The organism is Planococcus sp. VCh962 (assembly GCF_057748275.1).
Genome location: NZ_JBYLHS010000005.1, coordinates 173,015 through 228,508, shown reverse-complemented (window position 1 = coordinate 228,508; position 55,494 = coordinate 173,015). Strand labels below are relative to the sequence as shown.

Sequence of the window (55,494 nt, the reverse complement as noted above, 5' to 3'; positions counted from 1 at the left end):
CTCAGCCGCTTCGCGTCTTGCGGGGTCTCGGCTGTCTCGCTTTCCCGCAGGCGTCTCCGCTGTTTGGCTCCATATCTGGAGAGCAGAACCAAACAAGAGGAGGTTTTCTTAAACCGTCACACTTTTAGAGCGTCTCTAAAAGTGATAAAAGCGAGCTGAATGCAGTGGAAGGCGGCGACTCCTGTGGGAATAGTGTGAGTCCTGAGACCCCACAGGGAGCGCCAGCGAGCGAGGAGGCTCAGGCCACACCCCACGGAAAGCGTCCGTCCTGGAGCACAATGAAAGATAACATATGAGTTTCTTGACAGCCTATAAATAAAAAAATGGAGGAGCACCCTGACGGTGCCCCTCCATTTTTTATTTTGTTACTTCTTCAATTTCTTCTGTTAAAGCAACCAGTTCATCGATCAATTCGCCGATATAGGCAATCGTATCGCGCAAAGGCTCTTCAGTTGTAATATCGACTCCGGCCATTTTTGAAAGTTCGACCGGCGTTTTTGTGCCTCCGGCTTTCAATACTTCGAGCCACTCGTCAACCGCAGGCTGTCCTTCGTTTAAAATTCGCTTTGAAACTTGTGTGGAAATCGTAAGTCCTGCACTGTAAGTGTATGGATACAGGCCCATATAATAATGAGGCTGGCGCATCCATGTCAGTTCGGCACCTGGCGTGATTTCCACTGCGTCTCCCCAGAATTCTTCCAGAACGCCTCGCTTGAGGGCATTTAATACTCCTGCATTGACGCTTTGTCCGGCGTCGATGCGTTCGTATACTTTCCGTTGATAAGCCGCTTCCAGCAAATGCGTGACAAAGTTATGGTAATAGGTTCTGGCTACGATGGATGAAATCACCCAGCGTTTAAATTTCGGATCTTCGGAATTTTGAAGCAGGTGGTTTGCTACCAGCATTTCGTTCATCGTTGACGGAGCTTCGATAAAGTAAAGGGATGGACGCGCATTGAATAGATTTTGTTCACGGTTGGCATTGTAGAAATGTCCGGCATGGCCAAGTTCATGAGCCAATACAAACACTTCATTCATGCGGCCGGTCCAGGAAATCAGGATATACGGATGGTTGCCATATGGGCTTGCACAAAAAGCTCCCGTGGATTTCCCTGTGTTTTGGGCAAAGTCAATCCAGCGTTCCGAATACGAGCGCTCCACCATCTCCAGGTAATCATCACCCATGATGCCAAGTGCTTCGTTGATGTATTTTTTCGATTCCTCGACTGTGATTTCCGGTTCATAAGAAGGATCCAGCGAAATTTTCAAATCAGCAAACGTCATTTTTTCAAGACCGTGGGCTTTTTGGAGCAATTTCGCATATTTTCGCATATGCGGAGCCAGTTCTTTCATGATCAAGTCGATTTGACGGTTGTACAGCGAACGATCCACTTCTTGGTTAAATAATAAGTAATCGAAAATCGTTTCATAACCGCGCAAGTCGGATGTTGTTTTTTCCATTTGCAGCTGCATGTCATAAGTTTTTGCAGTTGTATGCTGGTATTCTTTTAATTTATTCGAAAAAGCAGTGAATGCGGTCCGGCGAAGCTCCGCATCAGGTTCTGCTTCCCAGTCCCCTTCAAACGATACATAGCTGAGCGGGTAAGGTTTGCCGTTCACTTCAAAATCTTCAAAGGCCATATCGACCATTTTGGTAGTATTATACAATCCATAAGGCGCACTGAATGTAGAAGAATAGGCAGCCAAAGTTTTTTCCACTTTCGGATGAAGCTGATGAGGTTTTTTACGGATCAACTTATTCAAATAGACTTCGAAATCGGACGATTGTTCCATGGCAGCTTTCAGTGTTTCTTCCGGCAGCTCCAAAAGTTCGCTGGTGACAAATGACAAATGGCTGCTGATTTTCGCAGCTGCAGAGCTGTATTTGCTGGAACGCATTTGTGCTGCGTCGTTCGTCTGGTCGGTGCTTAAAGATAAACTTGCATATGTACTGATGGGCACCAGCTTTTCCAGAAGCGTCAAATAAGCTGTCAGCACTTCAATGACCGACGCTGTATCTTGGATGTTTCCGTTATACTGTTCCTGAAAAACAGCAACTTCCTGCTCAAGACTTTCCAAAGCTTCATTGAAATCTTGGTCAGAGGCAAACAGGCTCTCTAAATCCCATGTCTCATCTACAGGCACTTCTGAACGCAGCGGTAAACTTTTGGCCATTGTATCTCTCCTTTTTATTACGGTAATCGAACTAATACCTAGTATATAGACCGAAATGAAAAAAGTAAAAATAAATAAAAAATAAATTTAAAAAAATTAAAAAAATAGGTTTAAGAATAAAAGCTGGTGGAATATATATAGTACAAGGCGGAACTAACGTAGGGAAATGCGTATAAACGAAGTAAGTTTATGAACGCAGCCAGACGATGAATTGCACAGCCTTGGCGGAAAATTTTGCTTTACTGGCGATAGTTACTCTTGTCAGAGACCGATAATACCGATGGTTTCTCTCCAAAAGAAGTGTATCAAATCAGTAAAAAAAGTAAGTTTTTTGTGGAAGTGCACCTAAACGTCTAACTGCAGAAACAAAAATTCGCTGAGATGTAGATGCGAAGCACCAGCCTTAATGGCAAATGACAGTTAGCGCAACAAATTGCATTGGCGAGAGTTAAGAATTCGTCAGAGCATCAACGAGTTGTAGAAGGAATTGAATAAAAATTTTCCGCGTGCGAAATCCCTCTAGGGTTTATTGAGGGACAGAAAAAGGAAAAGCATGATCTGATGAAAAGGATCATGCTTTTTCCTTTTTATTTTTAGAGTTGTAAAAAAGAATGGAAATCTGAATAGTTTTTATATTCTTGAATCTATATGATAAACTACAACAAGACAGCTAAACTTAATAACTACATAGAAAAGAGGGACTTACATGAACGAAGCAATTATGAATGCCATACAAGATGATTACCCGGAAGAATTTGCCTGGTGCTACGGCTGCGGCCGTCTGAACAAAGAAGGACTTCATTTCCGGACAAGGTGGGATGGAGAAGAAACGGTTACTTTATACAAACCGGACCCTGCCCATAAGGCGATACCGGGCTTTGTTTATGGAGGTTTGATTGCTTCTCTGATCGATTGCCATGGAACAGGTTCCGCTTCGCTTGCTTTACACCGGAAAAATGGTTTTGAACCTGGCAGTGGAGAAGAACCGCCGCGTTTTGTAACAGCTTCTTTACATGTGGATTTTTTAAAACCGACTCCTGAGGGGGTAGTTTTAAAAGCAGTCGGAATGGTAGAAGAAATACATCGGAAGAAGTTTAAAGTGACGGTAGAAGTGTTCGCTGATGAAACACTTTGTGCAACAGGGGAAGTAAAGGCGGTTGTCATGCCAGAATCGTTTTCAAAATAGCTAGGTAAGCAGCCAAAAAAATCTCCGCTTTTCCATCTTACTGCAACTAAATTCTATAACCTAGTTTACTGGTAAGAATACATAGGTTTATAGTATAATCAAGAAGTTCATTTGAATAAATTGAAAGTTTTAATGATTAGAACTTCATAGATAAAGGGAGCGAATAAAGATGAGATATGGCTTTTGGCTGCCGATTTTCGGTGGATGGCTGCGCAACGTAGAAGATGAACAGATGCCGGCAACATTTGACTATGCAAAACAAGTGGTTCAGTCAGCTGAAAAATGGGGATACGATACTACATTGATCGCTGAATTGAATTTGAATGATATAAAAGGGATGGAAGCCGATTCGCTTGAGGCTTGGTCTACTGCTGCGGCACTCGCTGCTGTAACAGAAAAAATCGAAATCATGACGGCAATTCGCCCCGCCTTCCATAATCCCGCTGTTACTGCAAAAATGGCCGCTAACATTGATCAAATTTCCAATGGCCGCTTTACTCTAAATGTCGTTTCCGCTTGGTGGGCAGAAGAAGCGCGCCAATACGGCGGCGAGTTTACAGAGCATGATGAGCGCTATGACCGGACAGACGAATTCCTGCAAGTCGTCAAAGGCATGTGGTCTGAAAAGGAATTTTCGTTTAAAGGAAAGTATTACGATATCCAAAACGCCCGCTTAGAACCAAAACCGGTCCGAAAGCCCAACCCGATTTTATATGCAGGAGGGGAAAGCCCGAGAGGCAAAAAATCGATTGTTGAATCGTGTGATGCATATGTAATGCATGGCGGTACCGTTGAAGAAATCAAAACGAAAATCGAAGACATGAAGAAACTGCGGGCAGAAGCAGGAAAAGCTCCGCTGAAATCGTTTGGAATGGCTGCTTATGTAGTATGCCGTGATACAGAGGAAGAAGTGAAAGCGGAATATGCCCGCATCGTAGATATGAAAGATGCCAGCGGCTATGTCGGCTACAATGACTTTGTCTCAAAATCGCAATTGGAGCAGCAAGTGAAACTGGAGGACTATTCGGTTTCAAATCGCGGGTTGCGCCCGGATTTGATTGGCACGCCAGAGCAGATTGCAGACCGCATTCTTGCTTATGAAGAAGCTGGACTGGATTTATTGCTGCTGCAATTCTCGCCGCAACTGGAAGAGATGGAACGCTTTTCACAAAAAGTGATGCTGCTGGTGGAAGAAAAACGAAAAACCATCGAAACACTTTCCAACTAGGAGGAACCCATATGACTGAAAAAATATATGTAATTCATGAAAACGAAGAATGGACCACCCACCTTTTCAAACGTCTGGATGAATTGGAATTGCCCTATGAAAACTGGTTTATCAACGAAGGGCTTGTTGACTTGAACGAAGCTCCGCCGGAAGGTGTGTTCTATAGCCGAATGAGTGCTTCTTCCCATACAAGAGGTCATCGCTACGCACCGGAACTTGCGGAATCGCTACTTGTCTGGCTGGAGCATCATGGCCGCAAAGTCTTTAACGGCAGCCGTGCGCTGCGCCTTGAAGTCAGTAAAGTGAACCAGTATATGGCTTTGAATGCTGCAGGCATCCGCACGCCTAAAACGATTGCAGCCAACGGCAAGGAACAAATCGTGAAAGCAGCGGAAAAACTGGGTGAATCGTCTTTCATCATCAAACACAATCGCGCTGGAAAAGGGCTGGGCGTGCAATTATTCCATTCCATGGAAGCTTTGCATGAATACTTAAACGGCGGTGGTTTTGAACCATCAATCGATGGCATTACGCTGGTCCAACAGTATATTCAAGCGCCGGAACCGTTTATCACGCGCTGCGAATTTGTCGGCGGAAAATTCGTTTACGCAGTGCAGGTCGATACTTCTGAAGGCTTTGAACTTTGCCCTGCAGATGCTTGCCGCATTGATGACTTGTTCTGCCCGGTCGGTGAACAAGTGGAAGAAAAACCGAAATTCCAAGTGGTTAAAGGATTTGATGATTCGATCATTTTGAAATACGAAGAATTTCTTCGCCACAACAATATCGCAGTGGCAGGGATTGAATTTATTCGCAATGCGGATGGTGAAGTTTTCACTTATGATGTAAACACGAATACCAATTATAATTCCGATGCCGAAGCGGCTTATGGAACGTATGGCATGCTGGAATTGGCAAAATTCCTAGGCAAACAATTAAAAGGCGCAAAAGTAACTGCATAAAATAATATGGACATCACGAATGATCAGTGATGTCCATTTTTATTGGCGTTTAAGACTGCAAGCTTAAGGGAAAAAATTAATGACAATACCAGTGCAAAAGGAACGAGGGGATGGAGTATGGAAAATGAACGGAAAGAAGAGCAATTGAAAAACGAAGAAACCGAAACAGAAGCGATTGAACCCGCTAAAGATGACTCGAAGTTCGATAAAATCTACAGCAATGTAGCGTCTAACCGCTACGAAAACTTGCGTACCAGCTATATTGAAATGAAAGCCAAAGAACTTCGAAAAAGAAAAAAGTAAAGATGGGAGCCGGTTGCACTCAATCTTTACTTTTTTCAATTTCTTCGGATACCACAAAAGCGAGATCGTCATTGCCGAACATCTGTAAGATTTCCAGCAAAGTACCGGTGCTAATTTCAATTTCTTCGGGTTCGGCAGCCGCTTCTTCTGCCGCCTTCAAAAGGGCGTCGTTTTTTTCCTGATAAGGATAGGCGCGTGTGTAGAGCGAAAGAGGGTCCAATTGGTGGTTGAGGCACCAGTGGACGAAAAGCTGGATCATGGTATTCTCATCTTGCTGGTACTTTTTGATAATATATTCATCGCGGTTTTCAAATTCCATGCGAGCACTTCCTTTACAGGTTTCTTTTTCCGTTATACCATATTGAACTAGACAATTCGAGTGGATGCGTGGACTTCTCTTGTTTTTTCCTCTAGAATGAATCCAGAAGCAATGATAGTATCGGAGGTTAAAAAATGAAATTACTTCAGGTGAGAAAGGGACAGCTTGTTTATTTTAATAATGAACTTCATAAAGTCTACTCAGTGAAGCCATTAGCAAGGCAATCTGTACTGATGTTCCGGATAAAGGACATGGAGCAAGTCGCAAGCAAAGCGGAAGATATCACCTACCACAAACCGAAACACCTGGATTCGTTCCTGTTCCTAGGAGCCAGGTACACACTCCGGGGTGATATTCCGGCAGAGCCAGGCGGCTATATCCTTATTGTAAAGCCTGATCCGGATTATATGGATCATTATTCACTGAACGAATTTGAGAAAGTTGAATCGGTGGAAGGGCGAGATGTTGTAACAACCCGCCAAAATACAGTAAAAGCGAAAGAGTTTTTCGTAATGGTTCCCGGGGAAGAAGAGGGAAGCAATGATATCACTTATCTGGACAAGTCAAAAGTTTCGCCGGCTCAGCTAGAAGAAGATGCTCAGCTGGAAGATAAGCTGAGAGAAGAAAATGCGATCAAACCTTCTATTGGAGATGTGTACTTGAACTTGGACAATGGATCCACAGCAATGGTCGTGGCTATTGAACAGGACATGATAACGCTAGGCACGGGAAATAAATTGACGTTTCATGCTTTATACAAATCGGATAGCTGGAATTACTTGTATTCCATCAATAGCACGGACAATGAAATTTAATAAGCGAAAAAAGATGGCCGGAGCATAGCTCCCAGCCATCTTTTTTGTTTAAGTTATTCAGGCTCCACAATATGGAATTCTTTTAGCATTGCGTAGAACCGGGCACCGTGTCCTTCGGCAGCTTCAAGAAAGTAACGTTCTGTAATGACGAAACTGCCGGATTGGCCATTGCTGATGACATATGCATGGACGACCGGGTCATCCCATTTCTGACCGCCGTTTGCAATGCCATGAAGCTGATAGCCTTCCACAGGTTCAGTAACTTGTTCTACTTCCCGAAGGTCTGGAAATTCTTCTTTTAACTCGGCTTCAACTTGGTCCACCAAAGTATCCGGTTCAATATCCGGTATTTGTTCAATTGTCATCGACACTTCCGGGTATTGTTCAGGCAGTAGCTCTTTTGTTGTAATGACATCCGGTTCATCACCTTCGTGTTTAATCATTTTGTAGCGTTCTTCATCGATGTAAATCACATAGTCTTCATTTTTTCCTTTGTTCAACTGCATTTTCACTTTCTCTTCCATGCCTTCAATATGAATGACCACTTCTTTTTCCGCCTCAAACATTTCTGCGATTGCTGCTTTTTCTTCTGCCTGGACATTCTGTCCAGCAGCTGGAATTGATTTTTCAGATTGCCCACTTTCTTTAAGAAGTTTGTCCCAAGAGGTTCCTATGTCGTTTTGGAAACTGAATAGCATCAATAGAATGGCGGCTGCAGCAAACAATAAGAGAACCATAGTTTTTTTCATCGCTATTTGGCTCCTTTCGTTTATTGCTACGCTGTTGACTTCATCAATTTTTATTTAAAGAATAGGGTTTTTAACTTCTAAAGGAGCCAGTGCCTTAGTCCGGTCAATAAATATAAAGGCGTCGTAGCGGCTGGAAATTCTTGATGGCACATAATTGCCGCGTGCTTCATATTTAGGATTATAGACCACTCCAATAGCCCGGTGACCCGTCCAGCGATCAAATAAAGAAAAATTTCCGGTATCAAAAATGAGATATTTATTGTGAGCACCGGTGCGATGCAGAATGTCCTCCCATGAATTAACGCGGGCAGGAGGCACATTCATCACGGCATACGGAACACCCCACGCTTCCGATGCGATTACCGTTCCTTCATATGTGCCAAACCCTATCGCAAAAACATCTTCCGGCCGGTTTTGTTCACGGAGAACTTGCCCGACATTCAGCATGCCGTCATTTTTCATATCCGTTGCCCGGGCATCCCCGATATGTGTGTTATGTTCCCAAATAATGATTTTGGCGTCTTTTCCATGATAATCACGGACTTCATTGATCGCTTCCACCATATGCTCATCACGGATATTCCAAGAGACTTCGCCGCTCTTTACCATTGCCCGGTAATAATCCTCCGCATTTTTTGTGACCAACGCATTGATTTTTAGATTCAAATCGCTTTCTTGATCATCGCGGTAATGGTCCTCGTTAGCTCGGATGGAAGACAGCAGTTTAGTGACTTCATCAATGCAGAGGGTTGAGAAATTAGCAGATGAAATGGCATAGCCTTCCGGTTCACGATTGAATGGTTCGAAACAGGAAAATGCTTTTTTTGCCAGCTCCAAATCACCGCCAGCAGGATTGGTATGGGTCAAGTAATGGACAACTTCGTCCATAGACTCCCATAAACTATAAATGTCGATTCCGTAAAATCCGGTTTTGTGGGCGCTTTGGGCATTATGTTCTTTTAACCAGCTGATAAAATCGGCGATTTCTTCGTTAGCCCACATCCAGGTCGGCCAGCGGGTAAAAGCTTGCAAGACTTCATGAGGTGTTTTTCCGGTATTTCCATAGCCTTTAATATAGCGGTTTACTTGCTGAGCTGATGGCCAATCTCCCTCAACTGCGATAATTGAAAAGCCTTTTTCCTGGATCAAGCGTTTGGATAATTCAGCTCTGACCGTGTAAAATTCCGACGTTCCGTGGCTTGCTTCACCAAGCATGACAATTTTCGCATCTCCGATTGCTTCAATAATTGAAGAAAGATCTTTTGCTGAATCAAAGGGACGAGCGTGTATTTTCACTGCCTCCTCAAGTGATTGTTCCACTTAAAAAACCCCCTTCTGTTCAATTGCTTATTGCTATTGTTCCCGTACTGAGCCGTCTGAAAACAGGACGGCGAGCAAAATAAAAACACCCGCTTTCGCGGATGCTGAACTATCTTGCCAGGATATCCTGGAATTCCGGATTTTTTTCAATAACGGCGCTGGCAAACGGGCATTGGGCATCGATGGTTTTGCCTTCTTCACGGGCGTACTGGACAACCCGCTCTACCAGTTTTTTTCCTACGCCTTGGCCTTTTAATTGAGGTGAAACTTCGGTATGGTCCACGGTCAATACATCTCCGCTTGGAACATAAGAGATGAACCCAAGTTCTTCTGAGTCTTCCATCACTACGAACCGATCGTTTTCATGTTTGATATCCATGCAGCTGCCTCCTTTGATTTTAAAGTTCCTTTTCTGTATTCCCGTTTTTAGGCAAGATATTCAATGTGCGGTGAATCGGTGAAAGATAAATTGAATTTTCTTACTAATGAGATCATAATATGTCCATAAAGCCCTCAATTCAAATAGAAGATTTCCAAGTTTTGAATGATGAAAGAGGTGGCTTATGGAGAAAATCATTCAGACGGAGAATTTATCAAAGCATTATCAAAAAATTAAGGCGGTAGATAATGTTTCTTTAGAAGTAGCCAAAGGGGAAATTTATGGCTTTATCGGGCTGAATGGATCGGGAAAGACAACAACTATCCGAATGCTGCTTGGAATGATCCGGCCGACACACGGCCGCTGTTTTCTCAGCGGAGAGCAAGTTAAATTATCGAACTTCAGTTTATGGGAAAAAGTGGGCTATATAGTGGAAACGCCCTATGCTTACCCGGAATTGACCGTCAAAGAAAATCTGGATATATTCTTCCGGCTTCGCAGAATATCCGACCCTATGGCTGTTTTGCGGGTGATGGACCAGCTTCAATTGACAATTTATAAAGATAAGAAAGCAAGACAGCTTTCTTTAGGCAATGCCCAGCGTCTCGGCATTGCTAAAGCTCTTGTGCATAATCCCGATATCTTGATCTTGGATGAACCGGTCAACGGACTGGATCCGGCAGGCATAGTGGAGTTGCGGGAGTTATTTCAGCAATTGGCGTTGAATGAAAAAAAGACGATTTTCATTTCAAGCCATCTGCTGGGGGAAGTAGCAAAAATAGCTACCAAAATCGGCATCATCCATAAAGGTAGTTTGCTGCAAGAAGTGAAGTCAGCCGAACTGAGCCAGCTTTTGAAACAGCGATTGTTATTCGATGCCAGGAAAAAAAACTTAGCAGTTTCCGTTTTATCGGAGGCGGGTGTCAGCTGCTTCATAAACGAGGAGGGATTGATTGAAAGCTACGATCAATCCGCTATCCAATATCCGGAAAACATCGCCCGTTTGCTTGTCGGCAAAGATTGTCCCCCGACTCGATTAATGGTGGAAGAAGAGAATCTCGAGTCCTATTTCTTACGGATGATTGGCAAGAAAGGAGAGGGGGAAAGTGAATAATATACTTACAGCATTCCGCATTGAGAATCTGAAAGTGCGCAAGTCGAAAATGATTTGGATTACTGTTGCAGCTTTTACTGTTGCCCCTTTAATGGGCGGATTTTTTATGTTCATATTGAAAAATCCTGATTTTGCCGAACGTGCCGGATTGGTAGGAGATAAAGCTCAAATTGCAGGTGAAGCAACTTGGCCGTCTTATTTCAGTATGCTGGCGCAAATTATCGCTGTCGGAGGCGTTTTGGTCTTTGGTTTTGTCACCAGCTGGATTTTTGGGAGAGAATATGCAGACCGAACCTTAAAAGATTTATTGGCCCTTCCATATCATCGATCGATTATCGTAAGTGCAAAGTTTTTAACTGTTTTTATCACGGCGCTATTATTGAGTGTGCATGTAACGATATTGGGCATTTTAATCGGCGCTTTCATTGGGCTTCCTGGCTGGTCCGTTGATATCTTGGGCAACGGTTTATATGTTCTGCTTATGACCACCCTGCTGACTATAGCTTTAAGTACGCCCGCCGCTTTTTTTGCCTGCTATGGAAGAGGGTATCTGGCTCCTCTCGGTTTCGTCATTTTTATGGTTGTGGTGGCCCAAATCATTGCGGCCATCGGTTATGGCCATTATTTCCCTTGGGCAGTTCCGGCTTTGTATAGCGGAGTGGCAGGAGATGAACTGGCTTTGCCTTTAGGCAGTTTGCTGGCGGTTATGGGAACCGGCCTGGCTGGTTTTGCAGCGACGCTTTGCTGGTGGTTATGGGCAGACCATCACTAGCGTGTAGAGAATTAAAAAGGTGAAGATGATATACTTGAACCAATGCATGGCTTGGCCATAAAGAGAAGAGGTTTGTAAATGAAATTCAAATTACTTTTGCTTTTATTGATATCTGCTGCAGTAATTTCAGGCTGCGGAACCGATAAAATGAGCGGATCGACTACATTATTAGATCAAGATGGACAAGAAGTAACGTTCCCGCAGGAAAAACCGGCTCTTTTTTTCTTTATCACGACCTATACTTGAAGTCATTGCCAACAGCAACTGGTTCAGTTGCATGAAAATATAGAAGTTTTAAAGGGCTTGGATGTTAATACGTATATCATTAGCGGTGATACACCTGAACAACAGCTTCAATTGTATACAGCTCTGAAAGATGAATACGGAGAAAGCCTTCCTTTCATCTCAGATCCTGACCTGGAAATTGTTGAACTGCTCAATATGAAAAACGGCGATGCAGCGTATAGAGGATATGGGATGCTGGACACAGACGGCACTGTCGTCTTTAATGAAGCCAACGACCTTTGGGGAGAGCAGCTATCTCAAACGATGGATAAAATCAATGAAGAATATGAAAAGCTTTCTGATAAATAAAAAGTAAAATGAAAACCGCAGCTTTGCGGTTTTTTCATTTTACTTCAAGGTTTCATAGTTTAGCAGCCATTAAAGAATCCAGCGGAAGCATGGATTTATTTCATTTTATGATTCGAACGGCTATCTGTTTCCCATAGGAAACATTATTTTAGGAGAACTATTTTCATTAATGGGGGAAAGAACATTGCCGTAGACCCACTCGATAGCCCTCTGGTATGCTGTTTTAGGAAGGTTGTTGGAGGGATATCAGATGGAGCAGAAATACCTTGATTTGAAACTGGGAGAGCGAGGAGCCCGCCTTAGCATTGCTGTTTACCTCTTTTTATCAGCACTGAAATTAATAATCGGCCATATAGCGGGTTCTGAAGCATTGAAAGCAGATGGACTGAATAACACTACTGATATTGTTGCTTCAGTAGCGGTTTTGATCGGTTTAAAAATTTCCCAGCGGCCACCGGATAAAGAACATCGCTACGGCCATTGGAAAGCGGAACCTGTTGCTTCTTTGATTGCGGCTTTTGTTATGGTGGCAGTGGGGCTTCAAGTTTTGTACGATGCGACATTATCAGTGTTTTTCCGTCAAATGGAAGAACCAGATCCGATTGCAGCCTGGACCGGGTTGTTTAGTGCTGCTGTGATTTATTTAGTATATAGATATAATAAGAAATTGGCTTTGAAAATCCAGAGTCAATCCGTGATGGCTGCAGCAAAAGACAATTTGTCCGATGCATTGGTCAGTATCGGAGCTGTAATCGGGATTCTCGGTTCTCAGCTTGGATTGCCATGGCTGGATCCTGTTGCGGCTCTAGCGGTAGGGCTATTGATATGTAAAACCGGATGGGATATTTTCAGGCAAGCCTCACACGATTTAACAGACGGCTTTGATGAAAATCAGCTGGAAGTTTATAAAGAGTCCATTTACACAGTATCTGGTGTAAAAGGGATTAAAAATATAAAAGCACGCAAGTACGGAAACAATCCGGTAGTGGATGTCATCATATTGGTTAATTCCAAATTGGGAATAGGAGCGGCTCACGATATTTCGAATGACGTGGAACATGTGCTGATGAAGGAACATGATGTCATTGAGGTGCATGTCCATGTTGAGCCGAACTGATGGTTATTATTGAATCCATTGAAATTACTGTAAGAAACAAGCAGAAGTGCAGAATGTTGAATTTAAAGGAAGAAGAGCTGTCAGCCAGGGCAGCCTTTCTTCCTTTTATTTTACAAAGTTATGGCTGCTGGCAGTGTATATATAGAAAGAACGGTTCCTTAAAGTTTTATAAGACATTGAAAAAGTAATGGTCGCCTGCCATCGATGGCCATACATTTGACTGACAATGGTTATTAATCGTATATCAATGGGGTATAGCATAAGAAAAGAGGTGAGAAAATGGAAAAACAACAATTAGCCGGGGTTGCCGTAGACCGGATTGAAAAAGTATTTGGTGAACATCCTGAATACCGGAGGGCCCATGCGAGAGGTGTAATATATGATGCGGTATTTTCAGCAAATGGCCTAGCAAAAGGGTATACGACAGCTCCACATCTTCAAGGCGGAGAGATAAAAGCGATTGCGCGATTTTCCCACAGTTCTCCCGATCCTACTTGGTCAGATATCATGTCACCAGTAAAAGGGCTGGCGGTGCAATTTCAATTGCCTGAAGGAGAAATAACCAATATTGTTGGCGTCAATTCCCCGATTTTTTTTGCCAAAACGCCGGAAGTGTTCACTGAAATTTTGGGCATCGTTACATCATTCAAAAAAGGAAAGCCGCGCCTTCGGGAATTGGCAAAGCTGCTGATCCAGTATCCGGAAAGCCGAGCCGCGATTAAAGTGTTGAAGAAAATGCATGCACCGACCAGTTTTGCCACAGGCCGCTATCATTCAATTCATGCTTTTTATTTTATTGATCAGCAAGGTGAAAAAATACCGGTCAAATATGAATGGGAACCGGATGCAGGAATGGAAACGTTATCGGCTAGAGATGCTGCATCATTGCCATTTGGTTATTATGAATGGGAAATTGAAGATCGCTTGCAGAAAGAACCTGTCAGTTTCCGCTTGAATATTGTGCTGGGTGAAGAAGGTGATCCGACAGATGATCCAACAATCGCTTGGCCGAAAGACCGCCGCAAAGTCACGATTGGCCAATTGACCATTACTCAATTGGCAAAACATGCGGATTCATTGAAATTTGATCCAACTATTGTTACCGAAGGAATAGAGTGCTCGGAAGATCAAATTCTCAATTTCCGAAGAGCTGCTTACTCCATTTCCCATGAACGGAGAAGTAATGAGAAGTAAAAAACGTTGAAGCCTTAAATGGCTTCAACGTTTTTTCAATTAGTACAGTTTCCCTTGACGGTATAAAACAGTCGTCAATCTCATCACGGAGTGGATAAAGCAATTTTGCCGGAGCGGGAAAGGGTCTCCGAAAAACTGCGGCAAGATGATATCCATCGTCGCTTTCATTTTCGCCAGAAGCAAGCGGAAAACTTCTTCCTCGGTATAAAACTGGGTTTCGCGGCCTTGCAGCCATTCCAAGTAGGATACAATAACGCCGCCTGCATTGGCGAGGATATCCGGAACGATGATGACGCCTTGATCACTCAAGTATTCATCCGCTTCTTGAGTAGTAGGGGCATTTGCTCCTTCCACAATAATGCGTGCGTGAATATCCCGCATATTGCCTTCGTGAATCTGGTTTTCCAGAGCCGCGAGGATCAGGACATCAACCGGCAAGGTTAGAAGCTCATCCCGGCCTTTAATGGCAGCCTTTACTCCGGCTTGAGATATTTGATCTACCGTAGACGGCAAATCTCCGCGATTCTTATTGGCAAATGCCATTAATGCCGGTATGTCCAAGCCGTCTGCGTTATAAAGAGTGACATTGCGGTCACTGACTGCAACGACCCGGTTATCAATTTCTTTGCTGCTGTAGGCTTCTAATGCCGCTACTGAACCGACATTGCCGAATCCTTGAACTGCTAATGTAAGCGGCCGGTCCAAATGAGCCAAGGCAGTTGCAGCGAAGATGTTATCTGAAGCGGCTAATTCTTCAGTATGATCTCTTACATAGTCAGAGAATAAATAGCGGAAGGTAAAGTAAACCCCTTTGCCGGTGGCTTCTCTTCGCCCTAACGATCCACCGTTCGCAACACTTTTTCCAGTGAAACTGCCTAGATAAGGAGAGCCGTGCTTAATTTTCTTGTATTCGGCCATCATCCAGTCCATTTCACGTTCACCTGAACCGACATCCGGTGCAGGGATATCTTTATCCGGACCGATAACTTCAGAAAAATAACGGACATATTTGCGGCAAATCAAATTGAGTTCCTTTTCCGAATAAAGGCGCGGATTGAGGATGATCCCCCCCTTGCCTCCACCAAATGGCACATTATGAAGCGCGTTTTTCAAAGTCATCAAAAAAGCCAGATTGACGACTTCTTCTTCGTTCACGCTTTCATGGAAGCGGATGCCGCCTTTATAAGGACCCAGGGCGTCATTATGCTGTACGCGGAAAGAAGGAATCCGAACCACACTGCCATCATCCAGCGGAATCCGAAGGAATGATTTATGTATATTGTTCGGAGTTGAAAGAATGGCACTCATCGAGGTAAAAGCCTGTACCCGCATTTTACCTTGAAGTTCCGGCAAGAACGTTTTGCTGTCGAGCAGGGCATTCAACGAGCTTTGGATAACCGCACGCGTCTGCCCTTCAATTACTTCTACACCGGTTGGATTTTCCGTTCCGGGACCAGGTGATTTCACATTTCCATCCATTTTCAAGACACCTCCGTCATATTTTCACTATTCCCTCTATACCCCTCCTGTCAGTATTTATGCACATAAAAAAGCCCTCCAGCAATGAAACCGGAGGGCAGAAGCAATTATTTTTTTATGACTTTGCTATGTTTGACTTCTGCATTCAATGCTTTGAATAACGAGAAAATCATTAAGATCATGACAAACGAGAAAGGAAGAGCTGCCACAATGATGGTGTTCTGGACAGCCGTCAACCCGCCGACAGACAATAGAATGGCGGCAACCAATGATTGGGCGATGCCCCAAAGAATTTTGATCTGGTTGCTCGGTAGCAGGGAACCGTTGGTTGATTGCATGCCAAGAACGAAGGTAGCTGAGTCAGCAGATGTAATAAAGAAAGTACTAACTAGCAGAATAGCGAAAAGTGACATGATAAAACCAAGCGGCATTTCGCTGAACATGGCAAACAAAGTTTGTTCAGTAGGGAATACAGTCAAATCGACTCCGCTTTTTTGAATATCGATTGCCGTCGTGCCGAAAACAGAGAACCAGAAAGCTCCGAAAATTGTCGGTGTCAGCACTACACCAATCAGAAATTCGCGGATGGTGCGCCCTTTGGAAATGCGGGCGATGAACATGCTGACAAAAGGCGCCCATGAAATCCACCATGCCCAGTAGAAAATGGTCCACATATTCAACCATGACCGGTTCTCCGCATCAAGCGGCGCTGATTGGAAACTCAAGCTGATTAGATTTTGTATATAGTGACCAAATGTTTCAGTGAACAAATTAAGAATCAGCAAAGTTGGCCCAAGAATAATGACCAGTATCAGCAGAATAACAGCAAGCACCATATTGGTGTTGGATAAATACTTGATGCCTTTATTCAATCCTGACCAAGCCGATATGATGAACAGGACAGTCACAGCCATGATGATAATAAATTGGACCCAGGATTCCTGAGGCACACCGAACAGGTATGCAAGTCCGCCGTTAATTTGAGCAGCGCCGAAGCCGAGTGAAGTTGCAACACCAAAGACGGTAGCAAAAACAGCTAGCACGTCAACCAGTGTTCCTAATGGCCCTTCCATTTTCTTACCGAAAATCGGCTTCAGTGTTGATGAAATTAACGCAGGTTCTCCTTTGCGGAACTGGAAAAAGGCTAATGCCAATGCAATTATCCCATACATCGCCCAAACATGGATTCCCCAATGATAATAAGTGCGCTGCAGTGATTCTTTAAACGCCTCATCAGTTCCTGGTTCAGCTGTAGCCGGCTGTACTGCAAAATGGCTTAGCGGCTCAGAAGCGCCATAAAATACAAGCCCTATTCCCATACCCGCCGAGAACAGCATGGATACCCAGGAAATTGTCGAGAATTCGGGCCGGTCAGTATCTTTCCCAAGCCTGATTCTTCCGTAAGGACTGATGATGATAACAAATACTAAAATCAGAATTACTCCCATTAGCATCAAGTAATACCAGCCAAAGCTTGTATCAATAAACCCTCGAATGCTGCCAGTTGCTTTTTCAAAAATTTCAGGTGCAATGACGCCAAAGGCGACAGTCAAAATAACCAAAGCAAATGTGATGTAAAATACTCTTGAAGCTTTCTTCATAATTCCTCCTTCGGGTTTTTATAAGGCATAGTTCATAAGGTTACCGAAAATAATTGTCTGAGTCAACTAATCACTGGAAGGCAAAGAAGTTCAAGAAAGAGGGGATTTCACTGCTCCCATTCGTTCATTTGTTCTTCTTCGGAAACTACACGCAAGTCATCAGCAGTAATTGTCATGACTTCATAGTCATTCTTTTCAGCGTAAAGCTCAGCTTCTTTTTTAGTGAATTTTGGGGAGCCGTCCATTTCTTCATCATACACAATCAGCATGCCGTCTGAATTGCGCAAGAAAAATTTGTTTTTCTCGATAAATTGCCACGGCGCTTCGTATGGACGATTGGTCAAGCTGCGGTGGAAATCTGCATTCTCAAGAATCATTTGGTATTTTTCCTGCTTCGCTTCATTCCATTTCTTTTCCTGATCGAGAAAAGGCGTAAGTACAGCATATTTCAATTCAGGGAATTCTTCCTGCAAATCCCAAACGACTTCTGCTGCCCATGTTTCTACTCCAAGTTGGCCGCTTATTATAACCCATTCCAAACCTTCATCCAGCAGAGCACGCAAGCGATTTTCAAGTGCCTTTTTGATATATTGGACGCCGGGGTGCTTATCGTCAAAAATTCCAAGTTCGTGCTGTTTATATCCTGTAATAACCAATCTTTTCAGCATCTGAATTCTCCTTTCAAGTAGAATGCTAAGCAATTCATTCTACCGTACTCTTTCCCTTATTTGTACCCGTCGCATCTGCATATGAAAACTGAAAAGTCTTACTGCTTTTGGCTGCTGTGATAAAATAGGGGCATTAAAGGAGGGGAACTGTATGGTAAACCTTGAAGATGTAAAAAGAGCAAGAAATGAGATTGTGGAGATGGTCCACGAAACACCTGTCTTTACGTCAGCCCTTTTGAATGGAAAGACTGGGAATCAAATTTTCTTAAAGGCGGAACATCTGCAAAAAACAGGCTCATTCAAAATACGAGGAGCTGCTAATGCAGTGAAGCAGGCTGTCAAAGAAGGGGCGGAATTCATTACAGCGGCTTCTTCCGGGAATCATGGACAAGCAGTAGCTTACATTGCCGATCAACTTGGAGTGCCGGCGACCATTGTTGTGCCGGAAGACGCGAACCGGGCAAAAGTGGCGGCGATTGAAGGGTATAACGGAAAAGTTATTTACTGCGGGCTGACTTCGGCTGAGCGGATTCCGAAAGCCAAGCAACTGGCAGAAGAATACAAGGGCATCTATATCCCGCCGTACGATCATCCCCATGTAATCGCCGGCCAGGGAACGGTTGGCCTCGAACTGCTTGAGCAAGTAGCGGATCTCGATATCATTGTCGTTCCAGTCGGCGGCGGTGGATTGATCAGTGGAATCTTGACTGCCATAAAAGGCATTGATCCGGCCATTCGGGTCATCGGGGTAGAGCCGGATACCGCCAACGATACATACTTGTCACTGGCGAACAAACACATCACGGCAATTTCCGGGACATCGACAATTGCAGATGGTTTGCGCACTTCACAACCTGGACAGCTGACGTTTCCTATTGTACAGGAATATCTGGATGATCTGGTGTTAGTGTCGGAGGAAGAAATCAAAGAAGCTTTTCAATTCATATTGGAGCGAACGAAGCAATTGGTTGAACCTTCGGGTGCTGCTGCCGTCGCTGCTGTGCTGGCAGGAAAATTAGAAATTCACGGCAAAAAAATTGCTATTGTTTTATCTGGGGGCAATGTGGATTTAACGCAAATTCAAATGTTTTTGCCGGAATGAAAGCCAGGTTTAGTCTTTTCGTGAATGGGAAAAGATAGATATACTTTAAAACCAGAAAGGAGCGGTAACGATGGCAGAGGAAAAACAACCGCATGAAAAGCTGGCGGATAAAGAATTAAATGTTAAAGCGGCACAAGAAGTCCATTTGCAAGACGATTTTAAAAAAGCCGATAAAGCTGCTGAGCAGCAAGACAAACAGGAAAATGAAGAATCAAAGGATAAATAATGCCGAAGTAACCGATGGATTGGAGAAGAGCCAGTCTATCGGTTATTTTTTATGAAGAAAAATCCTTGTTCCCGCATCTTGCATTCTAAAAATGAAAGCGTTAACATATGTTTAAGTATTCTGAACATACCAACTGGTTAGTAGTGTATCAGCAAAAGAAATGGATGGGGGAATGATTGAATGAACGTACTGGATCTTTTCAAGTTGGAAGGCAAGACGGCGATTGTAACAGGAGGCGGTCGGGGTCTTGGAGCGCAGATCGCGGAAGGTCTTGCAGAGGCAGGAGCGAATGTAGTCGTATGCTCAAGAAAATTAGACGCTTGTGAAGAAATCAGTGAGCAGTTGAAACAAAAGGGTGTTAAGTCCCTTGCACTTGCCTGTGATGTCACCAATCCCGAAGATGTTAAAAAAGTAGTTCAAAAAACGCTGGAGGAGTTTGGCACCATTGATATTCTAGTAAACAATTCCGGTGCCACTTGGGGGGCGCCGGTCCTTGATATGCCCCTGGATGCTTGGCATAAAGTCATGGAAGTCAACGTGACAGGCACATTTCTCATGAGCCGCGAAGTGGGAGAGGCAATGATTCGCCAAAAAAGCGGTAAAATCATCAACATTGCATCTGTAGCTGGCCTTGGCGGAATCGATCCCCGGCTGATGGATACCATTGGCTACAATACCAGCAAAGGAGCGGTGATTACCTTTACAAAAGATTTAGCGGCAAAATGGGGCCAGTTTAATATAAACGTCAATGCCTTAGCTCCAGGATTTTTTCCGACCAAAATGTCGAAAGTGCTGATAGAGCAGGGCGGAGACCGTTTGCTCGATCAAACACCGCTGCGGCGCTTTGGCACAGAAGAAGACCTCAAAGGGGCGGCCTTGTTTTTAGCTTCCAAAGCCTCGGATTATGTTACCGGGGATGTAGTGATTGTAGACGGAGGCATGCATGCTATTTAAAGCAGTGCAGTGAGAAACTCCCATAAAAAAGCAAGTTTAAGAATGGCGGGGAAAAAGCATGAAAGCAAAAATCAAACAGCAGAGCATACTGCTATTCGAACAAAAAGGCTTTAGCGAGACATCCATCCAGGACATTGTGGATGTTCTCGGAGTGACAAAAGGAACTTTTTATTATTACTTTCCGAGTAAAGAGCAGCTGCTAATGGATATTCATTCAAATTATATCGATGATTTGCTGAAAAGACAGCAAGCAATCCAGGAAGCGGAAATGAACAACCGGGAGAAGCTGCAAGCGATTGTGGAGCTATTGATAGGCGACATTCAAGATCATGGGCCGAGTGCCCGCGTCTTTTTTAGAGAAATGAGGCACTTGGCTTCCGAAAATGCAGAAAAGATAAAACAGAAACGGGAACAATTCCGCTTGAATATCGAAAAGCTGATTTCCCAAGGAATTGAAGCAGGTGAGTTCCGGAATGAAATGCCATCAGATATTGTGGCATTCGCCATTTTGGGAGTCACGAATTGGAGTTATCAGTGGTTTAATCCGCATGGTGAAATATCTGCCAAGCGTTTAGCGGAAATCTACAGCGATTTGATATTGAACGGCATCACTTAACTTTGAGGGGGAGAGCGGCAGTGAACGATTTGCAAATCCATAAAATCGCGGTAATCGGAGCAGGGCAGATGGGCCATCAAATTGCAATGCTTGGTGCACTTGGAGGGATTCATACAGCGCTTTACGATATTGATGAAGAAGCGTTAATAAAAGCACGGAAATCGCTGGAAATGCTGATGGGCCAGTGGGTGCTGAAAAAGAAAATCACGGAAGCCGAAAAAGTGGAGGCCTTTAATCGGCTGCAGTTTACCAGTGACTTGAAAAAAGCGGCTGGCGATGCTGATTACGTGATTGAAGCTGTAGTTGAAAAATTAGAAGTGAAGCGCGAAATTTTTAAGCAATTGGATCATATTGCGCCGGAACATGCCATTCTTGCTTCAAACAGTTCGACAATCATCAACTCCCTGCTGGCGGAAGTGACCGGACGTCCTGAGAAAGTCTGTAATATGCATTTCTTTTTCCCACCGCTGGTCATGGATTGCGTCGAAGTAGTCATGAGCGAAAAGACATCTGAAGAAACTGCACAGCTATCACTTGAACTATGCAAAAAGATAAACCGGACAGGAGTATTGCTGCGGAAAGAAATTTCAGGTTTTGTTGCGAACCGGATTCTCGGGGCGCTTCAAAAAGAAGCAATTCATTTGTATGAAGAAGGTATAGCGGATTTCAAGGAAATCGATTTGATTGTAAAAAAGGCGCTCCGGCATCCAATCGGTCCATTTGAATTGATGGATTTATCCGGCATAGATGTGGTTTATTACGTCATGCAGCAGCAATATTCGGAAACCGGAAACCCGGCGGATAAACCTCCTGCCTTTATTGAAGAGAAAGTAAAGGCTAAGGAACTTGGCCGGAAAACTGGAAAGGGCTTTTATGAATATAAAAAAGATGAGGTGAAAGCGCCATGACACAATTTCTGAATATCGAAAAAGCGGATCGTTATGCGGTCGTTACAATAAGCAATCCGCCGATGAATGTCATCAGCAATGGAGTATTCAAAGAACTGGACAAAGCGTTTCAAGAACTGGGGAAAGATGAAAGGGTCAGTGCAGTGATTATTACCGGGCAAGGAGAGAAGATTTTTGCGGCTGGTGCGGATATCAAAGAGTTTCCCCAATTGATCGGGAAGCAAGGGATTAAGAAGGATTTCCTTGAAACACATGCCGTGTTAAGCCGGATTGATCATTTTGAGAAGCCGGTCATTGCCATGCTGAACGGATTGACGCTTGGCGGCGGCTTTGAACTGGCACTGTGCTGTGATATACGGATTGCAGAAGAGCATGCGCAAATCGGATTGCCGGAAATCACGCTTGGGCTGTTTCCTGGAGGCGGTGGAACCCAGCGTTTGCCTCGGCTTGTTGGAGAAGCGAAAGCAAAAGAACTGATGTTTACAGGAGAAGCGGTCTCTGCTGAGGAAGCCGAACGCATCGGATTGGTCAATAAAGTAACAGCCAGCGGAGAAGGTTTGGAAACGGCCCGGAAAATGGCGAAACGCATTGGCCGGTTTTCATTGCCGGCTTTGTCGCGCATCAAAAAAGCGGTCGATCAAGGCCTGGAATTACCGCTTGAACAAGGAATTGACCTGGAAGCAGAACTTTTTGAAGAAGTCTTCCAGACTGAAGACGTTCAGGAAGGCGTAAAAGCGTTTATCGAAAAAAGAAAACCGGCATTTCAGAATAGATAAAGGAGTGAAGAATGATGGCACATGACATTACAGTAAAAGTTCGCTTCAGTGAAACCGATGCATTAGGGCATGTCAGCAATATCAGCTATTTCATCTATCTGGAAGAAGCGCAGGTCGAGTTTTTCAGAGAATTGGGGCTTGAAATAACAATTGATAAATGGAATGTCATCATGATTTCAGCGAATTGCCTGTTTTATAAGCAAGCTTATTTTGACCAGCGCTTGAAAATCACTTCTTTTGTCACGAAAATCGGCAACTCCAGTTTCAAGATCGGCCATCGTATCACGGATGCAGCAACTGGCGAATTGATTGCGGAAGGGGATGCCGGAGCGGTTTATTTTGACTTTACTACGCAAAAAAGCGAGCGGCTTCCCGACCATATCCGTGAAAAACTTGAGATGCATCTGAAAGAGGTGTGAAAATGGCTGGGAGAACAAGCGACACGATTCCTGTGCGGTCCGGAGAAGAGCTGGACAGTGTCTTGCTCCAGCAATTTCTAAAAGACAATATAGAAGGCTTGCCAGAAGGTGAACTGGAAATCCTCCAGTTTGGCGCTGGCCATTCGAACTTGACTTATGCCCTCTCCATCAATGGATGGAAAGCCGTATTAAGGAGGCCGCCTCTTGGGCCAGTGGCACCGAAAGCGCATGATATGGAGCGGGAGTTCAAAATCCTGTCTGCTCTCTATCCGGTTTTTCCGGAAGCGCCGAAACCATTTGTTTTTTCGCGCGATCCAGCAATCGTAGGAAGCCCATTTTTCATTATGGAAAGGCGCTATGGCGTAGTAATCGATACAGAATTTCCAAAAGGAAGCGAACCGTCAGAAGAATTAGGCAGCAAAATTTCGGAACTCATGGTGGATACGCTGGTCAAGCTGCATGCCATTGATTATACCCAAACTGCACTGGCTGATTTGGCGAAGCCGGAAGGATTTATGGAACGCCAAGTCAACGGCTGGATAGAGCGCTATGAACGTTCCAAAACCGATGACATCCCCGAAGTGGCAGAATTGTCAGCGTGGATGCTTGGGAACATTCCGGAATCGATGAAACCGTCCATCATCCATTATGATTTTAAGCTTAACAATGCGATGTTCGCAGACGATTTTTCAGGACTCACCGGCTTGTTCGATTGGGAAATGACGACAGTAGGGGATCCGCTTGCGGATTTAGGAGCGGCGATGAGTTATTGGATTCAAGCCGATGATCCTGGACTTTTGAAGACGGGTTTTGGCAAGGCTCCCGTAACGGTAGGGAAAGGGTTTTATTCGCGGGAGGAATTTATTGCACGTTATGCAGAGAAGAGTGGCCGTGATGTCTCCAATATCCATTTTTATTTGACATTCGCATATTTCAAATTGGCAGTCATTTGCCAACAGATTTACTACCGCTATAAAAAAGGCCAGACATCGGATCCTCGTTTTGCCCATTTCGGTGATTTTGTGAAAAGCCTGATGCGGCATGCCCTTGTAACCGCGAAGAAAACGTAAGGAGGATAGATCGACATGAACCATAAAACATTGACTCACCGTGGTGGAAGCTTTTTATATGAAGAAACAGACGTGAAGTCGGTTTTTACTCCGGAGGATTTTACGGAAGAGCATAAGCTGATTGCAAAAACCGCCAAGCGTTTTTTAGAAACTGAAGTGCGTCCCTGTAATGAACAGATCGAACAGCAGGATTTTGGAACAGTAAAAAAGCTGCTTGAAAAAGCCGGCGGCCTCGGGCTCTTGGCGCATAGCATACCGGAACGATATGGTGGCCTGGGTCTCGATAAAATCAGCAAAGGCATTGTCGGGGAAGTCTTGGGGGCAGCTGGGAGCTATAGTGTAGCGCATTCAAATCACACTTGTATTGCGACACTGCCCATTACCTATTTTGGGACAGCGGAGCAAAAAGAAAAATATTTGCCAAAGCTTGCATCAGGAGAATTCATCGGCGCTTATTGCTTGACCGAACCGAGTGCGGGATCGGATGCACTGGCAGCAAAAACCACTGCAAAGCTTAACGAAGCTGGGACCCATTACATACTGAATGGCATGAAAATGTTCATCACCAATGCAGCATTTTCCGATACATTCATCGTGTATGCAAAAGTGGATGGTACTGCATTTACAGCATTTATCGTGGAAAAAGATTTTCGGGGATTATCGCTCGGAGCGGAAGAACAGAAAATGGGCATCAAAGGTTCATCGACTCGGACAGTGATTTTTGACGATTGTGAAGTGCCCGTTGAAAACCTGCTTGGGGAAGTCGGGAAAGGCCATGTCATCGCTTTAAATGTGCTGAATCTCGGACGCTATAACTTAGGGTCTGCAACGATGGGGGCCGCAAAACACGGCTTAGAGCTTGCAGTCAAATACACGAAAGAGCGCCGCCAGTTTGGCAAAGCCATTGCAGATTTTACAGCGACTCAGGAGAAAATCGCCGATATGGCGCTCCGCATTTATGCAGTTGAATCGCTCCAATACCGCACTGCCGGTTATTTAGAGGAAGCACTTGGAGGTTTATATGAATCCGAAGACGCGGCGCTCGTGGCGAAACGGATGATGGAATATGCCACCGAATGCGCCATCTGTAAAGTATACGGTTCCGAGACGCTGGATCATATTGCCGATGAAGCGCTGCAATTGCATGGAGGCTACGGTTTTATCAAGGAATATAAAATTGAGCAGATGTACCGCGACTCGCGCATCAACCGGATTTTTGAAGGCACCAATGAAGTCAATCGCCTGATCATTCCGGGCAATCTCTTAAAAGCAGCTGCGAAAGGCCAAGTACCGCTAGCAGAAGCGGTCAAACAGGCCCTGTCAGAACTCAAGTCACCGAAAGTGGAGTCGATCGGCGTTATTTCCCGGGAAATAGAGGCGGTCCGTGCCATAAGGCGAGTTTTCTTACTGTGCGCAGGAGCTGCTTACGAGACATATGGAAGCGCGCTTAGTGAAGAACAAGAAACATTGATGAAACTCGCAGACATGGGCATTACATTGTTTGCGGTAGAATCGGCCGTGCTGAGAACAGCAAAATCCGTTAAAGCACATAGTGAGGAGTCAGCGGCCCTTAAAATACAGCTGGCGAAATCACTGGTGGATGATGCTTTGTTAGAAGTGGAAATGAACGCCCGGAAATTGCTTCAAGGAACTGTTTCGGAAAAAGGGCTTCACGACAATGTAAGGGTGCTTTCGGGTGAGCTGAGCCGGTTGCAGCGGGCAGGCGGAAAAGCGGCGAAACGAGCCATTGCAGAAAAAATACTGGCTGCAGAACAATATATTTCCTAGGGGGAACATGGATGAAAGTTATTAAATTTGAACAGTTCGGCGGTCCGGAAGTCTTGCGGTGGACGGAAGCCGACAAGCCGCAGCCGGCAGAAAACGAAGTGCTGATTGAAGTGAAAGCGAGCGGAGTCAATTATGCTGATACCGCAAGGCGTGAAGGGAAATATGTAGTGCCGACAAAGCTTCCGTATGTGCCCGGTTCAGAAATAGCGGGTGTGATTGTTGAAACCGGAAGTGGCGTGGAAAAATTCCGGAAAGGAGACCGGGTGGTGGCGTTGATCGAATCCGATGGCTATTCGGAATACGTTGCCGTAGATGAGCAGATATTAACACCTATCCCGGACGGAGTGGATGATGAACAAGCTGTCGCTTTGCCGCTTCAAGGCTTGAGCGCTTATCATATCCTGAAAACGATGGGCCGCCTGGAACCGGGGGAAAGTGTTTTGATTCATGCGGCTGCCGGCGGGGTGGGCACGATTGCGGTTCAGCTTGCGAAACTATTCGGCGCTGGAAAAATCATTGCGACGGCAAGCACCGAGGAAAAGCTTGCCCATGCCAAATCCATGGGAGCGACTCACCTGGTGAATTATTCCGAAGACGGCTGGTTGGACAAAGTAAAAGAAATTACGGAAGGCAAAGGCGTCGATGTGGCCCTTGAAATGGTTGGAGGAGAAGTATTCAACCAAACTGTGAAATGTCTGGCCCCGTTTGGCCGGTTAGTGATTTTTGGTGCCGCAAGCGGCGAGCAGGCGATGTTCCACCCGGGACAATTGATGCGAAAAAATCAGTCCGTCATCGGATTTTTCCTTCCGCAGATCTTGCGCAATCCGGAACTGTTGCAAAGCAGCTTTAAAGAATTATTAGGTTATATGGCAGATGGTGAATTGAAATTGACGATTGGCGGGACTTATCCGCTTAAAGAAGCAGCAGAAGTCCATCGATTGTTGCAAGGCAGAAAAACGATTGGCAAACTGGTGTTAAAACCGTAAATTTTGGAAAGAAGGGGTGGCATGCTTGACCAATTAGGGATTGAAGCGGTCCGCATCGATTTGCCATTCCGCCTGAACCATGTCAATTGCTTTATGGCAGAAAATGAGACGGGCTGGACGATTATCGATGCGGGATTGAACAATGACTATACGAGAGTGTTGTGGAATCAGTCTATAGGACAACGAAAAGTGACGGATTTGCTGATTACCCATTACCATCCGGATCATTTTGGCTATGCCGGAGGGCTGCAGGAAAAAACAGGAGCAAAAGTATCGATGACGAAGACAGACGCTGATTTGGGTCTGTCTTCTTGGCAGTCTCATTTTTTAGAGGCGATGCCTGACCATTACCGCATCTCGGGAGTGCCGAAAGAGAAGGCAGAAAAAATGGCGGGCAATACCGCAGATTTTCAAAGGCTTGTAAATCCGCTTCCGCATATTGGGCATTATTTCGAAGAAGGCGAAAAAGTTCAGATCGGGTTTTATGAATATGAAGTAATTTTTACTCCAGGCCACTCAGATGGCATGGTGTGTTTCTATAACGAAGATCGGAATGTACTGCTTTCCGCAGATCATATTCTTCCGAAAATCACCCCGAACATTTCTTACTGGTATCATGGAAATGAAAATCCGCTGGCATCTTATTTAACTTCATTGGACAAAATAAAAGAGCTGGATGCTGAGTTTGTCATCCCCTCGCATGGCAAGCCGTTTTACGGCGCCAACAGGCGTATTGAAGAGTTGAAGGGACATCACGGTGAACGGCTCGAAGAAACGTTCGAAGCGGTTCAAGAACCCTCCACAGTCTATGAAATATGCGAACGTCTTTTCAAACGGCCGTTGACGGTCCATGAAATGCGCTTTGCTGTGGGCGAAACGCTGGCCCATTTAGAGTTTTTGCGCCATGCCGGAGAATGTGAGCGGGAAATAGAAAATGGTATTTGGAAGTACAGAAGCTGCTAGCTGAAAGGATGGATAGTTGATGAGAATTCTAGTGGTGGGAGCTGGAGGAATTGGCGGCTATTTTGGGGCTCGGCTAATGGAGGCCGGGCAAGATGTGACTTTTTTAGTGCGCGAACGCCGCAAAAAGCAACTTGAAGAAACGGGTTTGAACGTCGACAGTGTGCATGGAAATGTGCGCATGGCACCGAAATTGGTGACGGTTAAAAATCCGGATGGCCCTTATGACTTGATTGTCCTGTCGGTGAAGTCATATCAATTGGAGAATGCCATTAGCGACATTCGCCCGTTTGTCGGCGAGAGTAGCATGATTCTTCCGTTATTGAACGGTATTGCCCATATTGATGAGCTGGTAAAGACTTTTAGCGAAGAACAAGTGCTTGGCGGCTTGTGCTTTATCGAGACGACGCTTGATGAAAAAGGAACGATTGTGCAGACAAGCCCGATGCATCAGCTCGTTTACGGGGAACGTTCCGATGATGAGACAAAGCAGATTTTAAGAGTGAAAAAAGCTTTAAGCGGTACAAAAGCGGATATTGCATTAAGCCATAACATTGTTCAGGACATGTGGCATAAATATTTGTTCATTACCGCTATGTCCGGAATCACGGCTTCAATGGAATCAGCGATTGGCCCGGTACGGGAACTGGAAAGCGGAAAGGAAACAATTGCTACTTTGCTGGAAGAATTGGTTACGGTCATGAAAGCAGTGGATGCTCCGGTCAAGGAAACAATCTCTGAAGACCAGTACGCGAAAATCATGTCACTTGAACCAGGGATGAAATCTTCGATGCAGCGTGACGTGGAAAAGGGACAGCCGATAGAAGTGGATCATCTGCAAGGATACTTGCTGCAGCAAGCGAAAGCTCGGAAACTACCGGTCCCTGTTTTGGAAACGATTTATACAAAACTAAAACTCTACGAGCTTAGCCGGCAAAAAGATTAATCTTTTTCGCTTAAAAATATTTACATTATTCTGAATATTGGTTAGGCTTGATTTACAAGTTTACTTAAACTTGTAAAAAATAAGAAGGAGTTGAGGCACTTGAATGCTATCGCCCTTGCTGCCATCGGAATCTTTATATTTATTTTAGGGTACCGTTTTTATTCGAAATTTGTAGCAGAAAAAATCTTCAAGCTCGATCCGAACTACGTTACACCGGCACATAAGTTTAAAGACGGTGTGGATTTTGTCCCAACCAACAAATTCGTTTTATGGGGACATCATTTTACCTCGGTCGCTGGAGCTGCCCCGATTCTCGGTCCGGCAATTGCTGTCTATTGGGGCTGGCTCCCGGCAGTCTTATGGGTAGTGTTTGGAACTGTTTTTGCAGCTGGAGTCCATGACTTTGGAACGCTTGCGCTATCAGTCCGTAACAAAGGGCAATCGGTCGGCACACTGGCACACCGGTTGATTGGCCAGCGCGGAAAAGTATTATTCCTCTTTATCATTCTAATACTCGTACTGATGGTCAACGCCGTGTTCGCCTGGGTTATTGCGAACTTATTCATTTCTTTCCCGGCGAGCGTCCTGCCGGTATTCATCCAGATTCCGCTTGCCGTTTGGATTGGGCATGCGGTTTACAAAAGAAACAAAAAAATGCTGGTGCCATCGCTTGTTGCTCTGGCAGTTATGTACATTACCGCTGTCGTTTCAAGCCAAGTCAATTTCCTGCAAATCGATTTGGTACGCTATATGGGCGGTGAAGAAGGGGCCGGGCTGTTCGGCCTTGGTGCGATTTCCACAGCCTTCTTTATTTGGATCATTATTTTAATGATTTATGTGTATATCGCTTCTACATTGCCGGTCTGGCAACTGCTCCAGCCGCGTGACTTTATTAATTCACACCAATTGGTCGTGGGACTTGGCATCCTGTATCTTGGTTTGTTATTCACCAATCCTCAGATTACAGCGCCGATGTCGAATCCGGGTGCAGATGATGTTTCGTGGTTCCCGCTTCTGTTTATCACCATTGCGTGTGGCGCCATTTCTGGATTCCATGGCCTTGTATCGTCCGGAACATCTTCCAAGCAGCTTGATAATGAAACCGAAGCGCGTTTTGTCGGCTATCTGGGTGCCGTAGGAGAAGGGATTTTGGCATTGGTTTCCATTATTGCGGTCATCACGTTCTTCCCGAACCGGGAGGCATTCTTTGCTACTTACAGCAGCTTCCAGGCAGCAAGTGGAGCAGGCCTTGGGACATTTATTCAAGGCGCTTCCCAGTTGGCAGAGGGGCTGTTGATACCGGCAAGCGTCGCTTCGACAATCGTTTCGATTATCGTCGTGTCGTTCGCAGCCACGACGCTTGATACATCAGTCCGGCTGATGCGCTACATCATTTCGGAACTTGGTGTGGAATATAAAATACCGTCGTTGGAGAAAAAACATGTAGCGACAACGATTGCTGTTGTGACAAGTGCCGCACTCGTGCTGCTTCCGGAAGGGCCGAACGGCTTCGGTTCCGGCGGATATTTACTCTGGCCGCTGTTTGGAACATCGAATCAGCTGCTGGCCGGCATCAGTTTACTGCTGATTTCCATTTGGCTGAAAAAACTTGGACGAAATTATGCGGTCACCATCATCCCGATGATCTTCCTGATGTTCATGACGCTATGGGCGATGTTCCAGCAGGTCTTCCTGCAATGGGCCTGGTATGCTGATTCACCGAATACCTTGCTGTTTGTTTTTGGAGCGATTATCTTCGTCTTTACGCTCTGGATCATCCTGACAGCGATCCAAGCATTAATGAATCCGCGGGGTGCGGGAATTTCAGAGTTTGATCTTGATTAAACTGACAGAATGGGGAGCATGTTCATGTGCCCCCTTCTCTTTATACATACGAAGGAGGCGTGCAGGTATGCTCGATAAGCTGAAAAAACTCATCGCCTATTACGAGGAAGTTTTGGAATTGCCGCATCGCACCGAAATTGCACGGGAATTGCGCGCTGAAGATGATCTGTTTCTGCTGATGCTGTACTCGGAAATGCTCGGCATCCCTAATCCGGCTTATTATTACACCCTTGAACTGTATCCGTACATGATTGAAGAATTTCACGACTGGCACCTGCGGATGGGCATGGAAAAATCACCTCTAAGTGGCATTCGCTGCTGTTAGCTATCGAAGAAATGAGGAGAAGCAATGGACGTTTTATCGAAAAGCATCATTTTTGTGGGAGGCAAAGGGGGCGTCGGCAAATCGACCTCGGCTGCAGCCATCGCTTGGCAGTCGGCGAAAAGCGGGCATAAGACTTTATTGATTTCCACCGATCCGGCACATAACGTCGGAGACATTTTCAATCAGCGAATCGGCGGCAAGACCTTGAAAATCGCAGATAATTTGTATGCTCTGGAAATCGATCCCGAAATTGAAACGGAAAAGTATATAAAAGGGGTCAAAGAAAACATCAAAGGCACGGTCCATACGAGCATGATGGAAGAAGTGAACCGCCAGCTTGATACAGCGAAGGCTTCTCCAGGGGCTGACGAGGCGGCATTGTTTGATAAACTGATCCATATCATTTTGGAGGAACGCCAAAACTTCGATAAACTGGTATTTGATACAGCACCGACCGGGCACACGATCCGCCTCTTGACCTTGCCGGAACTGATGGGGGTCTGGATTGAAGGCCTGCTTGAAAAAAGGCGCAAAACGAACGCAAACTACACGGCTTTGCTGAATGACGGTGAACCAAGGGAAGATCCGATTTACGATGTGCTTCGGGAACGGCAGGAGCGATTTTCAAAAGCGAGGGAAGTTTTGCTGGACGAAGAAAAAACCGGTTTTATTTTTGTCTTGAATCCGGAACGCCTGCCGATCCTCGAAACACAGAAGGCGTTGGAATTGTTGCATAAATACCATTTGCACGTAAATACGCTGATTATCAATAAAGTCCTGCCGGAAGAAGCGGATGGGGAGTTTCTAAAGGAACGAAAAAAGCACGAGCAGCAATATCTCGAACTGATCCGCAAAAAATTTCCGAAACAGGAACTCATTTTCATTCCGCTATTTTCAAGGGACATTATCAGTATGGAACAGCTGGAGCTGTTCAGCGGCCAATTTGTCTAGGAGGGGTTAGAACACATGAAAGCATTTGTCATCGAATCTGGAGAATTGAAAGTAAGAGATATGGAAGAACCGCAAGCAAAAGCGGGCGAAGTGGTCGTCGCGCTGAAAACTGCCGGCATCAACCGGCGGGACCTTGGATTGCCGAAGCGCTATGGCAACCGTCCGGAAGCGCTCATCATCGGTTCGGACGGAGCAGGAGTTATCGAAGCGGTCGGCGAAGGCGTCAGCAGTTTCTCGGTTGGAGATGAAGTAATCATCAATCCAGCGCTCCGCTGGTACGGCAACAGCGATGCACCGCCGGCGGAATTTGACATTTTGGGCATGCCGGACCATGGCACATTCGCTGAGAAAATCACTTTGTCTGCAGAGCAAGTCGAGAAAAAGCCGAATCATTTATCGTGGGAAGAAGCAGGGTCACTCGCTTTGGCAGGTTTGACCGGCTACCGGGCACTGTTTACGAAAGGCGAAGTAAAGGAAGGCGATACATTGTTCATTCCGGGAGCGGGAAGCGGTGTGGCAACGTATTTGATTCAATTTGCGAAAAATGCAGGCGCCCGGGTCATTGTCAGCTCTAGAAGCGAAGAAAAGCGGAATCATGCCCTAGAACTTGGCGCGGACCGCGCCATTGCAACGGACAGCGACTGGCCGCAGGAACTGGCCGATGAAACGGTTGACCTTGTCATTGACAGCGTCGGTGCGGCGACATTCAACCGGTCGCTCGAAGTCTTAAAAAAAGGCGGGCGCATAGTCATTTTCGGCGCCACGACCGACGACAATGTGGATTTCAATCTCCGCAGCTTCTTCTACGGCCAATACCAATTGTTCGGTTCGACGATGGGCAGCCGGGAGGAACTGCGCGACATGCTTGCCCATATAGAAGAATACGAGACCCATCCAGTTGTCGACCGGGTTTTCGATCTGGAAAATGCCCAGGAAGCGTTCAATCATTTGAGCCGCGGAAAGCAATTCGGCAAAGTGGTATTGCGAATAAAATAATTTTCAACTTCTGAAACTTTCCAGCCAGTCAACCGTAAGTATGGTATGAGAAAAAAGACTGGAGATGAAATTAAATGGAGAATACAGGTTTCAAAATACTTGTCCATGCCAGTGCGTTTTTTGCCCCGTTTTTAGTGCCGTTTATCGTGTATATTATTACGAACGATCAGGAAGTGAAAAAACTATCAATCCAGGCATTGCTGTTCCAACTCGTGATGGGTGTACTGTTGACTATTTCAGGTTTTTTGGTTATCTTCATCATCGGTATTCCAATGCTAATCATTTTCGGCTTAATGACAGTTATTGTTCCGATCTTGGGCATTATCCGGGCATTGAACAATGACAAATTCGACTATCCGATTGTCGGCTCGTGGTACCAATAAAAAAAGCCCTCAAAGGGCTTTTTTTATTGCGAGGAACTCCTTCAGAATCGTATTTTCTCCACTACTGGTCGTATTTTACGATTAATGAGTCGTATTTTATCCATTGCTGGTCGTATTTATAGATTAATGAATCGTATTTCCAAAACCAAGACAAAACCCGGCCATCAATGAGTACAGATGGCCGGGTTTTCTATTATTCGAAAATATAAGCCAAAGCTTTAAGTGCCTGGTCGACAGTCTCGACGGTGGCGCTTGCTTTGCGCGACAGTTCCTTAAGTGGATGGTGCAATTTTTCTGGACGGATCAGAATCAGCGGTTTGCCGGATGCAATTGCACTGCTGGCATCCATTGCTGTGTTCCATTGTTTGTACTGCTCGCCGAATAGGGCGATGACGAGATCTGCTTTGTGCATGAGCACGCCGGTCCGCAGGTTATTGAAGCTTGAGGCGGCTTCGTCTTTGAAAACAGCATTCGGCTGTTCACCTAGAATTTCCTCGCCGATGTTGTCAGAACGCTCATGATCTTCCATCGGCCCGACAAAATCGACCGGCAGCTTTAGCGCCAGTGATTTTTTCTTGATTTCCTCGCGCCACGAACTATGAATTTCTCCAGCAAGATAAACAGTTAATCGCATTGTGCTACCTCCCAAAATCCATTTCCTTCAGTGTATCATAAGAAAGAAAGCGGGAGGCGGTTCTTTAGATGATCTGGCGTTCTTTGCGCTCTACCGGAATCAATGAAAGCACATTTTCCATTTTGAATGTACGTTTTTTATTCCGCAGAAAGCAATATGCTTGAAACGAGTCCCCGCTCACTTTTAAAATTTTAATGCGGCGTTTGCTGATGGTTCCATCGTTCGCCATATACATAATATCAATTAGCTGTTGGTGCTTAAAAGCTTTGAGAATCTGTGCTTTCATCAATTTTCACTCCCTTAATAGAACGTTTGTTCTTATTATAATCCTAAAAATTGTAGAAAACAAGCAAACCGATTTCATGTATAATGGAACGAACATATATTCTTTTCATTCAGGAAAGGGGCATAACCATGAAATTTTTCCATACCGCCGACTGGCATTTAGGCAAACTTGTGCAGGGCGTTTATATGACAGAAGAACAGCGCTATATTTTAAGGCAGTTTATCGCCGCGATTGAAGAACAGCGGCCAGACGCAGTGATCATTGCAGGGGATTTATATGATCGGGCAGTTCCGCCGACGGAAGCTGTCAATTTGTTGGATGAAGTATTGGCGAAAATCGTTTTGGAACTGAAGACGCCGGTATTTGCTGTAGCCGGAAATCATGACAGCCCCGGCCGTTTGAATTTCGGGAGCCGGGTCATGAAAACGAACGGCATCCATATCGCCGGACATGTCCAAAAAGAACATGAACCGATTGTATTGGCCGATGAATTTGGAGAAGTGCACGTTCACTTGATTCCATATGCAGACCCATCTATGGTCCGCCATGCGCTTGGAATTTCGGACATTAAATCACATAACGATGCGGCAGAGGCCATCGTAGAAAATATCAAGAAAAACTTGAATCCAAAGGCTCGCCATATTGCAGTGGGGCATGCGTTTGTCACGCCTCACGGAGAGCAGCAGGAAAACACCAGTGATTCGGAACGCCCATTGTCGATTGGTGGAGCTGAACATGTCAATGCCAGTCACTTTGCTGGATTCCATTACACGGCGCTCGGGCATTTGCATCAAGCCCATCACGTGCTGAACGAAACCATCCGATATGCGGGCTCGCCGTTAAAGTATTCGATTTCAGAAGAGCGCCATCAAAAAGGGTTCTTGATTGTTGAAATAGATGGCAGCGGCGAGGTCTCCGTTGAAAAACAGTTGCTTCAACCTAAGCGGGACATGCGAACGGTGGAAGGATATATGGAAGATATCCTGCGCCATGAAATCAATGAAGATTATGTATTTGTGAAACTGCTCGATGAAACGCCGATTTTGTATCCGATGGAAAAAATCCGTTCGGTTTACCCGAATGCGATGCATGTCGAGCGCAAAAGCTTCGGCCGGACAACCAGAGGGGGCGGTGTGGAATCGCGCCGCGAAATGGATCCGCTTGTCCTGTTCAATGCTTTTTATGAAGAAGTCAAAGGAGAAAAGGCAACGGAAGAGACCGAATCGGTTTTCAAAGAAGTGCTTCAGGAGTTCCTGCACGAAGAAACTGACGAGAAAGAAGGGGTAAAGCAATGAGACCCTTAAAGTTGAAATTGACTGCTTTTGGTCCTTATAAGCACACGGAAACCATTGATTTTGCAGATTTGAAAGGCAACCAGCTGTTTGTCATTTCCGGCAGTACAGGCTCCGGGAAAACAACGATTTTTGATGGCATCTGTTTTGCTTTGTACGGCGCTGCCAGCGGCTCGGATCGTGCGGAAACGCGCCATTTAAGAAGTGATTTTGCAGAAGACGGGACGCATACTTGTGTTGAAATGGAGTTCGAAATACATAACAAAACCTATCGAATCCTGCGCCAGATGAGCCATGTCAAAGCAGGAAACAAAAGTGCGACAGGTGAGCGCTATGAATTTTTCGAGAAGACAGAAACCGGGGAAAAACCTTGTGTGGAACGGCAAATCGTATCGGAAATCAACCGGAAAGTAGAAGAAATCATCGGGCTGACGCAAAATCAGTTTAGCCAGATTGTGATGCTGCCGCAAGGCGAATTCCGTAAATTATTGACTTCTGAAACGGACAATAAAGAAGAAATTCTTCGGAAAATCTTCAAAACAGAACCTTATAAAATGATTACGGAACGATTAAAGCAAAAAAGAGATACGGCATCCAAAGCCCTTCAACTGGAAGAACAAGTTTTGGCCGGACATATAGGCCGCATCAAGGGAGCGTTGCCAAAGCGTGATTCCGAACTGTTCGAACTTCTGGACCGCGAACATTATAACGTCAATCAAGTATTGGCGGGACTGCAGAGCGAGTCCACTTTTTATCAGGAAAAGATGCTCCAAGACGAACAATACTATTTAAGTGTCTATAGAAAGCACGATGAGAAACTGAACGCTTTTCATGAAATGAAAAAATGGAATGACCGCTTCAGTGAGCTGGATGAAAAAACACAGCGCCTTGAAAAAGCTAATGCCCAGCTGCCTGCCATCGCTGAGCAAGAACGGCGCCTGCAAGCTGCAGAACGGGCAAGTTTTATTGAAGGAATAGAAAATTTATATAAAGAATTAAAAAATGAAGCAACGCAGAAACAACTTTTATTGGAGAATGCGCTTAAAAGCGAACAAGCAGCGCAGGAAAGTTTAATGCAAGCAGAAGCCGCTTTTGATATAGAAGAAAAACGGGAAGCTGTACGCCAGCAAGTTCGCCAACAAGTGATCGAGTTAGAGAAAGTATTGCCGGCTGTCCAGGAATTGGACGGGAAAAAAGCGCAGCTGCAAAAACTTCAAGTTGCGGCCCAGCAATCTGAGAAGGAACTGCTGTCAATAAAAACTCAGTGGCATGCTGAAAAAGATGCTTGCAAGTCAGTGGCCGAAGAGATGGCCGCTCTTGATCAAAAACTTGAAACATTCGATGATAAAAATACAAGGCTTACTTCCTTAAATGAGCAATGCCGTGTGCTTAAAGAGTTGCTTGCAGTGGAGCAGAATTGGCTGCAGCAACAACAAAATTATCAACGGAAAGAAGCTGCGTATCAAGAGGCGGCAAAAGAGTATAACACACTTGAATCGGCTTGGTTTGCCAATCAAGCACAAGTGTTGGCGGCAGCTCTTCATGATGGAGAAGCATGTCCGGTATGCGGCAGCATCGATCACCCAGACAAGGGCGGCAGAGAGCATCAAACAGCCGTTTCGAAAGAGGAACTGGACCGGGCAAAAACCGCAATGAATTTAGTGGATGGCCAATACCGTGATGCCTTGGCGAGAATGAATGCTTTGGCTGAGCAGCTTGAAGACAAAAAAGCAGCAACCGAAAAACTTGGCTTAGATTCCGATCTTGCAGCTGACGATTACCGGAAAGTGGAGCAAGAGAGAAGTTCGTTGGAACGGGAAGTGGCTCTGCTGCTGGCAGATAAAAAGAACTTACGCGTTTTGAAAGAGAAACTCACGAGCCAAACAGCAAAAGCTGAAAAGCTGGAAAACGATAAAACTTTACTTGCTGAAGATATGCAAAAGCAGCTGGCGGCATTTGAAACCGCAAAAGCGGTTTTCGAGCAGGCCTTGCTGGCCATACCGGAAGAAGTGCGGGTACTGTCTGTACTGCAGCGGAAAATCAGCCAGGCAATCGCAGAAAAAGGCCAGTTGGAGCTCCTATGGGAAAAAGTTCAGCAAGAGCTTCAGCAAGCGAAAGACCAGTTCACAGCTGCATCGGTAAGTGCACGGCATGCACAAAATGCAGCAACAGAAAGTGCCCAAAAGACAGACAGGACCGGACAGCAATTTAAAGAAGCGTTGCAGAATTCTGGTTTCGAATCGGAACAGGCCTATCAGCAAGCTAAACTTTCAGAATCAGGCCGGGCAGCTTTAAAGGAATCCATTCAGAACTTTAAACAAAACCACCATACATTGACTGAACAAGTTAAAGAACTGCAGGAAATGCTATTCGGACGGACAAAATCCGATTTGGGTATGCTGGAAGCTGAGCTTAGCCAATTGAAAAGGGAATACGAAGCGGCACTGACAGTATGGAACCAGTCGAAAGATTACAGGCTTACAGCACTCGACTTGGCAGAAAATATTACAGAATCATATGGAAAAGCGGCACAGGCCGAACAGCAATTAAACCGGATTGCGGACCTGCATGACATGATCCGCGGACAAAACAATATGAAGATCTCGTTCGAGCGGTATTTGCAGATCGAGTACTTGGAGCAGATTATCGAGTCAGCAAATGAGCGGCTAAAAAATCTGTCGAACGGACAATTCTATTTGATTCGCAGCGACCGGCAAGAAGCCCGCGGCAAGCAAAGTGGCCTTGGCTTGGATGTGTATGACGCTTATACCGGACAGACGCGCGATGTGAAAACCTTATCGGGCGGCGAGAAGTTCAATGCATCGCTGTGCTTGGCGCTGGGCATGGCTGATGTGATCCAAAGTTTCCAAGGCAATGTAGCGATTGATACCATGTTCATTGATGAAGGATTCGGCTCACTTGACGATGAATCGTTAAATAAATCAATTGACACGCTGATTGACTTGCAGAAGTCAGGACGCATGATTGGAGTCATTTCGCATGTTCAGGAATTGAAAGCGGCGATACCGGCCATTTTGGAAGTGAGAAAATCGAAAGAAGGCTTTAGCCAGACAAAATTCCTGATTAAATGACAAAACGAGCATGCCATCTTTTCTTCCTTTGTTTAAAGTGCCCTTGAATAGTAAATGGTAACAATGACAGGGAATTTGCGGAAGGGAGATGCGGGTGGATACGATTCTTTACTTTGGTTTTACAGCATCCTATGCATTGATTCTAGTGTGGGCATTTGCTAAACAGCAATCTTGGAATTTTATGTCCTTTATTTACCTGGTGCTGCTAGGACTTATTTATGACAATGGAATTGTCGCGATTGGCAAGTTTATCGGGGAAGGGCCATTGCTTGAAAATTTGAATTTACTGCGCTTTTGGAGCCATGCTTTTTTGACTCCGACGCTTGTGTTGTTTTCATGGGGAGCATTAAACCGGGCAGGAGTTGGCTGGACCAAGAAAAAAGCGGTTTTTGCAGCTGCCGTGATTTACACGGCAGCGCTGATTATAATCGAGATTGCCCTTGAAGCTTGGGGGCTGGAATTGGAAGCCGAGCAGCAGTATGGGGTACTGCGATACGCATCAGCTGAACCAGCCGAAGGTCCGCCGATTATGATTTTGCTGGTTACAGCAGTATTGATTGCAGCAGGAATTCTGTTATGGAAAAAAGCTGGCTGGAAATGGATGCTGATCGGCGCGGGTCTTATGACAATAGGCAGTGCTGTGCCGATTCCAGTAGAGAGCTCAGCTGTAACGAATGCTTTTGAATTGATATTGCTGTTTACATTTGTGTGGACAAAAGTTCATCTGGAGTCAGAAGAATGAAATTAAAGGAGCCAAGAATATGAAAAATTTTTCTTTCAAAACACGGATGATTTATTTCGGAGCAATCGCTTTTGTCAGTTTGGCATTTTTCGCACTGCAATTGTATGCGCATTTGAATGGTCCAGGAGGAACCGGCTCGGTCGTCCTGCTTATTTTATGGGGCATGATGGTAGTCTTCGGAATAGCTGGCATCGTTTATAGTGTGGCAAAAAGGGACCGTCATCAGAAATGACGGCCCTTTTTATTTTGCAGAAAAGACGGAATAGCGTGGATACTTAAGATCCGTGGGAAATCCGAAAAAGCTATGGTAAAGTTTAAGAAGATTTCAAAATCAGGAGTGGAAAACGATATGACGAAAAAGTTGAATCCTCAAGAGCTAATTGGATTGATTGATAAAGAGGCAGATATTATTATTCCCATTGCAAATGGAGAGCCGGTTCATCTGCTTGATATATTGGAAGAAAACGTGGATAAATTGCAGGGTGTAAAAATCCATCAAATGCTGGCTTTGCGAAGCCGTCCTTATATACAAGGTGAATACGAGCAGCTTAAACACGTTTCTTATTTCCTGAGCGGCGCAACCCGCAAAGTGTATCAGCAAGCGAAAATGGAGCTGGTGCCAAACAATTTTCATGAAGTTCCGCGGATGCTTCAGAAAGTGACAAAAATGTCGATGATTATGACGGTGGCTTCTCCGATGGATGAGCATGGCTACTTTACATTCGGCACGCAAGCGGATTACGTCTCGGAGTTTGTTGGCAAAGTGCCATTTATCCTGGAAGTCAACGATCAGATGCCAAGGACATACGGGCGCAACCAGATCCATATTAGCCAGATTGCGGGTTTCGTGGAACATCATGCACCATTGACTGAAGAGAAAACAGCTGCTGTGAGCGATAAAGATTTGTTGATTGCTGCCTCAGTCATTGAAGATATCCAAGACGGAGACACGTTGCAAATCGGGATTGGATCTGTGCCAAATGCAGTCATCTCAATGTTAAAAGACCATCGCCATCTTGGCATCCATACGGAAATGCTGCCCGATGGCATCGTGGATCTCGTGAAAGCAGGTGCAGTGGACGGCACGAGGAAATTTACGAACCCTGGAAAAATTGTAGCAACATTTGCATACGGATCAAAGAAATTATATGACTTTATCGACAACAACCCGGTAGTCGAATTCCTGCCGGTGAGCATTGTCAACGATCCGCGTGAAATTGCTAAAGAAAAAAATATCGTTTCCATCAATGCGACGACTGAAGTAGATTTGTTTGGGCAATGCGCTTCTGAAACGGTAGGCGGCAAATATTATTCGTCAAGCGGCGGCCAAATTGATTTTGCCCGCGGTGTGCGTTTTGCAGAAAACGGAAAAGGCTATATTTGCATGCAGTCCACTGCTAAAAACGAAACCATTTCACGGATAAAATTGCAGCTTGCACCTGGATCAGTAGTGACAACCGGCAAAAACGACGTGGACAGCATTGTAACGGAATACGGCATTGCGCGCCTTCATGGTGTGTCGATATCAGAACGGGCCAAACGGCTGATTGCTATCGCCCACCCGAATTTCCGGGAAGAACTGCTATTTGATGCGAAAAAGAACGGCATTGTAATTTAATGAAATCAGAGAACCATTCCCGGCTCATGCGGGAATGGTTTTTTATATGAACAACAAAACGGTCTTCTTTACTAAAGATAGCAAACGATATATACTTACCTAAGTAAGTAATTTGGAAGGGGCTGCTTATGCAAAAATTACTGTTCCATGAAATCCACCAGAAATCACGCTTATCTGTGAAAGAAGTAAACGAAGCATTGAAAGAGTTTGATTTATATAGTTCCCAATGGTCAATTCTTTTTTGCTTAAAGCAATTCAATTCAATGACCCAAAAAGAAATTTGGCAATATTTGAATGTAGAAGCTCCTACGGTCACAAGAACTTTAATGAGATTGGAACAAAGTGGCTGGGTTGTCCGGAAGGAAGGGGCAGATAAGCGGGAACGCATCGTTCAATTGTCCGAACAGGCAGAGAAAATTGTGCCGGAAATCGAAAAGCGAATTCTGGAAGTGGAAGAGAGCCTGGTTTCTCCTTTATCGGAAGATGAGCAGAAGCTGCTGATTGCACTGTTAAAAAAAATAGGGGAATAATAGCAAGTAGAAAAGGATGTAACGAATGATTGAAAAAAGACCGATTTGGACAAAAAGTTTTGTCAATATATCCATAAGCACATTTTTTATTTTTATTGTATTTTATGCTTTATTAACGTTTATTCCGATTTATGTAATGACTGACATGGAAGGCACTGCGACACAAGGTGGTTTGGCTGTTTCAGCTTTCTTGATTTCAGCTATTATCATGCGCTTTTTCGCAGGGTTGATCCTGGAGAAATACGGAAAGAAAAAGATTTTGATAGTCAGCGTGCTGATGTTCACCATCAGCACCATTCTGTATATTTTTATAGGGGGGTTCACGGCTCTATTGTTTCTGCGTTTTTTCCATGGAATCTGGTTTGGACTGGTCACAACAGTTGCGGGGGCAATTGCAGCGGATATCGTCCCGCCGGAACGCCGTGGAGAAGGGCTTGGCTATTATGGCATTGCCATGAACCTGGCCATTGTAGCAGGACCCTTTATCGCTTTAACTTTACAGCCATTTATGGCTGCACGAAGCATTTTCGCTGTTCTTGGGGTAATTATGGTCATTGGGTTCTTTTGTGCTCTATGGGTCAAAGTAAATGAAAATCCGCCAGTGGCCAAAAAAGAAAATCGGAAACTGGGATTCAATGATTTTGTAGAGAAAAAAGCAGTGCCCATTGCAAGCGTCAGTTTTTTTACTTCGTTTGCCTATGCCAGCATCATCTCATTCATATCCGTATATGCTGCATCGCTGGGCCTGATCAAAACGGCCAGCTTTTTCTTTGTGGTATACGCAGTAGCCATGCTGTTAGTCAGACCGTTTAGTGGCCGACTTTTCGATTCGGTAGGGCCGAATATTGTGATCATCCCTTCTTGTATCATGTTTGCGGTTGGCCTGTTTGCGCTTAGCCAAACCGAGACTGCATGGATGTTCCTGCTGTCTGGTGCTTTAGTGGGGATTGGATACGGTACATTACTGCCTAGCTTTCAGGCGCTAGCCATCCAAGCGGCGGACAAACACCGGAGTGGCTATGCAACAGGCACGTTTTTCGCTTTATACGATTTCGGAATCGCCATCGGCTCCATTTCGCTCGGAATTATTGTCGCAGCTTTCGGCTACTCGAATTTGTATTTAATCCTGTCTGTTTTTGTTTTATGCACCGTCTTCTACTATATATGGATCATGAAAAAGCAAAAAACTGCAGCCAACTAAGAAAAGCGGAAGCACCCGTGTAGATTCGACGGGCATAAGACGATTCGGCGAAGCGGCATGTTTTCAGCCGCACAGCCGAAGTGGCTTATGACCAGAGAACCTAGCCGTTGGAGCTAGACAGCGCAAAAACACAAGCGTCTGATGCTTGAGAAACTTTAAATTTTATACTCTCTTAAAATCAAAAACAGGCATCCCACGTATTGGGACGCCTGTTTTGTTATTAAATAACGTTTAATGTGACTTCCCCAATGCCTTGGTAGCTGGCAGTATAGAGGCCTTTTTCCAATTTATGGGGAAGGATAAATGTGCCGGACGAAACAGACATGCCTTTTTCAAGCTTCAAGCCATGTCCCGCCAATTCAGTGACAAGCCATTTTACAGCATGTACAGGATGATCCAGAACTGCTGAAGAAGTAGCGGAGGCGATTTCTTTCCCGTTAAAGCACAAGGTTCCTTCAATTTCGGCTAATTGTTCGTATGTCAAACCGTCTACAGGTTTTCCGACAATAATTTTGCCGGCTACTGCGCTGTCCGCGATGACTTGCCCAAGGGTGATGTTAGGGAACCAATCCTCGAAACGGGAATCGGGTACTTCGATGCCAGGGGCGACTAGTGTTTTCTCTAAAATTGTTTGAACATCGTCTTCTACGGATAAATCTTCTTTAACAATAAAAATCAATTCAATTTCAATCAAAGGAGAAGACAACATTTCTAGAGAGACGGTTCCGCCGCTTAGCGCGGAAGTGGTCAAAGCTCCGTATAAAGGTGTATCTGAACCGAATAATTCCTGGGTTTCAGGGCTGGTTAAACTGATTTTATAACCTGCCAGCTGTTCATCGGAATCCGCTGCTTTTTTATCGGTCAAAATGTGCTGAAGTTTATAAGCTTCGTCTTTTTTCAAAAAAGGGGGGATTAGCTCTTTTGTAATTTGTTTCTTATGTATGTAAGCCTCGTAAAGAATATCGGCCATTTTCTGGCTGCTGAAGTTAATTGATTCCATTTTTGATATCTCCTTTCGAATCTTTTGAATAATCATATCATTTGAATTGTTATTTTGAAATAAGGATTGCCGGTTAAAGTTCCAGAACCGTACTTACAAGCAAAATTCCTTTAAATAAAGAAAAATCCGTTGTCCTTTAAAAAGGGAAACGGATTTGTTCGTCATAATACGTAAAGAAAAACCGACAAGAAATGGCAAAGGCTGCCCAGCAAAATGAAAATATGAAATATTTCGTGGAAACCTAAATATTTAGAGGAAAGGAACCTCGGTTTTAAGCCATAGATGATTCCTCCAACTGTGTAAAGGAGACCACCTACAACCAGCAGAATTAATCCATTGAGAGGCAGACTATCAGCAAGCGGGACTACAGCGAAAATGATGATCCACCCCATGGCAATATATAAAGCTGTAGAAAGCCAGCGCGGAGAGTGAAACCATACCATTTTAAAGAAGATGCCACTCAAGCCGATGGCTGCTACGAATCCGAATAATGACCAGCCAAGTGGACCTTCAAGTGCGATTAGACAAAAAGGGGCATACGAGCCGGCAATCAATGCAAAAATCATGGAATGGTCCAGCTTTCTTAAAAAAGCGATTAAACGCGGATTGGCGATTGCCGTATGATATATTGCCGAAGCCAAATACAAACACATCAAGCTGACGCCAAAAATAATGACAGACGCAAGATGAAGCGGCGGAGCATCGGCATAGGCAGCTTTGATGACCATGGCGAGCAATGCGATAAAGGACAAAACAGCTCCTGCCAAATGGGATAATGCATTAAAAGGTTCTCTTATGTATGTGTTCATGGGATATGCCCCTCTCTTTATCTAGTTATTGAAACTGCTTGTAATGATACTCTTATTGTTTTTTGTGGTCAAGCTTGGAGAAAGTTAGGCAGTGAGGTAAAATTAACCGTATCAAATAACGTACTGAAGGTGATAGTTATGAAAGATGCAGAACAGTTGCTTAAAAATCTCTGTCTCCAAAGCGGAGTTTTACTGGAAGATATCCCAAAAATCGATTTATATATCGATCAAGTCATTCAACTGTTTGAAACCAGTTTTGATGATGCAAAAAGAAATGAAGAAGAAAAGATATTAACGAAAACAATGATTAATAATTATGCGAAAGGCAAGCTCTTTTATCCAGTCCAAAACAAAAAGTATACGCGTAATCATATTATGTTGATTAGTCTGATTTATCAGATGAAGAGTGCTTTATCCATCAATGATGTGAAACAAGTTCTTGAGGGCATTAATAAAAAAGCCCTGGAGCAAAACTTAAACCTAGAAAGTTTCTATGAAAGTTATTTAAAGCTCCAGCAAGGAAATATCAATATTTTTGCGGAAGGATTAAAGGAACAAGGCCAGCGGGTTAGACAGGAAGTTTTGGATGTAGAAGGAGCACAAGAAATTGAACAAGTTTTGCTTATTGCGTCGCTAGTGCATACCAGCAATCTTTATAGAAGAGCTGCAGAAAAAATGGTGGATGAAATGAAAGAGCGGAGGAAGGGCGAATGACCAAAGTGTTGATAGATGCAGATGGCTGCCCGGTAGTGGATTTGACAATTTCAATCGCTAAGCAGTTCAAGCTTCCTGTCTTGCTGCTTTGCGATACAACTCACAATATGCAGCGGCCGGGAGCGGAAACCATTATTGTTTCAAAAGGCGCAGACGCCGTAGATTTCGTGCTGGTGAACCGTGTCGATAAAGGAGACGTTGTAGTGACGCAAGATTATGGGCTCGCCGCCATGGTGCTTGCCAAACGGGGCTTTCCAATTGATCAGAATGGCCGTATCTATTCTGAAGAGAATATCGATCAACTTCTTTACAGCCGCCACATTTCTAAAAAAGTCCGGCAAAGCGGTGGCCGAATGAAAGGCCCTAAAAAGCGCAGACAAGAAGATAATGAAAAGTTTGAAGAAAGTTTATTTATGTTATTGGGTGGATTGATAACTCAATGAAAAAAATGGACCCGGAAATTCACTCGGGTCCATTTTTTTCAATTATTAAATTGTCCAACGGTTGTTGACCAAGGCCACCAATACCCATTTCCCATTGCTATTTTTCTCAAAAACCATGTTGAGGTTCTGCCAATCCATCTGGTCATACTGCTCAGTTCCAGGATAATAGAATTCTACAATATGGCCGTTAGGGAAACGTTCCCTAATTTGTTCGCGTGTCATCGGTTGTTGAGTTTGTCCAAATTGTTCTTTTTCATTGTATGAGGCACTCATCAAGTACTCGTCATAATAACCGGCTGGCGTTAAGTTGATTGGAAAACCGCTGCCATCCTGATAGCCCCATCTATAGACCTGTTGATTTTCCATAAATCCAGGCAATTGCGCTTTAGTGAAGGTTACACCTTCATTATTGAGGCAGCCTCCACTGTATGGGCAAAACGTCAATCCTTTTTGAGTGCTGACATACTTGGAGACGGCTATAAAGTCCTTCTCTTTCAAATCCACTAAAATATCATTGGCGGTTTCAAGCAAAGTCAACTTATCAGGGATAAAAGACGGTTCCATGGAACGGGCCAGAAATGCGGCAAATTGCGCACGAGTAACCTGGCGATCTGGCCGGAAAGTATTATCGGGATATCCATTGATGACCCCTTGATAAGTAAGTCTGGATACGGCTTTATACGAAGAAATGTTAGGGCTCATGTCTGAGAAACCAGCAGCTGGAGCTTCGGGGAAATCAAAAGCCCGGTCAAGCATCACCGCTGTTTGTCCGCGGGTGACTTTTAAGTTAGGTCGGAAATAATTGCCTGGAAATCCGGTGATAATGCCTTCCTGTGCAGCGGAGGCGATATATCCGGACGCAAAGTGGTTAGCTGCTACATCTTTAAATGGCGTAGCCCGTTTCGTTCCGTCGAGTTTAAGTGCACGTCCAATCATTGTAGCCGCTTGTGCTCGCGTGACAGGGGCATTTGGACGGAAAGTGCCGTCCGGATAACCGGATACAATCCCTTTTTCATGCAAGTAAATAACCTCTGGGGCAAAAGGATCATTGGCGAAAAAATCATCGAATGTCACGACAGCTTTTGCGGGGACAGAAAAAGCACTGAATACAAGCATGAGCGCTGCTGCTAGAGACAAAATTGATTTCATTTTCATCCCTCCCTGGTTAAGTCGATTTTACCACAAAATAGAGAGAAAATGTACAAAAAGACTGTTTTTTCTGACAATTAACTTATGGACTTAGGATAACTTTTATGAATAATTTTAAAGAGTAGGGGAATACCAAGAACAAAGAGATTGATCCAATGAAAGGAGAACCTTATGGATAAAATTCTGATTGTCGTGACCAACCATTCGGCTCTAGGCAGAAGAGGAAAGAAAACAGGGCTTTGGCTAAGGGAATTGACGGATTTTTATCATGAAGTTAGGGATCTATTCGAAGTGGATATTATTAGTACTGCCCCTCAGCGGGTGCCTATAGATCCGAGAAGTTTACTGGAAGTGCTGACCAATAAAAAGACAAGGGCTTACTACATGAATGATGAGTTAATGGACCAAATTAGACATCCGCTTACACCTGACCAAGTAGACGGCACGGATTACGCTGCTATTTACTTTGCCGGAGGGCACGGAACCATGTGGGATTTCTTGGACAATAAACAATTACAGGAACTGACGAAGACGATTTATGAGAAAGGAGGCATTGTCTCAGCAGTATGCCATGGGCCGTGCGGCTTGTTGAATGTTCAGTTGTCTGATGGACGTTACCTGCTGTCGGGGCATGTCGTAACAGGTTTCTCGAATCAGGAAGAAAAAATTATAGGACTCTATAAAGATATTCCATATTCTCTTGAGGATAGCTTGAGGGGACGTGGAACTCTCTTTAAACAGGCGGCGCTGCCATTTACTTCATGCGTCATCTTGTCGGGACGCTTGATTACGGGACAAAATCCCGCATCAGCAAGGGGAGTTGCTCTAAGGGTAATTGAACAATGCCGGCAACTGGAAGAAAAAGAATATCATTACAAAATGGAAGCGTAATTCAGCTTCCATTTTGTTTTCGCCGTTGTATATATTGTAAAGCTTCCTGCGGAAAATCCGTCTGGATAATATTGAACCCCTTGTCAGCCAGCCACCCCCATCCTTTGTCAGGGTCAGTTCGAGACAAAGAATCGCAATGTCCGGCGTTTTCAGCATCATCCAAGGCATTGCTCCATACATTAGCCTGATTTCTCAGATGTTGCATGACCGGTTTAGAGATAACTTTATCCGATTCGCTGTAAAAAAGAATTTCAATGGCGATTGGAGAAACAGTGTTAAATAATTCATCAAGCTGGCTCAGATTGCTATCTTGGATTTTATGCATATAATGCATGGCCTTTTTCTTGGATTGAAAAAATTCACGGACTTTTCCAACGGGTTCGCCGCTTTTCAATAATAGATGGTCAAATGCATCCAGTTCTTCCAACAGGTCATATAGTTTTTCACGGTAAAACCAAGCTTTATCTGCGTTGACTAGGGCTTTTCCTTTGACGAGAGAAAGCACTTCCCGAAGAGTAGGAATTTTCTCATCTGTTAGCCGGGCGATTCTTCCTCCGTTTCTTTCTTTCAAGGCCAGTGAGCGGATTTGAGATAACGTCAGGTCTGAAATTTTTCCAGTGCCATCAGTCATTCGGTCAACGGAAGAATCATGCATCACGATTAAGTGGCCGTCTTTTGTTTGTTGAAGGTCTAGTTCTATCAAATATATTTGCTGGTCCAGACAATGCTGAACGGCGCCCAATGAATTTTCAGGAACGGTATTCCAAAGACCGCGGTGGGCTGCAGCGAAAAAAGGATGTTGTTTTTGCCGCAATGCCTCTAAAAAATGCGAGTAGTGGTCAAAACCTAAAGCTGTTGATTGCCATTTCTCACTCATTAACTATCCCTCCGATATGCCAGAAAGATTATACAATCTTTACCAATACCCGCTAATCGTAACGTTTAATCCGAATAGTAACAGGGTATTTTCAATTAATTACTATTTCATATTTAGGGGGAGTTTTGAAATGGCTGAAAGATCGGTAATAGGATATTACGACAGCGAAAAAGAAGCAATTAACGCAATAGAAGAATTAAAATTACAAGGTTACCGGCCAGAAGACATTTCAGTGCTCAGCAAGAGTAAGGGAGAAACGGAAACGGTAGTTGAAGAAACAGGAACTCACGCTGGCGAAGGTGCAACAACCGGTATTCTAACGGGTGGGGCGCTTGGTGGCTTAGGTGGAGTGCTGGCCGGGATCGGGGCACTGGCGATTCCGGGAATCGGCCCGATCATCGCGGCAGGGCCAATTGCAGCAGGCCTTACAGGGGCGGCAGCAGGTGCTGGAATCGGCGGACTCACGGGTGCTTTGATTGGCATGGGGATTCCTGAAGAAGAAGCGAAAGAATATGAAACCCATTTCAATAAAGGCAAAATCCTAGTGCTGCTGGATGATGACAATGACAGGGACAAAGACACGCTCGGTCGAGCGAATAGAAGTGTTTTATAGTGCATGAAAGTAAAGCCATCCTCAGAAAAAGGGTGGTTTTTTTGAAAGGAACTTAAAAGGGAGGAAAGATTATGTCGTTTATTCGGAAAGTAGTGACAGAAAACGCTCCATACCATGTGGACCAAAAAGAAATTGTTGTCGCCGTCAAGAATTTATTTGGAGGCCATTACGACGACATTGAACGGCTGTTGCGGGTGTTCGGAAATGGACAGATTGAAGGGCGTTATTTTGCTGCTCCACTTGAATGGTTTGAAAGGGAGCGGGGACTGGAAGAAAAAAACCAGCTGTATATAGAAGAAGCAGTGCGAATGGGCAGCAATGCAGTAAAGCGCTGTCTTGAAGAAGCAGGAGTGGATAAAGGTGAAATCGACGCTTTTATTTTTGTTTCCAGTTCAGGCATGTCCACTCCTACCATTGATGCCCGTATCATGAACGAATTGCACTTGCCGGCCCATATTAAACGGCTTCCATTATGGGGATTGGGATGTGCAGGAGGAGCTTCCGGAATAAGCCGTGCCCACGATTATTGCATGGCTTATCCAGATGCCAAAGTGCTTGTGCTGTGCTTGGAGCTATGCAGCTTGACCTTCCAGCGCTCCAACACATCCAAAAGCAATTTGATCGCTACTTCTTTGTTTGCTGATGGCGCAGCATGTGCTTTGGTGACAGGAAAAAACGACCGGACTGCCGGGGCCGGTTTCTTTATAAAAGAAACCCAATCGACGCTGATGCGGGATTCTGAAGACGTCATGGGCTGGGACATCAAAGATGAAGGGCTGCATGTTGTGTTTTCGCGGGATATCCCGAAAATCATCGAAAGCTGGTTAAAACCGAATGTTGACCTGTTTTTGAATAAAATCGGAAAAACATCGGCTGATATCATACACTTCGTGGCTCACCCAGGCGGTAAAAAAGTGCTGACAGCCTATGAGAAATCACTCGGCATCACCAAAGAAAAAACGGACGTATCCAGAAATGTCCTGGCGCAATATGGAAATATGTCCTCTCCAACTGTGTTGTTCGTTTTGAAAGATTTTATGGAGAAAAAGCCGAAGAGCGGGGAAGAGGGGCTTTTGACAGCGCTGGGGCCGGGATTCAGTTCCGAAATGCTTTGGCTGGAATGGGGAGAAGTCAGCCCATGACATTTTTTTATCTATTAGCCGGATTCGTTATTGTTCAGCGGCTGCTTGAGGTGATGTATGCCAAATCCAATGAGCGGAAAATGAAAAGCCAGGGTGCAATCGAGGTCGGTGCGGAACATTATAAGTGGATTGTCTTGTTGCATATCCTGTTCTTTGTTTCACTTATAGCTGAAGTGATATTTATACAGCAAGGCCTCGGAAAAGCGTGGGCTGTGTTTTTAGTGATTTTTATCATCGCTCAAATTCTCCGCATATGGGCACTGGCTTCCTTGGGGCGTTTCTGGAATACCAAAATCATTGTGCTTCCTGGAGCGGAAAAAGTAAAAAAAGGGCCATATCGGTGGTTGCCTCATCCTAACTATATGGTTGTCGCGCTGGAGATAGCCGCCCTTCCTCTCATATTCGGAGCTTGGCGTACTGCTGTCGTTTTTTCGATTACAAATGCATTGCTGCTGCTTTGTGTCCGAATTCCTGCTGAAGAAAAAGCTTTACAGGAATTAGAGGATTAAAGAAAAGCAAAATTTTTTTGACTTTGTAGTTAAAAAGTATTTTATAGGGTATACAAATGAATATACGTATCTATCATGTTTCTATTTGGAGGGATTTTGATGAAAAAATCGACAATGAACACAGTAATAGGAAGCGCACTTGCTGCAGCCGCGGGAATCTTTGTTTACCGCGCTTATCAGGAAAAAAATACTGTAGAAGTGGCTGAAGACATAGACATGAGAAACAGTGTGAAAGTGGACCAGCGTGAAAGTGTGGAAGCAGATGTAGATCCTGCTGAAAAAGGGCTTACGCAACTGGATTCAGCTTATCGTGATGAATGGCAGGCAAATGCCTTCCCGCAAACGCATAGAGAATTGAAAGAGCTGGAAGAAGAATAAGGATTAAACAAAAGAGCGAAAGCGGGCACGATATTGCTTTCGTTCTTTTTACTGTGAACTTTTAATGTTTAACTAAGAGAGAGAAGTGTAAAATATGTGGATTAAAAAACCTTTTTTTGAGTACGCAACAGCGGTTTTGCTGATTGTTATTATTCTTTTTTTTCTGGGCAAAATCGATTATGCATTATGGCCATTTAAAGTCATCATTGCGACAGTTTTCGCCCCTATACTGATTGCCGGACTCTTATATTATCTGATTCGTCCCTTGCTTCATCTATTGATGCGCTTTATGCCAAAGGTGGCTGGGATCACAGTGGTGTTTTCTTTGATTGTGATTTTTCTATCGGCCTTGGTTTATTTTTTCGGGCCAACGATAAAAGAACAGCTGGCAAGCGTTGCAGATTTGGCGCCTCAAACAGTAGAAGAAGTAACAGAGGAATCAGATAATGCCTTGTCTGATTTTGAATTTGGCGGCTTATCGGGAAATGAAATAAAAAATCGGGTGTTAACATACATAGAGAATGCATCAAACAGTTTAATGGAGAACGTAATGACTATTCTGACCACTTTGATGAATATAGCCGTTGTGTTGGTTGTGGTGCCGTTTATTTTATTTTTCCTATTGAAGGACGATGAAAAATTGATTCCGTATTTGATGAAATACCTTTCAGAAGAACATAAGCCGGAAGGCAGGAAATTGCTGAAAGACGTTGATCAGACTCTGTCAGATTATATACTGGGCCAGGCCACTGTAGCAGTGGTTGTTGGAATACTTATGTATATCGGTTACCTGATCATTGGGCTGGATTATGCGCTTCTGCTTGCAGTTTTTGCCATGTTCCTGATCATCATTCCGTTTTTAGGACCCATTATTGGCATCATTCCTGCTCTTTTTGTCGCATTGACAAGCGGGGAACCTTTTTTGGCTGTAAAGGTCTTATTGGTTCTATTAGTAGTGCAGCAGTTAGAAGGAAACTTGATAACTCCCAATATCATGGGGCACCGTTTAAATATTCACCCTTTAACGATTATTTTATTATTGTTAATCGCCGGGGCTCTTTACGGTTTTGTCGGCATACTGATTGCCATTCCGCTTTATGCGGTCCTTAAAACCTTGGTGCATAACTTTCGCCTGTTTATTCGCTTGCGGAAAAAGAGGGAAATTGCAAGAACAGGGTAAAAAGAACCAGGGATTAAAAAACAATGAGTTTATTTACTTAGGAAGGTTCTGAATCTTGAAAGTTTATGATATATTATGTAGTAGTATTTTATGAAAAGAACAAAGGGGGCACCAAAATGAAAAAGTTTACTTTATTGTTCCTTCTTGTCTCATTGATGCTGGTTCTTGCAGCATGTGGATCGAATGATTCTGCTGATGATACAAGTGGGTCTGGTGGGGAAAGTGAAAGCAAAACTTACAAAGTCGGCATTGATACAACGTATCCACCGTTCGAGTTTGAAGAAAATGGCGAGTACACAGGGATTGACATCGATATCATCAATGCAATTGCGGAAAGCCAAGGATTTAAAATTGAATTCAACCCGATGGACTTCGGCGGAATCATTCCGGCATTGCAAGCTGGCCAATTGGATGTGGCAATTGCAGGGATGAGTATCACGGATGAGCGCAAAAAAGTAGTGGATTTCTCTGATCCTTACTTTGATGCAGGTTTGTCATTGGTAGTCAGCAAAGACAATAACGATATCATGACGTTGGATGATTTGAAAGGCAAGACGGTTGCAGTAAAGAGCGGGACCACAGGCTCTAAATTCGCAATGGACAATGAATCGAAATATGGCTACACAGTAGCACAATTCGAGGATAGCCCGTCGATGTTCCAGGAAGTTTCAAACGGCAACGCTGATGTACTGTTGGAAGATTATCCGGTAATTGCTTATGCCATCGCACAAAGCGGATTGGACTTGAAAACAGTTGGCGACCGCCTGACTGGCGACCAATACGGAATTGCTGTACTGAAAGGCCAAAATGCTGATTTGCTTGAAAAAATCAACGCAGGCTTGCAGGAATTGCGTGACAGCGGGGAATACGATGAGATTCTAAATAAATACATTTCTGAATAAACGCCTTACATGTAGCGCGCAGCAGCGCGCTGCATTTTTTTATTATTTTGCTTTTACGGCCATTGGATTTTCCATTTCTTAAAGTGAAAGATCCAATGGGCGTGAAAGCCCGATTGGATGAACCGGCAATCCGCAGTGGTGAGGCCCACCACGGATTGGAGTTTCTTTGTATGTAAAGGAGATGTGAAAATGGATACAGTTGTGAATGCCTTGCCTTTTTTAATGGATGGACTGCAAGTTACGCTTTATATCTTTGCCATTGCGATCGTTCTTGGTTTTATCATTGGATTGATTGTGGCGTTATTCCGTTTAGCGCCGATCAAAATATTAAATTGGATTGCGAAAATTTTTGTTGATGCAATCCGGGGAACGCCATTTATCGTTCAATTATTCTTCATCTATTTTGGTTTAAACTCACTTGGCTTTTTCTCGATGGATAATACAACAGCGGGTATTGTCACGGTAGCGATCAATGCTGGAGCTTATTTCTCGGAAATTATCCGGGCAGGTATCCAGTCGATTGATAAAGGGCAAACAGAAGCGGCGCGTTCTCTTGGTTTGAATGCTACGCAGAATATGCGCTATATCATCTTGCCACAAGCATTCCGCCGGATGTTGCCGACTATCACCAACCAAGCGATCATTTCATTGAAAGATACGTCGCTTCTGTCGGTCATCGGAATCGCTGATTTAACGCAAGAAGGGCGCATTCAGGCCAGCCAGACATTTGAAGCATTTACGATTTACTTAACGCTTGGAGTCATTTACTTCATCATTATTTACTTGCTCTCATTATTAGCGAGCTTTGTAGAAAGGAAGTTTGTATTACGATGACTATGATCAGAGTAGAAAACTTGAAAAAATCATTCGGCCCCATAGAAGTTTTAAAGGACATAAGCACGGTCATCGAAGAAAAAGAAGTGGTTTGTGTAATCGGTCCGTCGGGCTCTGGGAAAAGTACATTCCTTCGCTGCATGAATCGCCTTGAGGATATCACCGGCGGCCATGTATATATTGAAGACATTGATATTACAAACCCGAAAGTTGACATCAACAAAGTTCGGCAAGACGTCGGCATGGTATTCCAGCAATTTAACTTATTCCCGCATAAAAGTGTGTTGGAAAATATTACGCTGGCACCGATGAAATTAAAGAAAAATGACAAAAAAGCAGCCATTGAAAAAGCATATGCTTTGCTTGATAAAGTAGGATTGCGTGAGAAAGCAAATGCCTATCCTGGCGAATTGTCCGGGGGACAAAAGCAGCGTGTGGCGATTGCACGTGCGCTTGCAATGGATCCGAAAATCATGCTCTTTGATGAACCGACTTCTGCACTTGACCCCGAAATGGTTGGAGACGTGTTGGATGTTATGAAACAGCTTGCGATTGAAGGGATGACGATGGTCATCGTCACGCATGAAATGGGCTTTGCACGTGAAGTAGGAGACCGTGTCATGTTCATCGATGGCGGCTTTATCGTGGAAGAAAATGTGCCGGCTGAATTATTCGGGAACCCTCAGCACGAGCGGACAAAAGCTTTCTTGAGTAAAGTGCTGTAAGTAAAGTTGAGTGCATTGATTAAAACGGTAAGTTGAGTAAAATAATCAACAACTAAACACGTCCTTTTGGGCGTGTTTTTTTGTTGATTGATATTTTCATAAATGATTAATTTATTCAGATAATTCAAACAAATTAATACAAAACATCAGAGAAATATGTTAAATTAAAAGAACAGATAGCGGTACGATGAGAGGTGGGAAAGATGAAAAAGTTCAGTTTCTTACTGATTCTTTTGTCATTGATTCTTATCGTAGCAGCGTGCGTGCAGCAGAATGGAGAATCTGAAGGAGAAGGTGGCAGCGAAGGAGAAGCAAACGTTGAAAATGAGGAAGCCGAAGGAGTCTATACTGTGGGCATTGACACCACGTATCCGCCTTTCGAATTCCAGGTAAGCGGAGAATACCAAGGGATTGACGTTGAGCTTATCAAAGCGATTGCTGAAAATCAAGAGTTTGAAATTCAGTTCCGTCCAATGGATTTTGTCGGGATCATTCCAGCACTGGAAGAAGGCAACTTGGATCTGGCGATTGCAGGGATGAGCATTACAGAAGAACGGAAAGAAGTGTTGGATTTCTCTGATCCTTATTTCGATGCAGGGTTGGCGCTGGTGACCACAAAGGACAATACGGAGATTGACTCTTTGGAGGATTTGGACGGAAAGATCATCGCTGTAAAAAGCGGGACAACTGGATCGAAATTTGTCGGT

Annotated in this window: 60 protein-coding genes and 1 pseudogene (1 of these 61 running past the window's edge); 47 read left to right on the top strand and 14 right to left on the bottom strand. The window is 44.4% G+C overall.

Annotated features, from left to right (window positions below; translation table 11 throughout):
* Positions 1 to 357 precede the first annotated feature (357 nt).
* The gene (gene pepF, locus AC3AQ9_RS14945) at positions 358 to 2,175 is read right to left on the bottom strand and encodes an oligoendopeptidase F (protein WP_488308281.1); all 1,818 of its coding nucleotides are present in this window, start codon (positions 2,173 to 2,175) and stop codon (positions 358 to 360) included.
* 706 nt (positions 2,176 to 2,881) lie between these two features.
* On the opposite strand from pepF, the gene AC3AQ9_RS14940 reads away from it, so the two are divergent.
* The 4 genes from AC3AQ9_RS14940 to AC3AQ9_RS14925 all read left to right on the top strand — a co-directional run bounded on the left by AC3AQ9_RS14940 (position 2,882) and on the right by AC3AQ9_RS14925 (position 5,854).
* On the top strand, positions 2,882 to 3,361 hold the full coding sequence (locus tag AC3AQ9_RS14940; protein WP_488308280.1) for a PaaI family thioesterase: 480 nt from the start codon (positions 2,882 to 2,884) through the stop codon (positions 3,359 to 3,361).
* Between the two features lie 169 nt (positions 3,362 to 3,530).
* The gene (locus AC3AQ9_RS14935) at positions 3,531 to 4,589 is read left to right on the top strand and encodes an LLM class flavin-dependent oxidoreductase (RefSeq protein WP_488308279.1); all 1,059 of its coding nucleotides are present in this window, start codon (positions 3,531 to 3,533) and stop codon (positions 4,587 to 4,589) included.
* 11 nt (positions 4,590 to 4,600) lie between these two features.
* The gene (locus AC3AQ9_RS14930; RefSeq protein WP_488308278.1) at positions 4,601 to 5,551 is read left to right on the top strand and encodes an ATP-grasp domain-containing protein; all 951 of its coding nucleotides are present in this window, start codon (positions 4,601 to 4,603) and stop codon (positions 5,549 to 5,551) included.
* 117 nt (positions 5,552 to 5,668) lie between these two features.
* Complete coding sequence (locus AC3AQ9_RS14925; protein WP_488308277.1) at positions 5,669 to 5,854, top strand: hypothetical protein; 186 nt, start codon at positions 5,669 to 5,671, stop codon at positions 5,852 to 5,854.
* Between the two features lie 19 nt (positions 5,855 to 5,873).
* On the opposite strand, the gene yxiS is transcribed toward AC3AQ9_RS14925, so the two are convergent.
* Positions 5,874 to 6,173 (bottom strand): protein YxiS, encoded by a 300-nt coding sequence (gene yxiS, locus AC3AQ9_RS14920; protein WP_488308276.1) that lies wholly within the window; start codon positions 6,171 to 6,173, stop codon positions 5,874 to 5,876.
* A 134-nt stretch (positions 6,174 to 6,307) separates the two neighbouring features.
* Between yxiS and AC3AQ9_RS14915 the strand changes: the two genes are divergently transcribed.
* Positions 6,308 to 6,988 carry a hypothetical protein gene (locus AC3AQ9_RS14915; RefSeq protein ID WP_488308275.1) on the top strand — a complete coding sequence of 227 codons (681 nt, stop codon included), beginning with the start codon at positions 6,308 to 6,310 and terminating at the stop codon, positions 6,986 to 6,988.
* Between the two features lie 53 nt (positions 6,989 to 7,041).
* On the opposite strand, the gene AC3AQ9_RS14910 is transcribed toward AC3AQ9_RS14915, so the two are convergent.
* From AC3AQ9_RS14910 to AC3AQ9_RS14900, 3 genes are all read right to left on the bottom strand, one after another.
* Complete coding sequence (locus tag AC3AQ9_RS14910) at positions 7,042 to 7,737, bottom strand: hypothetical protein (RefSeq protein ID WP_488308274.1); 696 nt, start codon at positions 7,735 to 7,737, stop codon at positions 7,042 to 7,044.
* Positions 7,738 to 7,791: 54 nt separating this feature from the next.
* The gene (locus tag AC3AQ9_RS14905; protein ID WP_488308273.1) at positions 7,792 to 9,057 is read right to left on the bottom strand and encodes an erythromycin esterase family protein; all 1,266 of its coding nucleotides are present in this window, start codon (positions 9,055 to 9,057) and stop codon (positions 7,792 to 7,794) included.
* Between the two features lie 109 nt (positions 9,058 to 9,166).
* The gene (locus AC3AQ9_RS14900) at positions 9,167 to 9,436 is read right to left on the bottom strand and encodes a GNAT family N-acetyltransferase (RefSeq protein WP_488308272.1); all 270 of its coding nucleotides are present in this window, start codon (positions 9,434 to 9,436) and stop codon (positions 9,167 to 9,169) included.
* A gap of 184 nt (positions 9,437 to 9,620) precedes the next feature.
* Here AC3AQ9_RS14900 and AC3AQ9_RS14895 point away from each other — a divergent pair, with 184 nt between their 5' ends.
* The 6 genes and pseudogenes from AC3AQ9_RS14895 (at position 9,621) to AC3AQ9_RS14870 (ending at position 14,227) form a co-directional block, all read left to right on the top strand.
* The gene (locus AC3AQ9_RS14895) at positions 9,621 to 10,550 is read left to right on the top strand and encodes an ABC transporter ATP-binding protein (RefSeq protein ID WP_488308271.1); all 930 of its coding nucleotides are present in this window, start codon (positions 9,621 to 9,623) and stop codon (positions 10,548 to 10,550) included.
* The gene (locus AC3AQ9_RS14890) at positions 10,543 to 11,322 is read left to right on the top strand and encodes an ABC transporter permease (protein ID WP_488308270.1); all 780 of its coding nucleotides are present in this window, start codon (positions 10,543 to 10,545) and stop codon (positions 11,320 to 11,322) included. The genes AC3AQ9_RS14895 and AC3AQ9_RS14890 overlap by 8 nt, the downstream gene beginning before the upstream one ends.
* A gap of 78 nt (positions 11,323 to 11,400) precedes the next feature.
* The gene (locus AC3AQ9_RS14885; RefSeq protein ID WP_488308269.1) at positions 11,401 to 11,568 is read left to right on the top strand and encodes a hypothetical protein; all 168 of its coding nucleotides are present in this window, start codon (positions 11,401 to 11,403) and stop codon (positions 11,566 to 11,568) included.
* A 15-nt stretch (positions 11,569 to 11,583) separates the two neighbouring features.
* Positions 11,584 to 11,916, top strand: a pseudogene (locus AC3AQ9_RS14880) (hypothetical protein); the annotation flags it as partial.
* Between the two features lie 250 nt (positions 11,917 to 12,166).
* Positions 12,167 to 13,033, top strand: coding sequence for a cation diffusion facilitator family transporter (locus tag AC3AQ9_RS14875; protein ID WP_488308268.1), 867 nt, complete (start codon positions 12,167 to 12,169; stop codon positions 13,031 to 13,033).
* A gap of 279 nt (positions 13,034 to 13,312) precedes the next feature.
* Positions 13,313 to 14,227 carry a catalase family peroxidase gene (locus tag AC3AQ9_RS14870; protein WP_488308267.1) on the top strand — a complete coding sequence of 305 codons (915 nt, stop codon included), beginning with the start codon at positions 13,313 to 13,315 and terminating at the stop codon, positions 14,225 to 14,227.
* 39 nt (positions 14,228 to 14,266) lie between these two features.
* Here the strand turns inward: AC3AQ9_RS14870 and AC3AQ9_RS14865 are convergent, their stop codons facing one another.
* From AC3AQ9_RS14865 to AC3AQ9_RS14855, 3 genes are all read right to left on the bottom strand, one after another.
* Complete coding sequence (locus AC3AQ9_RS14865) at positions 14,267 to 15,646, bottom strand: Glu/Leu/Phe/Val family dehydrogenase (protein ID WP_488308289.1); 1,380 nt, start codon at positions 15,644 to 15,646, stop codon at positions 14,267 to 14,269.
* Between the two features lie 167 nt (positions 15,647 to 15,813).
* Positions 15,814 to 17,307, bottom strand: a complete 1,494-nt coding sequence (locus tag AC3AQ9_RS14860; RefSeq protein ID WP_488308266.1) for a glycine betaine uptake BCCT transporter — start codon at positions 17,305 to 17,307, stop codon at positions 15,814 to 15,816.
* Between the two features lie 107 nt (positions 17,308 to 17,414).
* On the bottom strand, positions 17,415 to 17,975 hold the full coding sequence (locus AC3AQ9_RS14855) for an SLOG family protein (RefSeq protein ID WP_488308265.1): 561 nt from the start codon (positions 17,973 to 17,975) through the stop codon (positions 17,415 to 17,417).
* Positions 17,976 to 18,126: 151 nt separating this feature from the next.
* Here AC3AQ9_RS14855 and AC3AQ9_RS14850 point away from each other — a divergent pair, with 151 nt between their 5' ends.
* The 17 genes from AC3AQ9_RS14850 to AC3AQ9_RS14770 all read left to right on the top strand — a co-directional run bounded on the left by AC3AQ9_RS14850 (position 18,127) and on the right by AC3AQ9_RS14770 (position 33,226).
* A complete protein-coding gene (locus tag AC3AQ9_RS14850) occupies positions 18,127 to 19,077 on the top strand; it encodes a threonine/serine dehydratase family protein (RefSeq protein WP_488308264.1) in 951 nt (316 codons plus the stop codon).
* A gap of 70 nt (positions 19,078 to 19,147) precedes the next feature.
* Positions 19,148 to 19,303 carry a YfhE family protein gene (locus AC3AQ9_RS14845; RefSeq protein WP_488308263.1) on the top strand — a complete coding sequence of 52 codons (156 nt, stop codon included), beginning with the start codon at positions 19,148 to 19,150 and terminating at the stop codon, positions 19,301 to 19,303.
* A gap of 180 nt (positions 19,304 to 19,483) precedes the next feature.
* Positions 19,484 to 20,257, top strand: a complete 774-nt coding sequence (locus AC3AQ9_RS14840; protein ID WP_488308262.1) for an SDR family oxidoreductase — start codon at positions 19,484 to 19,486, stop codon at positions 20,255 to 20,257.
* A 58-nt stretch (positions 20,258 to 20,315) separates the two neighbouring features.
* Positions 20,316 to 20,873, top strand: coding sequence for a TetR/AcrR family transcriptional regulator (locus AC3AQ9_RS14835; RefSeq protein WP_488308261.1), 558 nt, complete (start codon positions 20,316 to 20,318; stop codon positions 20,871 to 20,873).
* 20 nt (positions 20,874 to 20,893) lie between these two features.
* Positions 20,894 to 21,781, top strand: coding sequence for a 3-hydroxyacyl-CoA dehydrogenase family protein (locus AC3AQ9_RS14830; RefSeq protein WP_488308260.1), 888 nt, complete (start codon positions 20,894 to 20,896; stop codon positions 21,779 to 21,781).
* A complete protein-coding gene (locus AC3AQ9_RS14825; protein ID WP_488308259.1) occupies positions 21,778 to 22,557 on the top strand; it encodes an enoyl-CoA hydratase/isomerase family protein in 780 nt (259 codons plus the stop codon). The genes AC3AQ9_RS14830 and AC3AQ9_RS14825 overlap by 4 nt, the downstream gene beginning before the upstream one ends.
* 11 nt (positions 22,558 to 22,568) lie before the next feature.
* Entirely contained in the window at positions 22,569 to 22,976 is a 408-nt protein-coding gene (locus tag AC3AQ9_RS14820; RefSeq protein WP_488308258.1) for an acyl-CoA thioesterase, read from the top strand.
* 2 nt (positions 22,977 to 22,978) lie between these two features.
* Complete coding sequence (locus tag AC3AQ9_RS14815) at positions 22,979 to 24,046, top strand: phosphotransferase family protein (RefSeq protein ID WP_488308257.1); 1,068 nt, start codon at positions 22,979 to 22,981, stop codon at positions 24,044 to 24,046.
* Between the two features lie 15 nt (positions 24,047 to 24,061).
* Positions 24,062 to 25,834 (top strand): acyl-CoA dehydrogenase FadE, encoded by a 1,773-nt coding sequence (locus AC3AQ9_RS14810; RefSeq protein WP_488308256.1) that lies wholly within the window; start codon positions 24,062 to 24,064, stop codon positions 25,832 to 25,834.
* 11 nt (positions 25,835 to 25,845) lie between these two features.
* On the top strand, positions 25,846 to 26,820 hold the full coding sequence (locus tag AC3AQ9_RS14805) for a quinone oxidoreductase family protein (protein WP_488308255.1): 975 nt from the start codon (positions 25,846 to 25,848) through the stop codon (positions 26,818 to 26,820).
* A 21-nt stretch (positions 26,821 to 26,841) separates the two neighbouring features.
* Positions 26,842 to 27,783, top strand: coding sequence for an MBL fold metallo-hydrolase (locus AC3AQ9_RS14800; RefSeq protein ID WP_488308254.1), 942 nt, complete (start codon positions 26,842 to 26,844; stop codon positions 27,781 to 27,783).
* Positions 27,784 to 27,802: 19 nt separating this feature from the next.
* Complete coding sequence (locus tag AC3AQ9_RS14795) at positions 27,803 to 28,726, top strand: ketopantoate reductase family protein (protein ID WP_488308253.1); 924 nt, start codon at positions 27,803 to 27,805, stop codon at positions 28,724 to 28,726.
* A 99-nt stretch (positions 28,727 to 28,825) separates the two neighbouring features.
* Entirely contained in the window at positions 28,826 to 30,571 is a 1,746-nt protein-coding gene (locus tag AC3AQ9_RS14790; RefSeq protein ID WP_488308252.1) for a carbon starvation CstA family protein, read from the top strand.
* 46 nt (positions 30,572 to 30,617) lie between these two features.
* Complete coding sequence (locus AC3AQ9_RS14785; protein WP_488308288.1) at positions 30,618 to 30,896, top strand: cory-CC-star protein; 279 nt, start codon at positions 30,618 to 30,620, stop codon at positions 30,894 to 30,896.
* A gap of 24 nt (positions 30,897 to 30,920) precedes the next feature.
* Positions 30,921 to 31,847 carry an ArsA family ATPase gene (locus AC3AQ9_RS14780; protein WP_488308251.1) on the top strand — a complete coding sequence of 309 codons (927 nt, stop codon included), beginning with the start codon at positions 30,921 to 30,923 and terminating at the stop codon, positions 31,845 to 31,847.
* Positions 31,848 to 31,862: 15 nt separating this feature from the next.
* On the top strand, positions 31,863 to 32,843 hold the full coding sequence (locus tag AC3AQ9_RS14775) for a zinc-binding dehydrogenase (protein WP_488308250.1): 981 nt from the start codon (positions 31,863 to 31,865) through the stop codon (positions 32,841 to 32,843).
* Between the two features lie 74 nt (positions 32,844 to 32,917).
* Entirely contained in the window at positions 32,918 to 33,226 is a 309-nt protein-coding gene (locus tag AC3AQ9_RS14770) for a magnetosome magnetite crystal formation protein family (protein ID WP_488308249.1), read from the top strand.
* Positions 33,227 to 33,419: 193 nt separating this feature from the next.
* Here AC3AQ9_RS14770 and AC3AQ9_RS14765 read toward each other — a convergent pair whose 3' ends face one another.
* Together AC3AQ9_RS14765 and AC3AQ9_RS14760 are read right to left on the bottom strand one after the other, a co-directional pair.
* A complete protein-coding gene (locus tag AC3AQ9_RS14765; protein ID WP_488308248.1) occupies positions 33,420 to 33,860 on the bottom strand; it encodes a YtoQ family protein in 441 nt (146 codons plus the stop codon).
* 64 nt (positions 33,861 to 33,924) lie between these two features.
* Positions 33,925 to 34,146, bottom strand: coding sequence for a transcriptional regulator (locus tag AC3AQ9_RS14760; protein WP_488308247.1), 222 nt, complete (start codon positions 34,144 to 34,146; stop codon positions 33,925 to 33,927).
* Between the two features lie 128 nt (positions 34,147 to 34,274).
* On the opposite strand from AC3AQ9_RS14760, the gene AC3AQ9_RS14755 reads away from it, so the two are divergent.
* The 7 genes from AC3AQ9_RS14755 (at position 34,275) to AC3AQ9_RS14725 (ending at position 42,621) form a co-directional block, all read left to right on the top strand.
* A complete protein-coding gene (locus AC3AQ9_RS14755; RefSeq protein WP_488308246.1) occupies positions 34,275 to 35,441 on the top strand; it encodes an exonuclease SbcCD subunit D in 1,167 nt (388 codons plus the stop codon).
* Positions 35,438 to 38,530, top strand: coding sequence for an AAA family ATPase (locus AC3AQ9_RS14750; RefSeq protein ID WP_488308245.1), 3,093 nt, complete (start codon positions 35,438 to 35,440; stop codon positions 38,528 to 38,530). Before AC3AQ9_RS14755 ends, AC3AQ9_RS14750 begins: the two co-directional genes overlap by 4 nt.
* Before the next feature lie 88 nt (positions 38,531 to 38,618).
* Entirely contained in the window at positions 38,619 to 39,272 is a 654-nt protein-coding gene (locus tag AC3AQ9_RS14745; protein WP_488308244.1) for a hypothetical protein, read from the top strand.
* A gap of 19 nt (positions 39,273 to 39,291) precedes the next feature.
* Positions 39,292 to 39,504, top strand: coding sequence for a hypothetical protein (locus AC3AQ9_RS14740; protein ID WP_488308243.1), 213 nt, complete (start codon positions 39,292 to 39,294; stop codon positions 39,502 to 39,504).
* A gap of 117 nt (positions 39,505 to 39,621) precedes the next feature.
* Positions 39,622 to 40,890, top strand: coding sequence for an acetyl-CoA hydrolase/transferase family protein (locus tag AC3AQ9_RS14735; RefSeq protein WP_488308242.1), 1,269 nt, complete (start codon positions 39,622 to 39,624; stop codon positions 40,888 to 40,890).
* A 128-nt stretch (positions 40,891 to 41,018) separates the two neighbouring features.
* Entirely contained in the window at positions 41,019 to 41,420 is a 402-nt protein-coding gene (locus AC3AQ9_RS14730) for a MarR family winged helix-turn-helix transcriptional regulator (RefSeq protein ID WP_488308241.1), read from the top strand.
* Between the two features lie 25 nt (positions 41,421 to 41,445).
* Positions 41,446 to 42,621, top strand: coding sequence for an MFS transporter (locus AC3AQ9_RS14725; RefSeq protein ID WP_488308240.1), 1,176 nt, complete (start codon positions 41,446 to 41,448; stop codon positions 42,619 to 42,621).
* Positions 42,622 to 42,841: 220 nt separating this feature from the next.
* Here AC3AQ9_RS14725 and AC3AQ9_RS14720 read toward each other — a convergent pair whose 3' ends face one another.
* A complete protein-coding gene (locus AC3AQ9_RS14720; RefSeq protein WP_488308239.1) occupies positions 42,842 to 43,621 on the bottom strand; it encodes a 2-keto-4-pentenoate hydratase in 780 nt (259 codons plus the stop codon).
* A gap of 161 nt (positions 43,622 to 43,782) precedes the next feature.
* Entirely contained in the window at positions 43,783 to 44,430 is a 648-nt protein-coding gene (gene trhA, locus AC3AQ9_RS14715) for a PAQR family membrane homeostasis protein TrhA (protein ID WP_488308238.1), read from the bottom strand.
* 138 nt (positions 44,431 to 44,568) lie between these two features.
* Between trhA and AC3AQ9_RS14710 the strand changes: the two genes are divergently transcribed.
* Positions 44,569 to 45,144, top strand: coding sequence for a DUF1836 domain-containing protein (locus AC3AQ9_RS14710; protein WP_488308237.1), 576 nt, complete (start codon positions 44,569 to 44,571; stop codon positions 45,142 to 45,144).
* Positions 45,141 to 45,587, top strand: coding sequence for a YaiI/YqxD family protein (locus AC3AQ9_RS14705; protein ID WP_488308236.1), 447 nt, complete (start codon positions 45,141 to 45,143; stop codon positions 45,585 to 45,587). Before AC3AQ9_RS14710 ends, AC3AQ9_RS14705 begins: the two co-directional genes overlap by 4 nt.
* A gap of 45 nt (positions 45,588 to 45,632) precedes the next feature.
* On the opposite strand, the gene AC3AQ9_RS14700 is transcribed toward AC3AQ9_RS14705, so the two are convergent.
* Entirely contained in the window at positions 45,633 to 46,736 is a 1,104-nt protein-coding gene (locus AC3AQ9_RS14700; protein ID WP_488308235.1) for an S-layer homology domain-containing protein, read from the bottom strand.
* Between the two features lie 171 nt (positions 46,737 to 46,907).
* On the opposite strand from AC3AQ9_RS14700, the gene AC3AQ9_RS14695 reads away from it, so the two are divergent.
* Positions 46,908 to 47,627: a type 1 glutamine amidotransferase domain-containing protein gene (locus AC3AQ9_RS14695; RefSeq protein WP_488308234.1), complete on the top strand. Its 720-nt coding sequence runs from the start codon at positions 46,908 to 46,910 to the stop codon at positions 47,625 to 47,627.
* Position 47,628: 1 nt separating this feature from the next.
* Here the strand turns inward: AC3AQ9_RS14695 and AC3AQ9_RS14690 are convergent, their stop codons facing one another.
* Complete coding sequence (locus tag AC3AQ9_RS14690) at positions 47,629 to 48,504, bottom strand: glycerophosphodiester phosphodiesterase family protein (RefSeq protein ID WP_488308233.1); 876 nt, start codon at positions 48,502 to 48,504, stop codon at positions 47,629 to 47,631.
* A 130-nt stretch (positions 48,505 to 48,634) separates the two neighbouring features.
* On the opposite strand from AC3AQ9_RS14690, the gene AC3AQ9_RS14685 reads away from it, so the two are divergent.
* The 9 genes from AC3AQ9_RS14685 to AC3AQ9_RS14645 all read left to right on the top strand — a co-directional run.
* Entirely contained in the window at positions 48,635 to 49,117 is a 483-nt protein-coding gene (locus AC3AQ9_RS14685; RefSeq protein ID WP_488308232.1) for a general stress protein, read from the top strand.
* 71 nt (positions 49,118 to 49,188) lie between these two features.
* Positions 49,189 to 50,259, top strand: a complete 1,071-nt coding sequence (locus AC3AQ9_RS14680) for a type III polyketide synthase (protein ID WP_488308231.1) — start codon at positions 49,189 to 49,191, stop codon at positions 50,257 to 50,259.
* Complete coding sequence (locus AC3AQ9_RS14675) at positions 50,256 to 50,768, top strand: isoprenylcysteine carboxyl methyltransferase family protein (RefSeq protein WP_488308230.1); 513 nt, start codon at positions 50,256 to 50,258, stop codon at positions 50,766 to 50,768. The genes AC3AQ9_RS14680 and AC3AQ9_RS14675 overlap by 4 nt, the downstream gene beginning before the upstream one ends.
* Positions 50,769 to 50,867: 99 nt before the next feature.
* The gene (locus tag AC3AQ9_RS14670) at positions 50,868 to 51,146 is read left to right on the top strand and encodes an NADH-ubiquinone oxidoreductase chain 4L (protein ID WP_488308229.1); all 279 of its coding nucleotides are present in this window, start codon (positions 50,868 to 50,870) and stop codon (positions 51,144 to 51,146) included.
* Positions 51,147 to 51,240: 94 nt separating this feature from the next.
* The gene (locus AC3AQ9_RS14665; RefSeq protein WP_488308228.1) at positions 51,241 to 52,326 is read left to right on the top strand and encodes an AI-2E family transporter; all 1,086 of its coding nucleotides are present in this window, start codon (positions 51,241 to 51,243) and stop codon (positions 52,324 to 52,326) included.
* Positions 52,327 to 52,442: 116 nt separating this feature from the next.
* Positions 52,443 to 53,228: a transporter substrate-binding domain-containing protein gene (locus tag AC3AQ9_RS14660; RefSeq protein WP_488308227.1), complete on the top strand. Its 786-nt coding sequence runs from the start codon at positions 52,443 to 52,445 to the stop codon at positions 53,226 to 53,228.
* A 189-nt stretch (positions 53,229 to 53,417) separates the two neighbouring features.
* Positions 53,418 to 54,062 carry an amino acid ABC transporter permease gene (locus AC3AQ9_RS14655; RefSeq protein WP_300991182.1) on the top strand — a complete coding sequence of 215 codons (645 nt, stop codon included), beginning with the start codon at positions 53,418 to 53,420 and terminating at the stop codon, positions 54,060 to 54,062.
* Positions 54,059 to 54,787: an amino acid ABC transporter ATP-binding protein gene (locus tag AC3AQ9_RS14650; RefSeq protein ID WP_488308226.1), complete on the top strand. Its 729-nt coding sequence runs from the start codon at positions 54,059 to 54,061 to the stop codon at positions 54,785 to 54,787. Before AC3AQ9_RS14655 ends, AC3AQ9_RS14650 begins: the two co-directional genes overlap by 4 nt.
* Before the next feature lie 203 nt (positions 54,788 to 54,990).
* Positions 54,991 to 55,494: the 5' portion of a transporter substrate-binding domain-containing protein gene (locus AC3AQ9_RS14645; protein ID WP_488308225.1), read on the top strand. The gene runs 303 nt beyond the window's last position; 504 of the gene's 807 nt are visible here — the first part of the coding sequence; its start codon is at positions 54,991 to 54,993; the stop codon falls past the right edge of the window.

Bases quoted from the DNA above. Each gene is read 5' to 3' on its own strand.
- pepF (WP_488308281.1), bottom strand. From the start codon at position 2,175: ATGGCCAAAAGTTTACCGCTGCGTTCAGAAGTGCCTGTAGATGAGACA.
- AC3AQ9_RS14940 (WP_488308280.1), top strand. From the start codon at position 2,882: ATGAACGAAGCAATTATGAATGCCATACAAGATGATTACCCGGAAGAA.
- AC3AQ9_RS14935 (WP_488308279.1), top strand. From the start codon at position 3,531: ATGAGATATGGCTTTTGGCTGCCGATTTTCGGTGGATGGCTGCGCAAC.
- AC3AQ9_RS14930 (WP_488308278.1), top strand. From the start codon at position 4,601: ATGACTGAAAAAATATATGTAATTCATGAAAACGAAGAATGGACCACC.
- AC3AQ9_RS14925 (WP_488308277.1), top strand. From the start codon at position 5,669: ATGGAAAATGAACGGAAAGAAGAGCAATTGAAAAACGAAGAAACCGAA.
- yxiS (WP_488308276.1), bottom strand. From the start codon at position 6,173: ATGGAATTTGAAAACCGCGATGAATATATTATCAAAAAGTACCAGCAA.
- AC3AQ9_RS14915 (WP_488308275.1), top strand. From the start codon at position 6,308: ATGAAATTACTTCAGGTGAGAAAGGGACAGCTTGTTTATTTTAATAAT.
- AC3AQ9_RS14910 (WP_488308274.1), bottom strand. From the start codon at position 7,737: ATGAAAAAAACTATGGTTCTCTTATTGTTTGCTGCAGCCGCCATTCTA.
- AC3AQ9_RS14900 (WP_488308272.1), bottom strand. From the start codon at position 9,436: ATGGATATCAAACATGAAAACGATCGGTTCGTAGTGATGGAAGACTCA.
- AC3AQ9_RS14895 (WP_488308271.1), top strand. From the start codon at position 9,621: ATGGAGAAAATCATTCAGACGGAGAATTTATCAAAGCATTATCAAAAA.
- AC3AQ9_RS14885 (WP_488308269.1), top strand. From the start codon at position 11,401: ATGAAATTCAAATTACTTTTGCTTTTATTGATATCTGCTGCAGTAATT.
- AC3AQ9_RS14875 (WP_488308268.1), top strand. From the start codon at position 12,167: ATGGAGCAGAAATACCTTGATTTGAAACTGGGAGAGCGAGGAGCCCGC.
- AC3AQ9_RS14870 (WP_488308267.1), top strand. From the start codon at position 13,313: ATGGAAAAACAACAATTAGCCGGGGTTGCCGTAGACCGGATTGAAAAA.
- AC3AQ9_RS14860 (WP_488308266.1), bottom strand. From the start codon at position 17,307: ATGAAGAAAGCTTCAAGAGTATTTTACATCACATTTGCTTTGGTTATT.
- AC3AQ9_RS14855 (WP_488308265.1), bottom strand. From the start codon at position 17,975: ATGCTGAAAAGATTGGTTATTACAGGATATAAACAGCACGAACTTGGA.
- AC3AQ9_RS14850 (WP_488308264.1), top strand. From the start codon at position 18,127: ATGGTAAACCTTGAAGATGTAAAAAGAGCAAGAAATGAGATTGTGGAG.
- AC3AQ9_RS14845 (WP_488308263.1), top strand. From the start codon at position 19,148: ATGGCAGAGGAAAAACAACCGCATGAAAAGCTGGCGGATAAAGAATTA.
- AC3AQ9_RS14840 (WP_488308262.1), top strand. From the start codon at position 19,484: ATGAACGTACTGGATCTTTTCAAGTTGGAAGGCAAGACGGCGATTGTA.
- AC3AQ9_RS14835 (WP_488308261.1), top strand. From the start codon at position 20,316: ATGAAAGCAAAAATCAAACAGCAGAGCATACTGCTATTCGAACAAAAA.
- AC3AQ9_RS14825 (WP_488308259.1), top strand. From the start codon at position 21,778: ATGACACAATTTCTGAATATCGAAAAAGCGGATCGTTATGCGGTCGTT.
- AC3AQ9_RS14820 (WP_488308258.1), top strand. From the start codon at position 22,569: ATGATGGCACATGACATTACAGTAAAAGTTCGCTTCAGTGAAACCGAT.
- AC3AQ9_RS14815 (WP_488308257.1), top strand. From the start codon at position 22,979: ATGGCTGGGAGAACAAGCGACACGATTCCTGTGCGGTCCGGAGAAGAG.
- AC3AQ9_RS14810 (WP_488308256.1), top strand. From the start codon at position 24,062: ATGAACCATAAAACATTGACTCACCGTGGTGGAAGCTTTTTATATGAA.
- AC3AQ9_RS14805 (WP_488308255.1), top strand. From the start codon at position 25,846: ATGAAAGTTATTAAATTTGAACAGTTCGGCGGTCCGGAAGTCTTGCGG.
- AC3AQ9_RS14800 (WP_488308254.1), top strand. From the start codon at position 26,842: ATGCTTGACCAATTAGGGATTGAAGCGGTCCGCATCGATTTGCCATTC.
- AC3AQ9_RS14795 (WP_488308253.1), top strand. From the start codon at position 27,803: ATGAGAATTCTAGTGGTGGGAGCTGGAGGAATTGGCGGCTATTTTGGG.
- AC3AQ9_RS14780 (WP_488308251.1), top strand. From the start codon at position 30,921: ATGGACGTTTTATCGAAAAGCATCATTTTTGTGGGAGGCAAAGGGGGC.
- AC3AQ9_RS14775 (WP_488308250.1), top strand. From the start codon at position 31,863: ATGAAAGCATTTGTCATCGAATCTGGAGAATTGAAAGTAAGAGATATG.
- AC3AQ9_RS14770 (WP_488308249.1), top strand. From the start codon at position 32,918: ATGGAGAATACAGGTTTCAAAATACTTGTCCATGCCAGTGCGTTTTTT.
- AC3AQ9_RS14765 (WP_488308248.1), bottom strand. From the start codon at position 33,860: ATGCGATTAACTGTTTATCTTGCTGGAGAAATTCATAGTTCGTGGCGC.
- AC3AQ9_RS14760 (WP_488308247.1), bottom strand. From the start codon at position 34,146: ATGAAAGCACAGATTCTCAAAGCTTTTAAGCACCAACAGCTAATTGAT.
- AC3AQ9_RS14755 (WP_488308246.1), top strand. From the start codon at position 34,275: ATGAAATTTTTCCATACCGCCGACTGGCATTTAGGCAAACTTGTGCAG.
- AC3AQ9_RS14750 (WP_488308245.1), top strand. From the start codon at position 35,438: ATGAGACCCTTAAAGTTGAAATTGACTGCTTTTGGTCCTTATAAGCAC.
- AC3AQ9_RS14745 (WP_488308244.1), top strand. From the start codon at position 38,619: ATGCGGGTGGATACGATTCTTTACTTTGGTTTTACAGCATCCTATGCA.
- AC3AQ9_RS14740 (WP_488308243.1), top strand. From the start codon at position 39,292: ATGAAAAATTTTTCTTTCAAAACACGGATGATTTATTTCGGAGCAATC.
- AC3AQ9_RS14735 (WP_488308242.1), top strand. From the start codon at position 39,622: ATGACGAAAAAGTTGAATCCTCAAGAGCTAATTGGATTGATTGATAAA.
- AC3AQ9_RS14730 (WP_488308241.1), top strand. From the start codon at position 41,019: ATGCAAAAATTACTGTTCCATGAAATCCACCAGAAATCACGCTTATCT.
- AC3AQ9_RS14725 (WP_488308240.1), top strand. From the start codon at position 41,446: ATGATTGAAAAAAGACCGATTTGGACAAAAAGTTTTGTCAATATATCC.
- AC3AQ9_RS14720 (WP_488308239.1), bottom strand. From the start codon at position 43,621: ATGGAATCAATTAACTTCAGCAGCCAGAAAATGGCCGATATTCTTTAC.
- trhA (WP_488308238.1), bottom strand. From the start codon at position 44,430: ATGAACACATACATAAGAGAACCTTTTAATGCATTATCCCATTTGGCA.
- AC3AQ9_RS14710 (WP_488308237.1), top strand. From the start codon at position 44,569: ATGAAAGATGCAGAACAGTTGCTTAAAAATCTCTGTCTCCAAAGCGGA.
- AC3AQ9_RS14705 (WP_488308236.1), top strand. From the start codon at position 45,141: ATGACCAAAGTGTTGATAGATGCAGATGGCTGCCCGGTAGTGGATTTG.
- AC3AQ9_RS14700 (WP_488308235.1), bottom strand. From the start codon at position 46,736: ATGAAATCAATTTTGTCTCTAGCAGCAGCGCTCATGCTTGTATTCAGT.
- AC3AQ9_RS14695 (WP_488308234.1), top strand. From the start codon at position 46,908: ATGGATAAAATTCTGATTGTCGTGACCAACCATTCGGCTCTAGGCAGA.
- AC3AQ9_RS14690 (WP_488308233.1), bottom strand. From the start codon at position 48,504: ATGAGTGAGAAATGGCAATCAACAGCTTTAGGTTTTGACCACTACTCG.
- AC3AQ9_RS14685 (WP_488308232.1), top strand. From the start codon at position 48,635: ATGGCTGAAAGATCGGTAATAGGATATTACGACAGCGAAAAAGAAGCA.
- AC3AQ9_RS14680 (WP_488308231.1), top strand. From the start codon at position 49,189: ATGTCGTTTATTCGGAAAGTAGTGACAGAAAACGCTCCATACCATGTG.
- AC3AQ9_RS14675 (WP_488308230.1), top strand. From the start codon at position 50,256: ATGACATTTTTTTATCTATTAGCCGGATTCGTTATTGTTCAGCGGCTG.
- AC3AQ9_RS14670 (WP_488308229.1), top strand. From the start codon at position 50,868: ATGAAAAAATCGACAATGAACACAGTAATAGGAAGCGCACTTGCTGCA.
- AC3AQ9_RS14665 (WP_488308228.1), top strand. From the start codon at position 51,241: ATGTGGATTAAAAAACCTTTTTTTGAGTACGCAACAGCGGTTTTGCTG.
- AC3AQ9_RS14660 (WP_488308227.1), top strand. From the start codon at position 52,443: ATGAAAAAGTTTACTTTATTGTTCCTTCTTGTCTCATTGATGCTGGTT.
- AC3AQ9_RS14655 (WP_300991182.1), top strand. From the start codon at position 53,418: ATGGATACAGTTGTGAATGCCTTGCCTTTTTTAATGGATGGACTGCAA.
- AC3AQ9_RS14650 (WP_488308226.1), top strand. From the start codon at position 54,059: ATGACTATGATCAGAGTAGAAAACTTGAAAAAATCATTCGGCCCCATA.